This is a genomic window from Flavobacterium granuli (assembly GCF_900129705.1).
Classification (GTDB): domain Bacteria; phylum Bacteroidota; class Bacteroidia; order Flavobacteriales; family Flavobacteriaceae; genus Flavobacterium; species Flavobacterium granuli.
The window spans coordinates 1-57,671 of the sequence record NZ_FQWO01000014.1; the positions used below are offsets into that span (position 1 = coordinate 1).

At 37.4% G+C, this 57,671-nt stretch carries 53 protein-coding genes and 2 tRNA genes (1 of these 55 running past the window's edge); 34 read left to right on the forward strand and 21 right to left on the reverse strand.

Annotated features, from left to right (window positions below; translation table 11 throughout):
- The first annotated feature begins 124 nt into the window (after nucleotides 1-124).
- Nucleotides 125-925: a hypothetical protein gene (locus BUB25_RS14820; RefSeq protein WP_072945702.1), complete on the forward strand. Its 801-nt coding sequence runs from the start codon at nucleotides 125-127 to the stop codon at nucleotides 923-925.
- A 228-nt stretch (nucleotides 926-1,153) separates the two neighbouring features.
- Here BUB25_RS14820 and BUB25_RS16675 read toward each other — a convergent pair whose 3' ends face one another.
- The 4 genes from BUB25_RS16675 to BUB25_RS14835 are packed head-to-tail and all read right to left on the reverse strand — an operon-like array spanning nucleotide 1,154 to nucleotide 2,775.
- Nucleotides 1,154-1,330: a hypothetical protein gene (locus BUB25_RS16675; RefSeq protein WP_170066909.1), complete on the reverse strand. Its 177-nt coding sequence runs from the start codon at nucleotides 1,328-1,330 to the stop codon at nucleotides 1,154-1,156.
- Nucleotides 1,331-1,612 (reverse strand): hypothetical protein, encoded by a 282-nt coding sequence (locus tag BUB25_RS14825; RefSeq protein WP_072945704.1) that lies wholly within the window; start codon nucleotides 1,610-1,612, stop codon nucleotides 1,331-1,333.
- Nucleotides 1,613-1,616: 4 nt separating this feature from the next.
- Nucleotides 1,617-2,018, reverse strand: coding sequence for a DUF5675 family protein (locus BUB25_RS14830; protein ID WP_072945706.1), 402 nt, complete (start codon nucleotides 2,016-2,018; stop codon nucleotides 1,617-1,619).
- 1 nt (nucleotide 2,019) lies between these two features.
- Nucleotides 2,020-2,775 (reverse strand): hypothetical protein, encoded by a 756-nt coding sequence (locus BUB25_RS14835; protein WP_072945708.1) that lies wholly within the window; start codon nucleotides 2,773-2,775, stop codon nucleotides 2,020-2,022.
- Between the two features lie 325 nt (nucleotides 2,776-3,100).
- On the opposite strand from BUB25_RS14835, the gene BUB25_RS14840 reads away from it, so the two are divergent.
- Together BUB25_RS14840 and BUB25_RS14845 are read left to right on the forward strand one after the other, a co-directional pair.
- A complete protein-coding gene (locus tag BUB25_RS14840; RefSeq protein ID WP_072945710.1) occupies nucleotides 3,101-3,304 on the forward strand; it encodes a hypothetical protein in 204 nt (67 codons plus the stop codon).
- Between the two features lie 856 nt (nucleotides 3,305-4,160).
- Complete coding sequence (locus tag BUB25_RS14845) at nucleotides 4,161-4,931, forward strand: porin family protein (protein ID WP_244533839.1); 771 nt, start codon at nucleotides 4,161-4,163, stop codon at nucleotides 4,929-4,931.
- Here BUB25_RS14845 and BUB25_RS14850 read toward each other — a convergent pair.
- Nucleotides 4,926-5,531, reverse strand: a complete 606-nt coding sequence (locus BUB25_RS14850) for a hypothetical protein (protein ID WP_072945711.1) — start codon at nucleotides 5,529-5,531, stop codon at nucleotides 4,926-4,928. The genes BUB25_RS14845 and BUB25_RS14850 overlap by 6 nt on opposite strands.
- 222 nt (nucleotides 5,532-5,753) lie before the next feature.
- Between BUB25_RS14850 and BUB25_RS14855 the strand changes: the two genes are divergently transcribed.
- The 7 genes from BUB25_RS14855 to BUB25_RS14885 all read left to right on the forward strand — a co-directional run bounded on the left by BUB25_RS14855 (nucleotide 5,754) and on the right by BUB25_RS14885 (nucleotide 15,616).
- Nucleotides 5,754-8,198 carry a bifunctional UDP-N-acetylmuramoyl-tripeptide:D-alanyl-D-alanine ligase/alanine racemase gene (locus BUB25_RS14855; RefSeq protein ID WP_072945713.1) on the forward strand — a complete coding sequence of 815 codons (2,445 nt, stop codon included), beginning with the start codon at nucleotides 5,754-5,756 and terminating at the stop codon, nucleotides 8,196-8,198.
- 87 nt (nucleotides 8,199-8,285) lie between these two features.
- Nucleotides 8,286-8,702 carry a large conductance mechanosensitive channel protein MscL gene (mscL, locus tag BUB25_RS14860; RefSeq protein WP_072945715.1) on the forward strand — a complete coding sequence of 139 codons (417 nt, stop codon included), beginning with the start codon at nucleotides 8,286-8,288 and terminating at the stop codon, nucleotides 8,700-8,702.
- A 166-nt stretch (nucleotides 8,703-8,868) separates the two neighbouring features.
- Nucleotides 8,869-9,858: an aspartate-semialdehyde dehydrogenase gene (locus BUB25_RS14865; RefSeq protein ID WP_072945717.1), complete on the forward strand. Its 990-nt coding sequence runs from the start codon at nucleotides 8,869-8,871 to the stop codon at nucleotides 9,856-9,858.
- A gap of 99 nt (nucleotides 9,859-9,957) precedes the next feature.
- Nucleotides 9,958-10,308 (forward strand): hypothetical protein, encoded by a 351-nt coding sequence (locus BUB25_RS14870; RefSeq protein ID WP_072945719.1) that lies wholly within the window; start codon nucleotides 9,958-9,960, stop codon nucleotides 10,306-10,308.
- 221 nt (nucleotides 10,309-10,529) lie between these two features.
- Entirely contained in the window at nucleotides 10,530-12,737 is a 2,208-nt protein-coding gene (locus tag BUB25_RS14875) for a TonB-dependent receptor (protein ID WP_072945842.1), read from the forward strand.
- A 103-nt stretch (nucleotides 12,738-12,840) separates the two neighbouring features.
- Nucleotides 12,841-14,952 carry a prolyl oligopeptidase family serine peptidase gene (locus BUB25_RS14880; RefSeq protein ID WP_072945720.1) on the forward strand — a complete coding sequence of 704 codons (2,112 nt, stop codon included), beginning with the start codon at nucleotides 12,841-12,843 and terminating at the stop codon, nucleotides 14,950-14,952.
- A gap of 349 nt (nucleotides 14,953-15,301) precedes the next feature.
- Nucleotides 15,302-15,616 carry an HPF/RaiA family ribosome-associated protein gene (locus tag BUB25_RS14885; RefSeq protein ID WP_072945722.1) on the forward strand — a complete coding sequence of 105 codons (315 nt, stop codon included), beginning with the start codon at nucleotides 15,302-15,304 and terminating at the stop codon, nucleotides 15,614-15,616.
- Between the two features lie 139 nt (nucleotides 15,617-15,755).
- Here the strand turns inward: BUB25_RS14885 and BUB25_RS14890 are convergent, their stop codons facing one another.
- Nucleotides 15,756-17,357 carry a L,D-transpeptidase family protein gene (locus tag BUB25_RS14890; protein WP_072945724.1) on the reverse strand — a complete coding sequence of 534 codons (1,602 nt, stop codon included), beginning with the start codon at nucleotides 17,355-17,357 and terminating at the stop codon, nucleotides 15,756-15,758.
- Nucleotides 17,358-17,411: 54 nt separating this feature from the next.
- The gene (locus BUB25_RS14895) at nucleotides 17,412-19,058 is read right to left on the reverse strand and encodes a L,D-transpeptidase family protein (RefSeq protein ID WP_072945725.1); all 1,647 of its coding nucleotides are present in this window, start codon (nucleotides 19,056-19,058) and stop codon (nucleotides 17,412-17,414) included.
- A 181-nt stretch (nucleotides 19,059-19,239) separates the two neighbouring features.
- Here BUB25_RS14895 and BUB25_RS14900 point away from each other — a divergent pair, with 181 nt between their 5' ends.
- The 7 genes from BUB25_RS14900 (at nucleotide 19,240) to BUB25_RS14930 (ending at nucleotide 23,861) form a co-directional block, all read left to right on the forward strand.
- Nucleotides 19,240-19,746 (forward strand): nuclear transport factor 2 family protein, encoded by a 507-nt coding sequence (locus BUB25_RS14900; protein WP_072945727.1) that lies wholly within the window; start codon nucleotides 19,240-19,242, stop codon nucleotides 19,744-19,746.
- Between the two features lie 176 nt (nucleotides 19,747-19,922).
- Nucleotides 19,923-20,600 carry a tRNA (guanosine(46)-N7)-methyltransferase TrmB gene (gene trmB / locus BUB25_RS14905; protein WP_072945729.1) on the forward strand — a complete coding sequence of 226 codons (678 nt, stop codon included), beginning with the start codon at nucleotides 19,923-19,925 and terminating at the stop codon, nucleotides 20,598-20,600.
- Nucleotides 20,601-20,649: 49 nt separating this feature from the next.
- On the forward strand, nucleotides 20,650-21,285 hold the full coding sequence (locus BUB25_RS14910; RefSeq protein ID WP_072945731.1) for a LysE family transporter: 636 nt from the start codon (nucleotides 20,650-20,652) through the stop codon (nucleotides 21,283-21,285).
- 47 nt (nucleotides 21,286-21,332) lie between these two features.
- A complete protein-coding gene (locus BUB25_RS14915) occupies nucleotides 21,333-21,662 on the forward strand; it encodes an MGMT family protein (protein ID WP_072945732.1) in 330 nt (109 codons plus the stop codon).
- 226 nt (nucleotides 21,663-21,888) lie between these two features.
- A complete protein-coding gene (locus tag BUB25_RS14920; RefSeq protein ID WP_072945843.1) occupies nucleotides 21,889-23,025 on the forward strand; it encodes an Mrp/NBP35 family ATP-binding protein in 1,137 nt (378 codons plus the stop codon).
- 78 nt (nucleotides 23,026-23,103) lie between these two features.
- The gene (locus BUB25_RS14925; RefSeq protein WP_072945734.1) at nucleotides 23,104-23,343 is read left to right on the forward strand and encodes a NifU family protein; all 240 of its coding nucleotides are present in this window, start codon (nucleotides 23,104-23,106) and stop codon (nucleotides 23,341-23,343) included.
- 200 nt (nucleotides 23,344-23,543) lie between these two features.
- The gene (locus BUB25_RS14930; protein WP_072945736.1) at nucleotides 23,544-23,861 is read left to right on the forward strand and encodes a 2Fe-2S iron-sulfur cluster-binding family protein; all 318 of its coding nucleotides are present in this window, start codon (nucleotides 23,544-23,546) and stop codon (nucleotides 23,859-23,861) included.
- A gap of 35 nt (nucleotides 23,862-23,896) precedes the next feature.
- Here the strand turns inward: BUB25_RS14930 and BUB25_RS14935 are convergent, their stop codons facing one another.
- The 5 genes from BUB25_RS14935 to BUB25_RS14955 form a co-directional block, all read right to left on the reverse strand.
- Entirely contained in the window at nucleotides 23,897-24,682 is a 786-nt protein-coding gene (locus tag BUB25_RS14935) for a DUF3050 domain-containing protein (RefSeq protein ID WP_072945737.1), read from the reverse strand.
- Between the two features lie 91 nt (nucleotides 24,683-24,773).
- Nucleotides 24,774-25,952 carry an acyl-CoA dehydrogenase family protein gene (locus BUB25_RS14940; RefSeq protein WP_072945739.1) on the reverse strand — a complete coding sequence of 393 codons (1,179 nt, stop codon included), beginning with the start codon at nucleotides 25,950-25,952 and terminating at the stop codon, nucleotides 24,774-24,776.
- A gap of 189 nt (nucleotides 25,953-26,141) precedes the next feature.
- Nucleotides 26,142-26,855: a tRNA1(Val) (adenine(37)-N6)-methyltransferase gene (locus BUB25_RS14945; protein ID WP_072945741.1), complete on the reverse strand. Its 714-nt coding sequence runs from the start codon at nucleotides 26,853-26,855 to the stop codon at nucleotides 26,142-26,144.
- 59 nt (nucleotides 26,856-26,914) lie between these two features.
- Nucleotides 26,915-27,439: a ribosome maturation factor RimM gene (gene rimM, locus BUB25_RS14950; protein WP_072945743.1), complete on the reverse strand. Its 525-nt coding sequence runs from the start codon at nucleotides 27,437-27,439 to the stop codon at nucleotides 26,915-26,917.
- 14 nt (nucleotides 27,440-27,453) lie between these two features.
- Nucleotides 27,454-27,999 (reverse strand): 30S ribosomal protein S16, encoded by a 546-nt coding sequence (locus tag BUB25_RS14955; protein WP_072945745.1) that lies wholly within the window; start codon nucleotides 27,997-27,999, stop codon nucleotides 27,454-27,456.
- 196 nt (nucleotides 28,000-28,195) lie between these two features.
- On the opposite strand from BUB25_RS14955, the gene BUB25_RS14960 reads away from it, so the two are divergent.
- Together BUB25_RS14960 and BUB25_RS14965 are read left to right on the forward strand one after the other, a co-directional pair.
- A complete protein-coding gene (locus tag BUB25_RS14960; protein ID WP_072945746.1) occupies nucleotides 28,196-28,669 on the forward strand; it encodes a DUF6252 domain-containing protein in 474 nt (157 codons plus the stop codon).
- A gap of 145 nt (nucleotides 28,670-28,814) precedes the next feature.
- Nucleotides 28,815-29,168, forward strand: coding sequence for an RNA recognition motif domain-containing protein (locus BUB25_RS14965; RefSeq protein WP_072945748.1), 354 nt, complete (start codon nucleotides 28,815-28,817; stop codon nucleotides 29,166-29,168).
- Between the two features lie 116 nt (nucleotides 29,169-29,284).
- Here the strand turns inward: BUB25_RS14965 and leuB are convergent, their stop codons facing one another.
- The 4 genes from leuB to leuC all read right to left on the reverse strand — a co-directional run bounded on the left by leuB (nucleotide 29,285) and on the right by leuC (nucleotide 34,173).
- The gene (gene leuB, locus BUB25_RS14970; RefSeq protein ID WP_072945750.1) at nucleotides 29,285-30,346 is read right to left on the reverse strand and encodes a 3-isopropylmalate dehydrogenase; all 1,062 of its coding nucleotides are present in this window, start codon (nucleotides 30,344-30,346) and stop codon (nucleotides 29,285-29,287) included.
- Between the two features lie 73 nt (nucleotides 30,347-30,419).
- A complete protein-coding gene (locus BUB25_RS14975) occupies nucleotides 30,420-31,940 on the reverse strand; it encodes an alpha-isopropylmalate synthase regulatory domain-containing protein (protein WP_072945751.1) in 1,521 nt (506 codons plus the stop codon).
- A 131-nt stretch (nucleotides 31,941-32,071) separates the two neighbouring features.
- A complete protein-coding gene (leuD, locus tag BUB25_RS14980; RefSeq protein WP_072945753.1) occupies nucleotides 32,072-32,668 on the reverse strand; it encodes a 3-isopropylmalate dehydratase small subunit in 597 nt (198 codons plus the stop codon).
- A gap of 110 nt (nucleotides 32,669-32,778) precedes the next feature.
- A complete protein-coding gene (leuC, locus tag BUB25_RS14985) occupies nucleotides 32,779-34,173 on the reverse strand; it encodes a 3-isopropylmalate dehydratase large subunit (protein ID WP_072945755.1) in 1,395 nt (464 codons plus the stop codon).
- A gap of 634 nt (nucleotides 34,174-34,807) precedes the next feature.
- On the opposite strand from leuC, the gene dnaE reads away from it, so the two are divergent.
- From dnaE to BUB25_RS15020, 7 genes are all read left to right on the forward strand, one after another.
- Entirely contained in the window at nucleotides 34,808-39,343 is a 4,536-nt protein-coding gene (gene dnaE / locus BUB25_RS14990; protein ID WP_072945757.1) for a DNA polymerase III subunit alpha, read from the forward strand.
- A 178-nt stretch (nucleotides 39,344-39,521) separates the two neighbouring features.
- Nucleotides 39,522-40,439: an outer membrane beta-barrel protein gene (locus BUB25_RS14995; RefSeq protein ID WP_072945760.1), complete on the forward strand. Its 918-nt coding sequence runs from the start codon at nucleotides 39,522-39,524 to the stop codon at nucleotides 40,437-40,439.
- A 214-nt stretch (nucleotides 40,440-40,653) separates the two neighbouring features.
- Entirely contained in the window at nucleotides 40,654-40,971 is a 318-nt protein-coding gene (trxA, locus tag BUB25_RS15000; protein WP_072945763.1) for a thioredoxin, read from the forward strand.
- 82 nt (nucleotides 40,972-41,053) lie between these two features.
- Nucleotides 41,054-43,624 (forward strand): M1 family metallopeptidase, encoded by a 2,571-nt coding sequence (locus tag BUB25_RS15005; protein ID WP_072945765.1) that lies wholly within the window; start codon nucleotides 41,054-41,056, stop codon nucleotides 43,622-43,624.
- Nucleotides 43,621-44,547, forward strand: a complete 927-nt coding sequence (locus tag BUB25_RS15010) for a DUF58 domain-containing protein (protein ID WP_072945766.1) — start codon at nucleotides 43,621-43,623, stop codon at nucleotides 44,545-44,547. The genes BUB25_RS15005 and BUB25_RS15010 overlap by 4 nt, the downstream gene beginning before the upstream one ends.
- An 86-nt stretch (nucleotides 44,548-44,633) precedes the next feature.
- A tRNA-Asp gene (locus BUB25_RS15015) sits at nucleotides 44,634-44,707 on the forward strand.
- A gap of 260 nt (nucleotides 44,708-44,967) precedes the next feature.
- Nucleotides 44,968-45,041, forward strand: a tRNA-Asp gene (locus BUB25_RS15020).
- 81 nt (nucleotides 45,042-45,122) lie between these two features.
- On the opposite strand, the gene BUB25_RS15025 is transcribed toward BUB25_RS15020, so the two are convergent.
- Nucleotides 45,123-45,623: a DUF456 domain-containing protein gene (locus tag BUB25_RS15025; protein ID WP_072945768.1), complete on the reverse strand. Its 501-nt coding sequence runs from the start codon at nucleotides 45,621-45,623 to the stop codon at nucleotides 45,123-45,125.
- A gap of 115 nt (nucleotides 45,624-45,738) precedes the next feature.
- Between BUB25_RS15025 and BUB25_RS15030 the strand changes: the two genes are divergently transcribed.
- Nucleotides 45,739-46,215, forward strand: coding sequence for a hypothetical protein (locus BUB25_RS15030; RefSeq protein ID WP_072945845.1), 477 nt, complete (start codon nucleotides 45,739-45,741; stop codon nucleotides 46,213-46,215).
- Between the two features lie 109 nt (nucleotides 46,216-46,324).
- Here BUB25_RS15030 and BUB25_RS15035 read toward each other — a convergent pair whose 3' ends face one another.
- Both BUB25_RS15035 and BUB25_RS15040 read right to left on the reverse strand, forming a co-directional pair.
- On the reverse strand, nucleotides 46,325-47,422 hold the full coding sequence (locus BUB25_RS15035; protein ID WP_072945770.1) for a glycosyltransferase family 2 protein: 1,098 nt from the start codon (nucleotides 47,420-47,422) through the stop codon (nucleotides 46,325-46,327).
- Complete coding sequence (locus BUB25_RS15040; protein ID WP_072945772.1) at nucleotides 47,419-48,363, reverse strand: lysylphosphatidylglycerol synthase transmembrane domain-containing protein; 945 nt, start codon at nucleotides 48,361-48,363, stop codon at nucleotides 47,419-47,421. Before BUB25_RS15040 ends, BUB25_RS15035 begins: the two co-directional genes overlap by 4 nt.
- 54 nt (nucleotides 48,364-48,417) lie before the next feature.
- Between BUB25_RS15040 and ruvC the strand changes: the two genes are divergently transcribed.
- The 5 genes from ruvC to BUB25_RS15065 all read left to right on the forward strand — a co-directional run bounded on the left by ruvC (nucleotide 48,418) and on the right by BUB25_RS15065 (nucleotide 52,167).
- The gene (gene ruvC, locus BUB25_RS15045; RefSeq protein ID WP_072945773.1) at nucleotides 48,418-48,972 is read left to right on the forward strand and encodes a crossover junction endodeoxyribonuclease RuvC; all 555 of its coding nucleotides are present in this window, start codon (nucleotides 48,418-48,420) and stop codon (nucleotides 48,970-48,972) included.
- Nucleotides 48,973-49,038: 66 nt separating this feature from the next.
- Nucleotides 49,039-50,172 (forward strand): radical SAM family heme chaperone HemW, encoded by a 1,134-nt coding sequence (gene hemW / locus BUB25_RS15050; protein WP_072945782.1) that lies wholly within the window; start codon nucleotides 49,039-49,041, stop codon nucleotides 50,170-50,172.
- A 10-nt stretch (nucleotides 50,173-50,182) separates the two neighbouring features.
- Nucleotides 50,183-50,971: a cyclase family protein gene (locus BUB25_RS15055; RefSeq protein ID WP_072945784.1), complete on the forward strand. Its 789-nt coding sequence runs from the start codon at nucleotides 50,183-50,185 to the stop codon at nucleotides 50,969-50,971.
- Between the two features lie 44 nt (nucleotides 50,972-51,015).
- Complete coding sequence (locus BUB25_RS15060; protein ID WP_072945786.1) at nucleotides 51,016-51,381, forward strand: MmcQ/YjbR family DNA-binding protein; 366 nt, start codon at nucleotides 51,016-51,018, stop codon at nucleotides 51,379-51,381.
- Nucleotides 51,382-51,453: 72 nt separating this feature from the next.
- Nucleotides 51,454-52,167, forward strand: coding sequence for a PH domain-containing protein (locus BUB25_RS15065; RefSeq protein WP_072945787.1), 714 nt, complete (start codon nucleotides 51,454-51,456; stop codon nucleotides 52,165-52,167).
- A gap of 53 nt (nucleotides 52,168-52,220) precedes the next feature.
- Here BUB25_RS15065 and BUB25_RS15070 read toward each other — a convergent pair whose 3' ends face one another.
- Nucleotides 52,221-53,066, reverse strand: a complete 846-nt coding sequence (locus BUB25_RS15070; protein WP_072945789.1) for an AraC family transcriptional regulator — start codon at nucleotides 53,064-53,066, stop codon at nucleotides 52,221-52,223.
- A 272-nt stretch (nucleotides 53,067-53,338) separates the two neighbouring features.
- Here BUB25_RS15070 and BUB25_RS15075 point away from each other — a divergent pair, with 272 nt between their 5' ends.
- Nucleotides 53,339-54,634 (forward strand): aminopeptidase P family protein, encoded by a 1,296-nt coding sequence (locus BUB25_RS15075; protein WP_072945791.1) that lies wholly within the window; start codon nucleotides 53,339-53,341, stop codon nucleotides 54,632-54,634.
- A gap of 42 nt (nucleotides 54,635-54,676) precedes the next feature.
- Entirely contained in the window at nucleotides 54,677-56,977 is a 2,301-nt protein-coding gene (locus tag BUB25_RS15080; protein ID WP_072945793.1) for an aminotransferase class III-fold pyridoxal phosphate-dependent enzyme, read from the forward strand.
- Between the two features lie 193 nt (nucleotides 56,978-57,170).
- Here BUB25_RS15080 and BUB25_RS15085 read toward each other — a convergent pair whose 3' ends face one another.
- Nucleotides 57,171-57,671, reverse strand: the 3' portion of a protein-coding gene (locus tag BUB25_RS15085) for a beta-galactosidase (protein WP_072945794.1). It continues 1,608 nt past the right edge of the window; only the last 501 of its 2,109 coding nucleotides appear in the window; the start codon falls outside the window, past its right edge; the stop codon is at nucleotides 57,171-57,173.

The window sequence follows — 57,671 nt, forward strand, 5'->3', positions numbered from 1 at the left end:
TTGCATTCTTAAAAATAAGAAAAATCCTGTTTTTATACAACTATTTGGCTATATTTGTTTGTAATAAAGCGGAGGTTTTTTCACAGACTGACGTTAGCACTCATTATAAAAAACGTAACAACATATGACTACCAAATTCGACACAGACAAAATTGTAGCTTATCTTGAAAGACATAAATCAGACTTGCCGACCTTATATAACTGGAATGCCAAAATTGAAAGACTTGTTGAACTTGGTGTACTGTCGGACAAACAGGTAAATGAAATAAACTCTTTAAGCAATTACGAAAAGGAACTTCAACTGAAAAAAGTCGTTGGACAAAAACTAAACATAACACTTAAAACGAACAAGGATTTATTTGACAAACTTTGTTTATGGGTTATTAAAGATTGGGGTGGAATTTTAACCGCTAACGACAATGATACGATAAAACTAATCGAAGAATTTTTAAAACAAGATAAACCAGCCTTTAACCGAATTGCGAGTTCTTCAAAGGTTGGAGCGTATTTGTTCCCCGAAAAAAATATAATCTATGATTCTCGTGTTGCGTATTCACTTAACTGGATTATTCTTTCAGAAAACGCAGGACAACAATACTTTCCCATTCCAGAAGGTAGAAATTCAAAAATGTCGGCTTTTGACCTAAATGTCTTAATCAGGTTAAAAAATATCTCAAATTACCAACCTAAACACATTGAGCATTTAGACCACAAACTTTACATAAATAACGCGGACAAAAAACTATTCATCAATAAAAAGGATGCATATTTTGAATTGAACAATCTCATTAAAATTATTAATAAAAAGTTATGGAGTGGCGACAATGAAAAAGAACAAAATTTATATTACACAGAAATGCTTTTATTCTCAATCGCTGACAGAGAAATATTCATGGATATAACATCCAAATTCGGCATAAACTGAAATAACGAGTGCTAACAGCTTGCAACAGCAATTGCCTAATTTGTAGTAACCGGAACATTTATCTTTACGAAAATATTTTATCTTCACCGAAAGAACTCGTTTCGCTTAGACTGGCAACTGCCGCTGTAAGCGGAACGTCAAAAACTAAAAAAGCCTGATCCAACGGACCAGGCTATCATATAAATCCGGAAAAGTCCCGATTGCTATCGGGAACCAATCAAATCCAGATTATTTATTTTTAGATTTTGTCAACCATTTTAAAAGGACTGATACTGCAAAACTCACAACGGCTCCCACTACCGCTAAGATAATCGTTTTTACAATATCTTCAGAAAAGATGTTGGGTATCACACTCAACAACGTCCCTGATACCGTGCCGGTTCGCAGGGAGATATTAGTCTCCATTTACCCTGATTTTATTTCAGGGTCTCTGCCTGAATTTCCGGTTTCTTCTTCTCCTTTTATTGTCCTACTGAGCGGAGTCGAAGTATCAACAGTGATCTGACTTACTGCCGAGATCACCCCTCCGGCAACGGCCAAATAACCGGCAACAGTAACAACAGTAGCCGGCAAAACAATGGGAGCCGCTATCACACTTCCGCTTATGGCCAACAAGGTTAAACCAACGGTTCTCAAAATCTTAAAAAACTTTGGGGTAGGCGCTTTCGCGCGTTCAACTACATTCATAATGCTATTTTTTAGATTTGATACTTATTTTTACTTCTTCATTGCGCTCTAAAACCGGATAAACCAAAGTTTTAAGCTTTCCAAACGCCTTTCGGGAAAAATACCCTTTACCAATTCCGCTATGCTGACTAACGGGAGCAATGCAACCCAATAATTCCTTCTTCGCGTCATTGGCGGGATGGATTAATATCAAAACTCTTCCCGGAACACTTCTCAAATGCAAATGCCATTGGAATTTTGAGCTAAATCGCTTCACTAAAACATATTCTCCTTCAGGAATGCAGGAAATCCGCCTTTGATTTTGAAGCCAAGGCAATTCGATGGTATAGCAAACTATTGTGCCGTTCCATTCCAAGACCCCCTGCGTTCCCTCGGGAAAATAAGTTCTGTTCAACACCAAAACCATCTTACAATCCGCTTACCTGCACCAGGGCCAACGGGTTGTAAGCACCGTTTTTCAACGGATACATTTTGCCGTTCACTTCTTGAAAATACTCAACCCCAAGAGCCAAAAACAACGGACTAACGCTGTTTGGACTAACCAAATTAGTTTGGTTAATAGCAGCCGTTGGAGTCATATCCCATGGTAAAATCGCAGTTTCGGAACTTGCAACAACAAAAGTCTCCGCTTCAAAATTGATTTCAGCCCCAGCCGAAATAATTTTAAAATGCGTGGTTCCGCTCGGAGCCGCAATCATATTCCCTGGAAGGAATGATGCCAAATCAACAGTAATTTCTCCGCTGGCCCTGTCAATCGTTCCCTCAAAAGGAGCGAATAAACTGGTGCCCAATTTCCCTCTGGCATTAAACTCAAATCCGGCAAGCAATTCCGCTTCCCCATCAATGACATTGCGCAACCCTCTTTCGTTTACCATATCCGCCTGGATGACTTTGACCATCGCCTGCGTCAATCTGCCCACCATTCTGCTGTCCGCCGAATTCAAAAGCAAAGTACGCAATGCCGTTCGCAACGTTTTACCGGCTTTTCCGGCTCGGCCAAACTCAGCGCAATTCTCACGCGTTCTCTGAAACGCAGGATCGCTCGCAATTCTGCTCGCATCGATGCCGCCTTTCTCACGAGCCAAATGCCCTTCTTGGGTCTTATAAAAAGTAATATCCCCGATAGTACCTTTCAACTTAATTATGCCTTTCTGCCTTGCCATAATCTCTAATTTTTAAGTTCAAAATAATCTAACTGTTCTTTCAATCATCATCCTGTTGCAACATTCCCCGATTGATTATCAGACAAAGTTGAGGTATCGACGAGGAATTTGAAAGAGGTCACCGTACAGGATGGCACCCAATGGTACAAATGGCACATAACAGCATAAATGTCATCCCTGGAAGCGGCTGACAAGTCCTAAATTTGTATTTGTTAAAATGATGAGTTTTTTCGCTAAATTTATTCTGAATCAACTGTACAGTTGTTTCAGGATGAAGCATAATGGATTAGCTTAGTCAAAGCCCACTCAAAGCTATGGATAGAGTATGAAAACAGAAACTAAGAGAGTATGTATTTACCCCAAAGACATACAGCGAATCACAGGAAAAAGTTATCGCCAAAGCATCAGGCTGATGCAGAAAGTGAAACAAGATTTAAACAAACTGGAAAACGAATTCCTGACCATAGAAGAATTCTGCTCCTGCACAGGATTAAAATATGAACAAGTAGAACATCTGATAATCGGATAATTAAAGAGTAATTTAACACAACTTTCTGATTATTTGGGGACGAAAAACATTGTAAAAAAGCACGATTTGCACTAACTTTGTGGGTGTAAACACAAGACATAAATTGACTTAATTTTAAAGGTGCACAAAGAGGTGCACTCATTTTGATAAAGCTTCAAATCCCTTTAAAACATAGGGTTTTCACGAGAGGTACAAATCCCTTCCTCTCTGCAAGATTAATTACCCGCTATATTCAGTAGCGGGTTTTTTTATACTTAATTTTTTAGCTATGTTTTCAAGTGAATTTGTTGGTCTTTTTTAGTGGTTACTTCTAATGTAAAAAACTTTTTATCCAAATAATATTTTGTAGTAATAAATTTACTTATATTGCAAATAAATGTAGCTTATCGATTATATTTGTATTTTTGTGTGGAAATGGACTAATTTTGATTGGCTTTCATATCGGCTTGTTAGTGTGAAATGATATTAAAGTTTGTAAAATAAATAAACAATTTAGAGTTTAAAAATTCTAAGATATGAGAATAGAAAGTAAGAAAAAACAAGTTTTTTTATATGTAGGTGCTTTTTTTGTAACTACGGCGAGCCTGTCTCTAGGGGCTTTAATAATCATGTTTTTGATTATTTCATCTTGAATGGGAATCTAAATGATTTTAGGACTGATAAAACAGATGAGTTTGTACTGTTTTAATGGTCAAATTGAACCAGCTTTAAATTTCTAGACGATAGAAAACAAACGAAGGCTGGAAGAAAATCCATACTAAAAATAGTTTTAGTATGGATTTTTCTTTTTATTCTAGAAATGAGGCTGTTTTTTGATTTTATAGGTTTAATGATACGGTCAAAATCCTATATTTGTATGGTAAAAGAGGTACAGATGAATAAGGTGAAGACTAAAATAGATCAATCATTGGGCAAGAGCAGCAGTTTACGATTATTCTTTAGTTGGGTTCTTTTAGTGTCTGTTTCTGCTGTTTTTTCACAGCAAACACAGCAAAGCCAAGAAACCAAAGACGTGAAAATTGATTCTCTTTATCGAGAAGATCAGTTTTATTTTGGATTTACATATAATTCTTTGTTGCAAAAACCTGCCGGTTTGAAACAAGATAAATTCTCAGCAGGAATTTCTGCCGGTTTTCTTAGGGACATGCCTATAAATAAAGACAGGACCATTGCCATCGCTTCTGGTCTGGGTTTTTCATATAATAATTACATTCAAAATCTGGCTGTTTCCAAAATAGACCAAACCTTTTCCTATGCTATTATAGATCCGGGAACCGCCTATTCTAAAAATAAATTTAGCCAACTCTTAGTTGATGTGCCAATCGAATTGAGGTGGAGAACTTCAACTTATGAGAGTTATAAGTTTTGGAGAATTTATGGCGGGCTTAAATTTAGTTATTTGCTGATGGATCGCTCTGTTTTTACTGATGATCAAGGTAAAGTGGTGGTTTCAGGGAACAAGGATTTCAATAAAATTTTATACGGAGCCTATGCTTCCGCGGGTTATAATACCATCAACGTATACATCTACTATGGTTTAACGCCTATTTTTAAAACGGCAGCAATAGATGGAGATAAAATAGCGATGAAATTACTCCAGATAGGAGTTATTTTTTATATCCTATAGCCATAAATACAATAGCAGCATTTGCGGAATACTACCTAATAATAGTCCAATAATCAATTCCTTTATGGTATGTGCCTTCATTTCTATTCGGGAGGAAGCCACGAGTCCATTCATTAGGATTAAAAAAGCAATGGTGTAGATGTGTTGTGTGTGATAGTGCAAGCTCAATCCAAAGACAAACAATGTTAACCCACTTATTCCCATCATGTGAAGGCTTGCTTTTGTTTTGACAAATAAAAGCAGTAAAGCAATCATAGTGCTTAATAATGCTCCTAGGAAAAAAAAGTGCAATTCAGGATAGCGATCTATAGTGATGCTTTTTCGAACCAATAAAATAATCAAAAAACATTGAATTACTAATGGAATTTTTCGTTCAGATAAGTCGGGGGCCATCGTTGAACTTATTTTTCCGGTATAACGCAAAAGAAAAAAGAATAAAATTGGTATTATAAAACTAATGATAAAAACCTGAATTAGAACTACATATTTTTCACGGCTTACAAAATAAGAATCATTTGCAAAAAGGTAAAACAAAGTCGCATAAATAGGAATGAATATAGGGTGGAAAATATAGGAAAAAGGGGGAAGTAATTTTTTCAAAACGGCAGCTATTGGTTAACTTAACAAATATAAGGAATTAAGTAAAAAGCCTCATGATAATGCTGTTTTTATCAGTAATTTTATTGTTCGAAAATTATGGCTTAGTTTGACAGCGTTTTGAAAAGAAGTGGTATTTTTGAATGCATTTGAGTAGAAAACGCGCTTTTTTATTTCGAAATTCTTTTAAATTAATATAATTACGTGATTCACGTCTTCCATTAGATGAGCCTACTGATAAAAAATATTTTCCCTATTCTTGGAGCCCAATATGTTGGAAATGATCCAGAAGCGATAATAGATACTGTTTCTATTGATAGCCGCTCGTTGCAAAACGGCGCACATACTTTGTTTTTCGCCTTGGCAGGGCCTAATAATGACGCCCATTTTTTTGTTAAAGATTTAATTGCTAATGGCGTTTGCAATTTTGTTGTTAGCCATATTCCGGAAGGATGTGCTGATCAGGCCAATTTTTTGGTCGTAGAGGATACCTTGCATGCTTTGCAACAATTTGCAGCCTATTATCGCAGCTTATTTAATTTTCCCGTTATTGGTTTGACCGGAAGTAACGGTAAAACAATTGTAAAAGAATGGCTTAATTTCTTATTGAGTCCTGATTTTAATGTTATTCGAAGTCCAAAGAGTTATAATTCACAGGTTGGTGTTCCATTGTCGGTTATTGCCATCAATGAGAAGCACAATCTGGGTCTATTTGAAGCCGGAATTTCAACGATTGCCGAAATGGAAAAATTAGAGAAAATCATTCGGCCGTCAATAGGAATCCTGACTAATATTGGTTCTTCACATGATGAAGGTTTTGTGAATTTAGAAGAAAAGATAAAAGAAAAACTGCTTCTTTTTAAACATACTCCGGTACTTATTTATCAAAAAAACGATTTGGTCGATAAATATGTAGCGCCTGGTACAAAAGCATTTACATGGAGTTTCGTCGATGAAACGGTTGATGTTTTTGTCTTTAAAAAAGAGGTAGCGAATCAAGGCAGCAAACTTTACTATAAATACAAAGGGAATTCGCAGGAGTTCACCATACCGTTTCAGGATCAGGCTTCTTTAGAAAATGCGATTAGTTGTTTAATGGCGATGCTCTATTTTGAGTACGATACTGCTACAATCCAGTCCAGAATGGCCTTGCTGTTTCCTGTTGAAATGCGATTGAAAGTAAAAAACGGCATCAATAATTGTACCTTGATAGATGACAGTTACAGTTCCGATTTTCAGTCTTTAAAAATAGCGTTGGATTTTCTGGAAAGTCAAAAGCAATACCAAAAGAAAACGGTTATTTTATCGGATATTTTTCAAAGCGGTTTGTCTAATGAGGAATTGTATTCTAAAGTGTCAAAATTAATTGTTTCTAATAATATCAATAGAGTCATAGGTATCGGAAAAACTATTTCGGCATTCAAAGAGCAGTTTACAAACTGCATTACTTTTGAAGATACGGCTCAATTTATTTCTAGTTTCGAAAGCTTGGATTTTGCCAATGAAACTATTTTGATAAAAGGCGCCCGATCTTTCCAATTTGAAGAAATTGTTTATTTGCTGGAAGAGAAAACACATGAAACCGTGCTGGAAATAAATCTGAACGCCATCAGTTATAACTTGAATTTTTTTAAGTCTAAACTCAAACCCAACGTAAAATTGATGGTCATGGTCAAAGCTTTTGGCTATGGCAGCGGCGGACTTGAGATCGCTAAACTGCTCGAGCATCATAAAATTGATTATTTGGGCGTGGCATTTGCCGATGAAGGAATTTCGCTAAAAAATGGCGGAATTCAATTGCCCATTATGGTGCTTAATCCTGAAAACACCAGTTTTTCGGCCATTATACAGCATCAATTGGAGCCAGAGATTTATAGTTTGAAAGGTTTGCATGCCTTTTTGAAAATCGCAAAACAAAAAAACTTGAAGCATTTTCCAATTCACATTAAGCTTGATACGGGAATGCATCGTTTGGGATTTGAGGAAAATGTCATTGACGAATTAATTGCTGCACTGAAAGGGGAAGAGGCGGTTGAGGTGCGAAGCATTCTGTCGCACATGGCAACAAGTGATGATTTGAAGCATTATGATTTTGCAGTTTCACAGATTGAATTGTTCGATAAAGTGTCTTCAAAGATCATGAAGGAATTAGCGATAACTCCTATCCGTCATATTTTAAATACATCAGGAATCAGTAATTTTCCTGATTTTCAATTTGATATGGTGCGCTTGGGTATAGGGCTCTATGGCGTTTCTAATGATGCTGCCGAACAGAAGTATTTAGAAAATGTTGGGACTTTGAAATCAGTGATTTCTCAAATAAGAACGGTTCCTGTGGGCCAAAGCGTGGGTTACGGCCGTAGATTTGTTGCCCAAAGACCCACGACAGTGGCGACTATTCCTATAGGTTATGCCGATGGAGTTTCAAGAGCTTGGGGTAATGGCGTTGGATTTGTTACCATAAAAGACAAAAAAGCAAGTATTCTAGGAAGCATCTGCATGGATATGATGATGGTAGATGTCACTGAAATTGACTGTACAGAGGGTGATGCCGTGGTAGTTTTTGGCGAAAGCCCTACTGTTTCTGAAATTGCTCACAAGTTGCATACGATTCCTTATGAGATTCTTACCAGTATCTCTCAAAGAGTAAAAAGAGTTTTTTACCGATAATATCCTATTAATTGTATGCAGCATAGTGTAGAATGTTAAAAATTTATTAATTTAGACTTAGTGAAAGTTTAATTTAAAATAAAATTTATGGGATTTTTTAGCGATTTTAAGGCATCTTTAATGAAAGGTGATGTATTAAGTTTAGCGACTGCCGTTGTAATTGGTGGTGCATTCGGAAAAATTGTGGGTTCAGCTGTAGATGATGTTATCATGCCAATTGTAGGTTTGATAACGGGCGGAATTGATTTTACACAGAAATTCATCACGCTGGATGGGAACAGCTATGCTGATTTAGCCGCTGCAAAAACAGCTGGTGCTGCCGTAATTACTTATGGTAATTTAGTTCAGGCTACCATCAATTTCGTAATTATTTCATTCTTTATTTTTGTTGTTTTGAGAGCTGCTGAAAAAGCAAGAAAGAAAGAGGTGGTTGCACCTGCAGCTCCTGCTGGACCAACTCAAGAAGAGTTGCTTACTCAAATCAGGGACCTGTTGAAAAAATAAGACCATTTCATTATAGGTTTAACTAGGCCATCCGTATTGCGGATGGTTTTTTTTACTTTTGTTGTATTTATAACATTTTGTTATTTTTTGTTAACACGCTTGTTTTCGTTTCGATATTACTTACTTTTGCAATTCAAAAAATAAGAATTCAATAATATAATATACTATGAGAATAGCAGTTGTAGGCGCTACTGGAATGGTTGGCGAAGTAATGTTAAAAGTATTGGCGGAAAGAAATTTTCCTGTAACAGAATTAATTCCCGTTGCATCTGAAAGATCAGTAGGAAAAGAAATTGAATACAAAGGAAAGAAATACACGGTTGTAGGTTTGCAAACTGCTGTAGACATGAAAGCCGATATTGCTTTGTTTTCTGCCGGTGGAGAAACTTCATTAGAATGGGCTCCAAAATTTGCCGCAGCCGGAACAACTGTTATTGACAATTCGTCGGCATGGAGAATGGATCCAACTAAGAAATTGATTGTTCCTGAAATCAATGCCAGCGAATTGACAAAAGAAGATAAAATTATTGCCAATCCAAACTGTTCTACAATACAGATGGTTTTGGTTTTGGCTCCTTTACATAAAAAATACAACATCAAGCGTGTTATTGTTTCTACCTATCAATCCATAACGGGAACGGGTGTGAAAGCGGTACAACAATTGGAAAATGAATACGCAGGTGTTCAAGGCGAAATGGCCTATAAATATCCAATTCATAGAAACGCAATTCCTCAATGCGATTCTTTTGAAGACAATGGATATACCAAAGAGGAAATGAAATTAGTTCGTGAGACTAAAAAAATCCTAAGCGATAACACTATCGCAGTTACTGCTACTGCCGTGCGTGTGCCTATCGTAGGCGGACACAGTGAAGCGGTAAACGTGGAGTTTTCGAACGACTTTGAAGTAGCTGAAATTCAAAATATATTGCATCATACTGATGGGGTTGTTGTACAGGACAATAACGATACCTTTACTTATCCAATGCCAATGTATGCGCAAGGAAAAGATGATGTTTTTGTGGGAAGAATTCGTCGTGACGAAAGCCAACCAAATACATTAAATATGTGGATTGTTGCTGATAACCTAAGAAAAGGCGCTGCCACAAACACGATTCAAATTGCTGAATATCTTATTGCCGCAAAACTGGTGTAAGTTTTTCAGAATGTAATTTTTTGAACCATCTGTTAAGCAATTCATATATTTTGCTTAACAGATGGTTTTTTCTTTGGTGTTTTCCTATTTTTGTGGCGAATGAAAAAGAAACAGCTCATAATAAGTCTTTCATTGTCGATGATCGTATTGTTTTCAATACTGTATCAGTCATTGCATATGTATGAGCATTTTGTGAAGCAGTTTTCTGAAAAAGTATGTCATCACAAATATAGTGGCAAGCAAGCCGAAATAACGCATCAGCATCATAAAATTGAGCATTGTAATGTGTGTCATTTTACTTTTGGAGCCTATGTGACTCCGGAAGTCTTTGTTTATAAACTCAATCCAAATTACAAACAGGTTCCCCATTTCTTCAAAAACGAAAAAGAAATTGCTTTCTTTTCAGGGAGTTTGTATTCGCATCGCGGGCCACCTTTTTTCTACATTTAATAGTTTCCGAATTTTTTCGGGTAGCTCATCATCAAACAGACTCGTTTGATATGACAGTTTTAAAAGATGTTTTTCTTATAATTTATTCTGAGTTTTAATTGTAAATAGCATATAAAGTCGCAACTATATCGATAGTCGTGCCTTTGTGTTTTGTTTATTTTATGACTTTAGAAAAATTATTCAAGAGCATGTATTTCTATATAACAATACAATTACTTGTAATGAAAAAAATTATAATTACCCTAATAATAGGGTTTTCGGCGATGCTTCAGGCTCAAAATAAAGTTTCAGGAACGGTTAGAGACGGTGCTAATAAGCCCATAACAGGGGTTTCGGTTTATGCCCCTGAACTGCATAAAGGCACAACAACGGATGCCAACGGAAAATATATCTTGGACAATCTTCCCAATGGGAATTTAAATGTAACTTTTGTCTTTGTTGGTTTTTCCAATCAGAATAAGACGATAACAAATCTTCAAAAAGTGAATACATTAGACGTTGTTCTTGAAGAGACTTTGTTTCAAATGGACGAGGTAATTGTCTCGACGGCTTTCAACAAAATACAATCGCAAAACGTAATGAAGGTCGAACACGAAAAGATGATCGATTTGCAACGAAAAGGAACGGCGACCTTAAGCGAAGGATTGGCTACTATTCCAGGAGTTTCTCAGGTTTCAACAGGAACATCTATCGGAAAACCGGTTATCAGAGGTTTGAGTGGCAATCGTGTATTGGTTTATTCACAAGGAGTCCGAATGGAGAATCAACAGTTTGGGGATGAACACGGCTTGGGTTTAAATGATTCGGGAATTGAAAGTGTTGAGGTGATCAAAGGCCCCGCTTCTTTGCTGTATGGTTCAGATGCTTTGGGTGGTGTTTTGTATTTCAATCCGGAGAAATTTGCCACTGCCAATACTTTTAAAGCAGATTTTAGTCAAAAATTATTTTCAAATACGCTGGGAAGCAATTCGTCTTTGGGGATAAAAACGTCCAGCGAAAACTGGAAATTCCTCGCTCGCGGAAGTTATAGCACGCATTCTGATTATAGAATTGCGGGAGGCGATCGTGTGACCAACACGCGATACAATGAAACTGATTTTAAAACCGGAATTGGGTACAACAATGCTAAATTCTCGACGGTTTTAAGATACAATTACAATAAGCTGGATATAGGGATTCCCGAGGAAGGAATTGCTGAGCAGACTTCGAGCAAGAATACCGAGTTTCCAAGACAAGGCGTATTCAACCATTTGTTGAGTTTGAATTCTATTTTTTATCTGAAAAATTCAAAAATAGATGTTGATTTGGGTTATGTGGCCAATGACAGAAGCGAGTTTGAAGACAGCAATGTGGCTGGTTTACAGATGAAGTTAAAAACCTTCAATTATGATGCGAAATACTATTTTCCAAAAATGGGTAAGTTGGAATCCATTGTGGGAATCCAGGGAATGCATCAAACGAATACGAATTCTGGGGAAGAATATTTAATTCCGGATGCAACTACTAATGATTTTGGTGTTTTTGGAACTGCAAATTACGAATGGAAATCCAATGTGATCCAAGCGGGATTGCGTTTTGATAACCGACAAATTACCAGCATTGCCCATGGTGAGCCAGAAGAAGAAGGTTATTTTAAATCTATCGATAAATCATTCGACAGCTTTAATGCTTCGTTGGGCTACAAGACCAATCTTGCTGATGCTTTAACATTGCGTTTGAATCTCGCTTCGGGTTTCAGGGCGCCTAATTTGGCCGAGTTGACTTCCAATGGTGTTCACGAAGGAAGCAATCGCTACGAAGTGGGGAACAGTGATTTGAAAACAGAACAGAACCTGCAAACGGATTTGAATTTAGAATACGGCAACAGCCATTTTGAGTTTTTTGTAAATGGATTTTACAATCATATCAACAATTATATTTACACTTCGCCGGCGGGAACCCAAATTGACGCTAACGATGTTTTTAATTATATTCAAAATAACGCCAAATTATACGGTGGGGAAATAGGATTGCATCTTCACCCGCATCCATTGGATTGGTTGCATTATGAAACCAGTTTTGAAACCGTGACGGGTAAGAAACAGGACGGTGATTATTTGCCTTTGATTCCGGTAAACAATTGGAAAAACACCATTAGAACCGAGTTTAAGATTAAAAATTGGCTCGAAGAAGGTTTCGCTGCTTTAAGTATTAATACTACTTTGAATCAAAATAAGGTGAGTGGTTTTGAAACAAGTTCCAATGGATATACCCTGGTGAACCTAGGTTTTGGAGGAAAAGTAAAACTAGGTAAAACGGCATTCGATCTTAGCCTGAACGGGAATAACTTATTCGATAAATCCTACATTGCTCACCTTTCCAGATTAAAAACGGACGGCATTCCTAACATAGGCCGAAATGTGGTTCTAGGCGTTCATTTCAATTTATAAAATCATATCGATTTCAACCTAATTGACGGTCTCCCTTATTTCAAGGGAGCTTGTCGATGTGGACTATTTTCCTATTTTTGTATTAACCTTTAAAATTATTTTAATGAAAAAACTAATTCTTGTAATGGCAGTGACTTCCACATTAAGTTCGTTTGGACAAAATTCCATTCAATATCCTCAAACCAAAAAAGGAGGAACTGTTGATGAGTATTTTGGAACAAAAGTAAATGATCCCTACCGTTGGTTAGAAGACGATCGATCTGCTGAAACGGCAGCTTGGGTAAAAGCCGAAAATGAAGTGACTTATGACTATTTGGCCAAAATTCCATTTAGAAACCAGTTGAAAGAGAGATTGGAAAAACTATGGAATTATGAGAAAATAGGCGCTCCATCTGTTGAAGGAAAGTACACCTACTATTCTAAAAATAACGGACTACAAAATCAGTCGGTTTTGTACAGAAAAGATGCTGCCGGTAAAGAAGAGGTTTTTCTGGATCCAAATACTTTTTCTAAAGACGGTACCACTTCACTTGGCGGATTGGATTTCTCTAAAGACGGTTCAAAAGTGGCTTATGCCATTTCAGAAGGAGGAAGCGACTGGAGAAAAGTAATCATTATGGATGCTTTGTCTAAAAAAATAATCGAAGATACTTTGATTGACGTAAAATTCAGCGGATTGTCTTGGAAAGGAAACGAAGGTTTCTATTATTCCAGTTATGAGAAGCCAAAAGGAAGCGAATTATCGGCCAAGACAGACCAACATAAATTGTATTTTCATAAACTGGGAACTTCTCAAAAAGAGGATAAAATTATTTTTGGAGCAGACCAAAAAAGAAGGTATGTGGGAGGTTATGTAACAGAAGACGATAATTACCTAGTGATTACAGCGGCTAATTCTACTTATGGGAATGAGTTGTACATCAAAGATTTGAAAAAACCAAACAGCCCAATTGTTACTATTGTCGATAATTTCAACAGCAGCAACTCTATTATTGACAATGAAGCTGGAAAGTTGTTTATCGAGACGGATTGGAATGCGCCTAACAAACGCATCGTTACCGTAGATGTGAATAATCCAAAACCGGAAAACTGGAAAAATTTTATTGCCGAAACAGAGAATGTATTGTCGCCGTCTACCGGTGGAGGCTACATCTTTGCCAATTATATGAAAGATGCCGTTTCGGTGGTGAAGCAATACGATTACAGCGGAAAAATGCTTCGTGAGATCAAATTGCCAGGACTGGGGACAGCCGGAGGTTTTGGAGGAAAGAAAAAAGACAAGACTTTGTATTATTCTTTTACCAATTATATTACTCCGGGAACCATTTACGCTTTCGAACCAAAAGCAGGAAAATCTGCGGTTTACCAAAAACCAAAAGTTGATTTCAATAGCAGTGAATATGTGTCGAATCAGGTGTTTTACACTTCAAAAGATGGGACCAAAGTTCCGATGATGATTACCCACAAAAAAGGATTGATGCTAGACGGTAAAAACCCAACGATTCTTTATGGTTATGGTGGTTTTAATGCAAGTTTGACGCCAAGTTTCAGCATTGCCAATGCGGTTTGGATGGAAAATGGAGGAATATATGCTGTGCCTAATCTTCGTGGGGGTGGTGAATACGGTAAAAAATGGCATGATGCCGGAACCAAAATGCAAAAACAAAACGTGTTTGACGATTTCATCGCTGCAGCCGAGTATTTGATTGCAAAAAACTATACTTCTTCTGATTTTCTTGCCGTTCGTGGTGGGTCTAATGGAGGTTTGCTAGTGGGTGCAACGATGACGCAACGCCCGGAGTTGATGAAAGTGGCTTTGCCGGCGGTAGGTGTAATGGACATGTTGCGTTACCATACTTTTACGGCAGGAGCAGGATGGGCTTATGATTATGGAACGGCGCAGGACAGCAAGGAAATGTTTGAATACATCAAAGGGTATTCACCTGTGCACAATGTAAAAGCGGGAACACAATATCCGGCAACTATGGTAACCACAGGAGATCATGACGATAGAGTGGTGCCAGCGCACAGTTTTAAATTTGCGGCTGAGTTGCAGGAAAAACAAGCGGGAACTAATCCGGTTTTAATTCGTATTGATGTTAAAGCGGGTCACGGAGCAGGAAAATCCGTAGCGGCAACCATTCAGGAAAATGTAGACATTCAAGCTTTTACACTTTATAATATGGGAATCAAAAGCTTGCCAAAAGTAAAATAAGAACCCTTTTATTTTTTATACAAAAAACGCTATTCGAAAGAGTAGTGTTTTTTTATGGAACATATTCTTTTGAAGGTAGAAGGGAATTATTTTTCTTAGTAATCTAGATGGAAAACAAGAAATTAAAAAAAGGATGGCTAAATTGAGCTGTCGATTTGCAATAGAAGTTGATTCCGAATTTGAAAATGAGAACAATTTTATTTAAGATTATTTAGAAGACGGCTAATTCAATTCTAATGCTTTTTAAATCCGTTTTTTCTTTCTTTTTTTTTCATAATGTTTTATTAATTCGCTCGTTTATTTGTATTGTAATCGGTAAATTTGAAAGACAACATTAAATCATAAAAACATGACAGTACAAATCAACACAGACAACAATGTAGAAGGACACGCTCGTTTGAAAGCCTATATTGCGGAGGAATTAGAAACGGCTTTAGCGCGTTTTGATGACAAAGTAACCCGTTTAGAAGTTCATTTTGGAGATGAAAACGGCGATAAGTCCGGAGTCAATGACAAACGCTGCCTTATTGAAGCCCGACCGGTAAATATGCAGCCTGTAGCAGTAACTCATCATGCCGATAGTACGGAGAAAGCCTTTCACGGTGCTCTGGATAAGATCAAGAAAGTGTTGACTACTAGTTTTGAAAAACAAAAAACCTATTAAATAACTGCCCGCGGGCAGATCATTCTAAAACTGACGCCGTCTTTTGAATAAGATAGCGTCAGTTTTTTTATGCTGGTTAAAAATTTAAGCTCTCGACAAAGGAGTGATTACAGAAGAAATAGCTGAAGTTCATCTCTAATCAATCCGTAAAAAGCATTTCGGCGAGGCGCAGGTCATGACCATAGATGTCGTCATAGAAATTGATTGTTCCGTCACGATTTACCCAAGCGGTGAAATAACCAATGTAAACGGGAATTTTTGTCTTTAGGTTGTATGTTTTTTCAATTCCCTTATTCATGGCTTCATCAATCTTTTTCACTGGCCAGTTTGGGTCCCCTTTCAATGCCAAAATAGCCAGATCCCGCGGTCGCTCCACACGGATGCAGCCGTGGCTGAAGGCTCTGCTGTCTTGATTAAAAAGACTTTTGGCGGGGGTGTCATGCATATAAATGATATGAGAATTAGGGAAAACAAATTTTATTTTTCCCAAGGCATTTTGCGGTCCCGGGCGTTGGCGCACGCGGTTATCGATCCATTCCATGTCGTTTTTAGCCAGATAGTTGGGGTTCTTGGCGATGGCGGGTAAAATCTCTTTTTGTAAAATGCTAGGGGGGACATTCCAATAGGGGCTAAATACAATTTGGCTCAATTCGCCAGTGAAAACCGCCGTTTTGTTCAATGCCTTTCCTACAACCACTTTGGAAACTAATTCGGCTTTACCATCGACGAAAAAAGTGAGGGTAAAGGAAGGGATGTTTACGGTGATATATTGTTTTTTTCTAATCAAACTAGGCGATATCCAGCGGCAGCGTTCCATGTTGATCATGATGGTTTTGATGTGTTCGCTTATGGGAATATTCATGTTGGTGATGTGTTTTGGTAACAACAGCGAATCAGCCGCAAAAGCATTTCTTTTTTTATATTTTAAGACTGCTGTCAACAATTCGGAATCAAAGACATTTTTCCCGGAATCGCTGTCTAAGTCACCGCTTGCCAAAAGACGTTTTCTAATTTGAAGAATGACTTCTGCGGTGTCTTTGGGTTTGAGGAATTTTATCTTTTTGGGTAAAATAATAGGATTCCATCCTCCTTTTTTTTCAATATCACGATACTTTTTGAGAGCATCTTTCAATAGATAATATTGTCCAAGAAGATCTTTGTCTGGTTGGTTAATCAGCTTGGGATCCCGAAGCAGGGAATCCAAGTTGTTGACATAGGATTGTTTTTTTCGAGGCAAATACCAATCCAGTTCTGCTGTTTTTGTAGCATCCAAACCTTTGAATACTCTATCGGCATAAAAAAAATACAGCGAAGACATCAGTAATTCGACCTCGATGTTTGATTTCTCCATATTGTCCGGATCCTGAAAAATGGTTCTTATTTTTTCGGCATAGGGAACTCGGACTTTTAAACCTTCCTGATCCAGATTGTTGATTTTGTCGTACAATATGTTGGCAAATTCATTGAGGCCTTTGTAATCAAACCAAAGGTATTGGTAGCTGTGTTTTCGATACAATTTTACCACTTCGGGTTTGAGGTAGTTTAATTTTGGGTATTTCGAAAAAAATGGAGCTATTAAAGTGCTGTCGAAAGGAATGGGTTCGAAGGATGGGATTCTTTGGCAAAACAATTTTGTGTGTACAAGTATCTTTTTTTTAGCGCTGGCTTTTAGGATGTTGGGAGTGCTAAAGAGTACAAAGCAGCAAGCCAGAAAAAGAAAGCAGATTGTAGGGCGTTTCATATTGAAGCTGTTTGAATATCAGTGCTAAAGATACGAAAAAATGAGCGGAATGGCTTAGTTTGACAATCTCTTAACGGGTGTTGTTTTTTCGAAATTTCGGGTATTGTTAAACAGAAATTCGGCCAAGAGATCGTCTTTGGTATAAATATCAAAATAAAAATTAATTTTTCCGTCGTCATTTACCCAAGAGGTAAAATAACCAATGTGAATAGGGATGGGTTTTTTTAACGGATAGACCGTTTCTACTCCGCTGTTCATGGCTTCATTTATTTTTTCTACGGGCCATTGGGGATTGTTTTCCAGAATTTTATAGGCCAGTTCTTTGGCTTTTTGCATATTGATGCAGCCATGACTGAAACGGGGAAACTCATAATTGAAATTCAATTTGTACGGAGTATCATGTAAATAAATGCTGTAGGTGTTGGGAAACACAAATTTGACTACTCCCAAAGCATTTTTTGGTCCCGGTTTTTGTCTAAGACTTTTCTTGTTCCATTCCAGATTGTGTTTGATTAGATAATCAGGGTCTTTTTCCATCGCCGGTTTGATTTCGTTTTCCAATATACTCTGGGGCACATTCCAATAAGGGCTAAACACAACGCTGCTGATGGTGGAACTGAAGATTACCGTTTCCATCATATTGATGCCCACAAACACTCTGGAGGATAAAACATTTCGGCCGTTTTTGATATAGAATAATTGAAAGGACGGAATGTTTATGATAATGAATTCTTCGGATTTTTCCAGCTCGGGAGAAAGCCAACGGCAGCGTTCCATATTGACCTTAATGGTTTGGATGTATTTTTCGATAGGCTGGTTGAGGCGGTTGATGTGTTGGGATCCAATAAGATAGTCCGGTTTGTAGCCGTTTCTTGTTTTGAAATTTAAAATACCAGTTTTCAGTTCGTCATCATAGACATTGTTTTTAGAATCTTGGGTTAAATCACCTAGAACAAAAAGGTGGTGTCTAATTTGGGCAATTGTTTTTGCGCTGTCTCCGGGGCTGTATTTTTTGATTTGGGATTCGGCGTCTATGGGTTTCCAATTGTCATTTTTTTCTATTTGGCGGTATTTTTGCAAGGCAGCGCGCAGTTTGTAATATTGGGAAATGAGTACTTTTTCATTTTTGTCCAGCAATTCCGGTTCGGCCAATAAAGAATCCAATAAATTTTTATAAGAAAGTTCCTTTCTGGGCAGGAACCATCCGGTTTGATGTATTTTATCGGTATCTATGCCATAAAATACTTTTTTGACATAATAGACATAAAGTGTGGAGAGCAATAGTTCTTTATCGTTTTGACTGATTTTGGCGGCAGATTGGTCGTTGAAAATAGCGTCTATTTTTTCTTTGTAAGCCAAATCAAATTTCAAACCTTCGTTTTCAATTTGCTCCGACTTGGAATACAATAGATCGGCAAATTCTATGAGTTGTCCGTCATCATACCAAATGGATTTGTAGTTTCTTTTTTTGTAGAGCGTAGTTACCTCCGATTGGTATTTGTCTAAATAGGGGTATTTCTTGAAAAAATTAGTTAGGCTTGTGTTGTCAATAGAAATGCTGTTTTTTCCGCTAATGGATTGGCGCAGATTTTTGACAAAATAAATTGCCTTAACCGTTAGGTCATTATTTCTGTATTGGTATACAGTGACAACTGAAAAACCAAACAAAAGAGCCACTATGGGTAAAACAAACTTTTTCATAGCACAATTGTTTACTAAAGGTAGCCAAATATTTTCTTTGAAAAAAGTTAATTGTAATGGAGTTAACAGTTGAATTCGTTGATAAAAAGAGTTTTGTCTGGATTTAATTCAAAAAAGATTCGTTTTTTTATCCGTTTTATTTAAAGGAAACTTTTTATACTTTTATCCAAACTCTTTTGCCATGAAAAAAACTATTTTCCTCTTATTTCTTGTTTTGTTTTCTTGTAAATCGACTAAAGATGCTGTGGTGTCCGATAAGGATCAAATTGATGTTGTACTTGATTCTTGGCACAAAGCCGCTGCCGAAGCTAATTATGAGACTTATTTTGGTTTTATGGCTGAAGATGCTGTTTTTATTGGAACTGATGCAACCGAGAATTGGAATAAAACCGCTTTTCAGGCATACGCCAAGCCTCATTTTGACAAGGGAAAGGCATGGAGCTTTACGGCCTTGGAGCGTCATATTTATTTTGATGAGACTGGAAAAACAGCTTGGTTTGATGAGTTGTTGAATACTCAGATGAAAATCTGCAGAGGTTCTGGAGTAGTGGTAAAAACAGGAAAGCATTGGAAAATAAAACACTATGTTTTGTCGATGACTATTCCTAATGATAATAGCGGTGAGGTGATAAAAGCAAAAGCCGCTTTAGAAGACGCCCTAATCGAAAAATTGCAAAAGGAAAAGTAAGGAATTAATTTTTACCGAGAATTTTTTGGACTGAGGAATTGGATCAGGAAGTTTGAATGTGATAGAATAAAAATCGAGGTACAACCAGTACTCCATGGAGGATTTGAATTAATTTTCGTCGCCAGACGATTCGGTCTTATATATTTCCTTAATTTTGCCAAAATATCTGTAAAAGCGTGGGAAGTAAAAATAAATTAAAAAGATTCAAGGAAAACGAAACATTCAATAACGTTTTTCAACCGACAAGAGAAGAAGTAGTAGGTGATTTGTTTCCTTTAAGAGGGAAATGGAACTCGGATTTCTTTAAAAACGACAATCCATTGGTCTTGGAATTAGGCTGTGGAAAAGGGGAATATTCGGTAGGTTTGGCCGAAAGATATCCCAATAAAAATTTTGTTGGAATTGACATTAAAGGGGCTCGTTTTTGGCGTGGTGCCAAGACTGCAGTCGAAACCGGTTTGCACAATGTGGCTTTTATTCGAACTCAAATCGAGTTAATCAATCATATTTTTGCCGAAAATGAAGTAGATGAAATCTGGATTACTTTTCCGGATCCTCAAATTAAATACAAAAGAACAAAACACAGAATGACCAATTCGGAGTTTCTGCAATTGTACAAAAAAATACTTAAAAAAGAAGGCGTAGTAAACCTGAAAACAGATAGTGAATTCATGCACGGTTACACCCTTGGATTGCTTCACGGTGAAGGACATGAGGTGCTTTATGCTAATCACAATGTCTATGTAAGCGAAGGTAGCCCAGAAGAAGTAACGGCTTTTCAGACTTTCTATGAAAAACAATATTTGGAAATTAACAAAGCAATTACGTATATTCGATTTAAAATTAAAGAATAATAGTACAGCAATGTCTGGATTGTTCTTTTGAATGCTTTAATCTTAGTAAATGAATTTCATGACCACCTTGTTATTAGGATTCCTAACGGCTGTTATAGGGATTATACCTCCGGGTTTGATTAATATGACGGCTGCCAAAGTGAATTTGAAAGAGGGTTTAAGAAATTCATTATGGTTTACTCTGGGAGCGGTAATTGTCATTTTTTTTCAGGCTTATCTGGCCATAATATTTGCTCGTGTAATCAATATTCGTCCGGATATTGTCAACTTATTGCGGGAGGTTGGTTTTGGAATATTTGGAGCTTTGACGGTTTATTTTTTGTGGATAGCCAAAAAGCCCAAAATCAAGAAGGCCAAAATCAAACAGAGCAGTAAAAAGAAGCGTTTTTTTCTGGGAATGTTGCTTTCGGCGCTCAATTTTTTTCCTATTCCCTATTATGTTTTTGTAAGTATTACTTTGTCTAGTTATAGACTTTTTTCATTCGATACTCCTTCGGTTTTTACTTTTGTCAGTGGGGTGGTGCTGGGATCTTCACTCGTTTTTTATTTCTATATTACTTTCTTTAAAAAAATAGAAAGCAAAGCAGATTATTTATTGCGCAACATGAATAAAATCATTGGTTGTATAACGGGATTGATATCCCTAATTACATTATTCAATATCATTAAGTTTTATCTAGATTAATCCGCGGTTCTATTGTCTCGGATTGATCTCTTTGTAATATTTAAACCATGTCAGAGGATAATTTTTTCGAAAGAGTTTATGTCATTGCCAGAAAAATTCCTTACGGAAGGGTCACTTCTTATGGGGCAATTGCCAAAGCATTGGGAGCAGCGCGTTCGGCACGAATGGTGGGCTGGGCGATGAATGCTTCGCATGATATGGAGGATGTTCCTGCGCACCGTGTCGTGAACAGAAAAGGATTACTGACCGGAAAATTCCATTTTGACGGAACCAATCTGATGCAACAATTGTTAGAAAGTGAAGGGATTGAAGTCATCGATAATCAGATTGTGGATTTTGAAAAACATTTTTGGCAGCCTGAGGTTAGGGAATGCTAGGGTTTTTTTGATGAATGTTTGTAAAAACGGGAGTCTGATTTTGAATTCGGGGCACTTTTGGAATTACTATAACTCATTTCTATTTTGAGCTGTTGAAAGGCTTAATAAATCCAATCTAATTTCTTTATAATAAGAACTTTTCATAGTATATTTGCAATCTAAAATCAGTTTAAATAAAGATAGCAATAGTACGACTAGAGGCTATCAAAAAAAACATACACTTATAATGAAATTAGATAGAAAAGATATCCTTAAAGCTTTGGAAACAATTACTATAGCGGGAGAAGGAAAAAACATGGTAGAGAGTGGAGCAGTTACAAATGTAATTACTTTTGGCGATGAAGTAGTCGTAGATTTAGTGCTACACACGCCTGCGATGCATATCAAGAAAAGGGCAGAAGACGATATTAAAAAAACTATTCACGACTTAGTTTCTGCTGATGCGAAAGTGAAAATAAATAGTAAGGTAGAAGCAGCTGTGGCTGAAAATCCAAATCAAATTAAAGGAAAAGCAATTCCGGGAATAAAAAACATTATCGCTGTTGCTTCCGGTAAGGGAGGAGTAGGTAAATCTACAGTTACGGCTAATCTGGCGGTAAGTTTGGCTAAAATGGGTTTTAGTGTAGGTGTTCTTGATGCCGATATTTACGGTCCATCTATGCCTATTATGTTTGATGTAGAGAATGAAAAACCAATTTCGGTTACTGTTGATGGGAAATCCAAAATGAAGCCGGTGGAAAGTTACGAAGTGAAAATGCTTTCGATAGGTTTTTTTACTTCGCCAAGTCAGGCAGTAATTTGGAGAGGTCCGATGGCTTCTAAAGCGTTGAATCAAATGATTTTTGATGCTGATTGGGGAGAATTAGACTTCATGTTAATCGATTTGCCTCCAGGGACAGGAGACATTCATTTGTCGATTATGCAATCATTACCAGTTACGGGTGCTGTTGTGGTAAGTACACCTCAAGCGGTGGCCTTGGCAGATGCTAAAAAAGGAGTTTCTATGTTTCTTTCGGAAGCAATAAATGTTCCTGTTTTGGGAATCATTGAAAACATGGCTTATTTCACGCCTGAAGAATTGCCTAACAATAAATACTACATCTTTGGTCAAGAAGGAGCTAAGAATCTGGCAGAAGATTTAGAGGTACCATTCCTTGGTGAAGTGCCAATCGTACAATCTATCCGTGAAGCGGGAGATTACGGACGTCCGGCTGCTATGCAAACAGGTTCTGTGACCGAAAGTGTTTTTGAAGAAATAACACGTAAGGTAGTAGCAGAAACGGTAAGAAGAAATGAGAGTCTTCCTGCTACCGAAGCCATCAAGATAACGACTATGGCAGGTTGTTCAGCAGTAAAAAAATAGACTTCTTAGGTTATTGGATTATTAGATGAATAATTAAGTCTGATAATCCAACAATCTAATAATCCAATAATTTAAAATATGACAACAGAAGAATTAACAAGCGAAGTTCAAAAAGCACTCGAGGAAATTAGACCTTTTTTAGTTTCTGACGGAGGTGATATTACGCTTATTTCCATCGAAGACGACAAGCATGTGAAAGTGCGACTTGAAGGCGCCTGCACGAGTTGTAGTGTAAACCAGATGACTCTTAGGGCTGGAGTGGAAACTACAATCAAAAAGTTTGCGCCACAAATTGAAACTGTTGTAAATGTCTTGTAGATTAGACTTAGAAAGCTAGTTTGTGTCGATGATAAGAAAATTAGATGCTTTCTGAATCGTATTTTCGAAGAAATCTTTAGTATTGAAAAGGTGGATTTAAAGTGGAGTGGTTTGTTTCCATTGGATTTTAATAATCTTTGAGATCGCAACATCTGGTTTTTAATTCCAAAAATTTAATTCAAAACCCATAACGAATAGCAATGGATGTATTAATAAAAATAAAAGATAGAGAAGGAGTTGTTCATGAATTACAGGCTCCAACAGATATGGCCATGAATATCATGGAATTGTGTAAGGCTTATGAGCTTCCTGTTGAAGGGACTTGTGGCGGTATGGCTATGTGTGCTTCTTGTCAGTGTTATGTGTTGAATGATGTTGCATTGCCGGAAATGGGTGATGATGAAGAAGCAATGCTTTCAGAGGCTTTTTACGTGAAATCAAACAGTCGTTTGGGATGCCAAATTCCAATTACTGAAAATCTGGAAGGTTTAGAATTAGAGCTGGCTCCGGAAAGTTAAAATAAAAAAGTCCCAATGTTTAGTTGGGACTTTTTTTATGTTGTGGTCAAATGATTTTCCATGATATGTTCTTCAATGGCATCCCAAAGGCCGATGCGTTTTTCTAAAGCCAACACAGATATTTCTTCTGCTTCTCGCCATTTTCGGGCGTCGTTTTCACACAGTTCATTGATCATGTGCATTGCCATAGGGCCATGTTCATCGGCATCCAATTCGATATGTCTTTCGAAATAGTAAATGAGTTTGCTTAAATCCGTGTCTGGGAAATTAGCTTGAAAGTTTTTTAAGATTTCGGTAAACATACTCGGGATCAAATCTTCTCTTCCAAAGGTAAAAGCAGCTGCTATTTCGTGGGGTTTGCCCTGTTCAATAACACTGAAAGTAAAGTCTAAAAAAGCTTTGATTTTAGGATGCAGACTACTTGTTCTTATGGCTACAAAGATGTTTTGTAACGAATGGACTTCGGATAAAAAACGTTCAATTTCTGAGGTATCGGCTCCGCAATCTTTCATCGCTTCAATGTACATTTCGTAATGGCTTTGGCGGCGACCGTCAAGCGTTAGGTCCGATTCTTCGGCCAGTACGATTTCATTTATCAGATAGCGAGTTTGGGGATTACTGGTGGCAAACCAAGGTGTGGTAGTACAGGTTAGTTTGGTTTGTAAAGCTTTTAATAAAGACATAAAGTCCCAAACGGCAAACACATGGCTCTCCAGAAAACATTGCAAGTCTTCGATGGTCTTTACTTTTTTATAAAGAGGGTGAAGCAGCAACGCTTTTTTTTGTGGTGCGATAGTGTTGTTTATATGCTGAATATTCATAGCAATCTTTTTTGGAGTAAATATAAAAAAGCTTCCTGTCTCCAAGAAGCTTTCAGGGTCAATTTTATAAATACTTTAATAGTTGTTTATTTTATTTAAATGCTGGGATCCCGGTAATATCCATTCCTGTAATCAACAAATGAATATCATGAGTGCCTTCGTAGGTGATTACGGATTCTAGGTTCATCATGTGGCGCATAATAGCATATTCTCCTGTAATACCCATTCCGCCTAAGATTTGTCTTGCTTCTCGGGCTATATGAATGGCCATGTCGACATTATTTCTTTTGGCCATAGATATCTGAGCCGTTGTTGCTCTGCCTTCATTTCTCAAAACGCCTAAACGCCAAGTCAGCAATTGTGCTTTGGTGATTTCGGTAATCATTTCGGCTAGTTTTTTTTGTTGCAATTGCGTTCCGGCGATAGGTTTGTCAAACTGGATTCTTTCTTTGGCATAACGAAGCGCCGTGTCATAACAATCCATGGCGGCACCAATTGCGCCCCAGGCAATGCCATAACGGGCAGAGTCTAAACATCCAAGTGGCGCTCCAAGTCCGGATTTGTTAGGTAGCAAATTGGCTTTAGGTACTTTTACATTGTCAAAAATCAATTCCCCGGTTGCTGAGGCGCGAAGCGACCATTTGTTGTGTGTTTCCGGAGTGCTGAAACCTTCCATTCCTCTTTCTACGATAAGGCCGTGAATTCTTCCTTCCTCGTTTTTTGCCCAAACAATCGCAATGTCTGCAAAGGGAGCATTCGAAATCCACATTTTGGCACCATTTAATAAATAATGGTCACCCATGTCTTTAAAGTTGGTAATCATGCTTCCGGGATCAGAACCGTGGTCGGGTTCTGTCAAGCCAAAACAACCGATGAATTCTCCGGTGGCCAGTTTGGGTAAATATTTCATTCTTTGCTCTTCGTTTCCGTATTTCCAAATAGGATACATAACCAAAGAAGATTGTACTGATGAGGTAGAGCGAACACCGGAATCACCACGCTCAATTTCCTGCATGATTAAACCGTACGAAATTTGATCCAGTCCTGCGCCACCATATTCAACCGGAATATAAGGTCCAAAACCACCAATTTCTCCCAAACCTTTTATGATTTGTTTTGGGAATTCGGCTTTTTGGGCGTATTCTTCTATGATTGGAGAGACTTCACGTTTCACCCAGGCACGGGCTGAATCGCGTACTAATTTATGTTCTTCAGTTAGTAAATCATCAAGGTTATAATAATCGGGAGCTTGAAATAGGTCTGGTTTCATGGTTCGTTCGTTTTTAGAAAACAAATTTACATAAAGAAATATAACAAAACCAGATTAAAATGTTGTAAATTCAAGTATATTTGATTGAAAAGGTGTGGGTTTTGTAATTTGTGGACTTGAAGAATGGTTGGAGTAATCTCTTGTTTTGAAAAATAGAATTTATGAAAACAATTAGTTTGTATTTAAATTTTACATCTTCAAATAAAAATCCTTCGTCAAGGCAATATATTCTGGAGTATAAATATGTCTGGCAGTTTCTATAATTAATTCGTCAATAGGGCAATTAGCAGTTTCTGTTCTTGAAAAAGCCAATAGACTGCGTTTGATTTCAGTAGTTGGAGCGCCTTTTACGCGGGTGATTTTTAAAGGATATAATTCATATTCTTTGGCTAGAGCCAAGAATTTTTCTTCTTCTTTGTGAGGGATGATTACAGAGAAGATTCCGTTTTCTGACAATAATAAGTCAGCCGCTTCAATCAAATCTTCAAAAGGCATCGCTTCTTGAAAACGGGCTAAATCCCTTTGATCGCAAGCTGTTTTATAGTCTTCGGAGTAAAACGGAGGATTGGAAATGATTAAATCATATTCGTCTTCGGGTTCTTCGATAAATTCGTCCAAGCCAGCATGAAAACAAAATAAGCGGTCATTCCAAGGGGAGTTTTCGAAATTATCAGTTGCCTGTTCGTAGGCTTCGTCGTCAATCTCAAGAGCATCAATTTGTTCTGCCTGACTTCTTTGTGAAAGCATTAAGGCAATGATTCCTGTTCCTGTTCCAATGTCTAAAATACGGAATGGATTGTTGTCTAGTGGGGTCCAAGCGCCTAATAAAACACCATCGGTTCCAATTTTCATGGCACAACGGTCTTGTTCAAGAGAGAATTGTTTGAATTGGAATTTGGACATGAAAATTTCAGATTGTAGATTAACGATTTTTGACAGATAACCAAATAAACGATTAAACTTTAAAGATACATCTCGATCAATCCCTCAGGTAGATCCATGATGACTTTTTTGTTTTCGCGATCAATCTTTACCAGAAAATGGTCAATCATCGGAATGAGAATTTCTACGCTGCCGTTGAGAACTTCAAAAAGAGGCTGGGCTGTAGTGTCGTTTATGGATTGAATTTCTCCAACTATGCCAAGGCGTTTGTCTTCGACTTTAAAACCAATTACTTCGTGAAAATAAAATTTGTTACCGCTAAGTTTGGGCAACATTTTAAGAGGTAGATAAAGGTCGTTGCCTAATAGAGCATCGGCTTCCTCTTCGGTATTTACATCTTCAAAACGAATTCTAAGGAAATCGTTTTTGTGCAATGAGCTGTTTTCAATAAAAAAAGGAACCAAGTGTTTGTTGCATTCAACAAACACTGATTCCAAGTTTTGGTATAACTCAGGTTCGTCCGTGTCTAAATAAGCCAGAACTTCTCCTTTGAAACTAAATTTTTTGGCGATTTTACCCAAATAGAAACAATCTTCTTTACGCATCTTCGCCTACTAAATTATGCTTCAGTTGTTTCGTTATTTTCTTCTGCAGTAGGAGCTTCTTCAGCTTCTACTTCAGCAACTGGTGTTGCAGCAGCGATAGCGTCAGCTTCTGCTTGAGCAGCTGCAGCTAAACGTTTAGCGTTAACTTCTTGTTCTGCTTTGAAAGCTTTAGCTTTAGCATCAGCTTGCGCTTTTGTTAAACCGTCTTTTTTAGCATCAACTTTTCCAGCTTTTGCTTCTAACCAAGCAGCTAATTTAGCATCAGCTTGTTCTTGAGTTAAAGCTCCTTTACGAATACCTCCATCAAGGTGGTGTTTCAATAAAGCTCCTTTGTAAGAAAGAATTGCTTTAGCAGTATCAGTTGGTTGAGCACCATTGTGCAACCATTTTACTGCGCTATCAAGGTTTAAGTCGATAGTTGCTGGGTTTGTGTTTGGATTGTAAGTACCGATTTTCTCTAAGTATTTACCATCTCTTTTTGAGCGTGCATCTGCAGCTACAACCCAGTAAAAAGGTTTTCCTTTTTTACCGTGTCTTTGTAATCTAATTTTTACTGACATAATCTTATGATTAAATTTTGAGGTACTCGACCTCGATTAATTAAGGGTGCAAAGATATAGTATTTATTTTAATATACCAATAGCGCTTATTGTAATGAGTAATAAAGTTTTAGGAAGTTTTTGCTTGGTTTTTTTTATCGTAAATTCTTTTTTTTGAACGCAAAAGCATACTTTTGTTGTTGTAAAAGAGATCTTTATGAAAAAATATTTGATGTTTTTAGGTCTGTTGTCTTTTATGGTTTCCTGCCAGGAAGATGTGAAATTTAATAATCCCGCTTTTCAAGGGGTGAAAGACAATGTTCTTTGGAGAGCTATCGATTCAAAAGCGACTTTAGAAGCCAATGGAGGTTTGACTATCGAGGCTTATTCCAGAAATGAAGTGATTACTTTGAAAACTACTTCTGCTTTGCCTCAAACTTATTTTTTAGGCAATAGTACTTCGAAGAGGGCGACGTATATTTTGACAGAAGCCGATGGTACCATTATTTTTTCTACGGGAATTGGTTTTGGTGATGGTCAAATTGTAATAACAGAATATGATGAGTTGAGGAAGACTGTTTCGGGGACTTTTAAATTTAATGCCGTGAATAGTAGCAATAATCCATTAGCGGGAGAGCTTTTGAATTTTCAGCAAGGGATTTTTTATAAAGTACCATTAGTTCAACAGTAATGATTAATAGTAATTCTATTTGCAATCGATTGATTTTACTTGGATTCTATGTTTTCTAATCAAAATAAAAACATAAATAAGCTAATAGATAGTGAATTAGAATAAAAATAGTCTACATTTGTTGCATTATTATAAATAAGTACATATGAATATTTTTGTTGGAAGCCTTCCATTCAGTATTGAGGAAGCAGATTTAAGAGAGTCTTTCGAGGCTTACGGAGCAGTTGATTCAGTTAAAATTATCACAGATAAATTTACAGGAAGAAGTAAAGGATTTGGTTTTGTTGAGATGCCAAATGATGACGATGCTCAAAAAGCAATTGACGAATTGAACGGAGCTACTGTTCAAGGACGTGCAATTGTAGTAAACAAATCTGAGCCTAAACCAGAAGGTGAAAGAAGAAGTTTTAACAACAACCGTGGAGGTGATTCTCGCGGAGGTTACGGAAACAACCGTGGTGGAGATAACCGTGGTGGTGGAGACAGAGGAAGATATTAATATTTTTTTCAATCATATATTAAAAAGGTGTCAATGTAAATTGACACCTTTTTTGTTTGTATATTATTTTGTATTAAGTAGAGATGCACTGCCGTACATCTCTACAAAGTGCATCTTTACAAATTAGCAACTAGCCAATCTCCAACATCACTTGTTGAATACGCTTTGGCTCCTTTTGCGGCTAAATCTTCAGTAACGATTCCTTGTTCCAGTGATTTGTTGACTACCGCTCTAATGGCTTCGGCTTCTTCTTTTAATCCAAAGGCGTCCTCAAACATCATCGCTGCTGACAATACGGTTGCCAAAGGGTTTGCGATATTTAATCCGGTTGCTTGTGGGTAAGAACCGTGAATAGGTTCGTATAATGAAGTGTGTTCTCCTACAGATGCAGAAGGCATCAATCCCATAGAACCTGAAATTACAGAAGCTTCATCTGTTAGAATATCTCCAAATAAATTTTCGGTGATTAATACATCATACGAATTGGGCCATTGCACTAAACGCATAGCAACAGCATCAACAAATTCGTAAGAAACGGTCACTTCTGGATACTCTTTTTCCATGGCTTGAACGGTTTCTCTCCACAAACGGGAAGTTTCCAAAACGTTGGCTTTGTCCACACAACATAATTTTTTAGAGCGTGTCATTGCTAATTCGAAGCCTTTTTTAGCCAAACGCTGTACTTCGGCTCTGGTGTAAACACAGTTGTCATAGGCCGTTTCTCCGTTGTCTCTTCTTCCTTTTTCTCCAAAATAAATTCCTCCGGTTAATTCTCTTAAGAAAACCAAATCAGTTCCTTCGATGCGCTCTCTTTTTAAAGGAGAATTATCAATCAAAGACGGAAAGGTAAAAGTTGGTCGTACATTGGCAAACAAACCTAGTTTTTTACGCATCAATAATAAACCTTGTTCCGGTCTTACTGGGGCACTTGGATCGTTATCATACTTTGGGTGACCAATGGCTCCAAATAGAACCGCATCGGCTGCCATGCAGATTTCGTGTGTTTCATCAGGATAAGGAACGCCTACAGCGTCAATGGCGCAAGCTCCTGTAAGAGCTGGAGTCCAGGTAATTTCATGATTGAATTTTTTGGCAATAGCATCTGAAACTTTTACAGCTTCATTAATTACTTCAGGTCCAATTCCGTCTCCGGCTAAAAGGGCAATAGTATATTTCATTATTATGGTGTTGTTTTAATTTTTTTTAAAGGATAAAAGGCAAAGATTAGAACTTTATATCTCTTTTTCTTTTCTAATTAGCTACGTTCAGCATTTTTTGTGTGGCTATGATTGCTGCAACCGTTTGGTCAGAATCGAGACCTCTGGTTTTGAATTCTTTTCCGTTGTTTGTCCAGGTAATTATGGTTTCGCATAAGGCGTCTGAGCTACTTCCGGGAGGAATTCTTACGGCATAGTCTATTAGCTGTGGCAATTTCAGTTCTTTGGTTTTGTATATTTTAGCCAAGGCATTCATAAAAGCGTCAAACTGGCCATCGCCCTGGGCATGTTCTTCAATGATTTCTCCTTCAATTTTCAGGCAAAGTGTCGTTGAAGGGCGCATTCCTTTGGCGTGCGATAAGATATACGATTCTACTATAATTCTTTCCTGATAGCTTTGGCTATCCAAAACATCAGAAATAATATAAGGTAAATCTTCTTTAGTAACAGTTTCTTTTTTGTCTCCCAATTCGATGATACGTTGGGTGACTAATTTTAGATCTTCAGGATTTAATTTTAAACCTAGCTCCTGAAGGTTTTTTTCGATATTGGCTTTTCCTGAAGTTTTTCCTAAGGCATATTTTCTTTTTCTGCCAAAACGTTCCGGTAATAGGTCGTTAAAATAGAGGTTGTTTTTGTTGTCTCCGTCGGCATGAATTCCTGCAGTTTGAGTAAAAACATTATCACCCACAATAGGTTTGTTGGCAGGAATTCTATAACCTGTAAATGTTTCTACCAATTTACTTACACTGTACAAAGAAGATTCTTTAACACTGATTGCAATCTCAGGCATGAAATCATTGATTACCGCAACGGTGCTTTCAAGCGGAGCGTTCCCAGCACGTTCTCCCATGCCGTTTACGGTTACATGAAGTCCCTGTATCCCTGCTTTTACGGCTTCCATTACATTGGCGATACTTAAATCGTAGTCATTATGTGCGTGAAAATCAAAATGGGTATTTGGGTATCTCGTTACAATTTTAGAGATAAATTCGAAAGTTTCAGAGGGTATTAAAACGCCTAAGGTATCTGGGAGTAAAACTCTTTTGATAGGTTGTTTGGTCAAAAAATCTAAATATTGAAATACATATTCAGGAGAATTGCGCATGCCGTTACTCCAATCTTCTAAATAGACATTGGTAGCGATATTGTTTTCATTTGCCAACGCAATGGCTTGCTCAATTTCAGCAAAATGTTCTTCGGGTGTTTTCTTTAATTGATGGGTCAAGTGATTCAAAGAACCTTTAGTTAATAAGTTTTGAACCTTGGCTCCGGCTTTTTTCATCCAATCTATCGAAAGTCCGCCGTCAACAAAGGTTAGCACCTCAATTTTATTACTATATCCTTTTTCTTCGGCCCAAGCCATTATTCCTTTTACTCCTTGGAATTCACCTTCGCTCACTCTTGCAGAGGCAATTTCGATTCGGTCAATATTTAATTCTTCCAGTAATAATTGTGCAATGGTTAGCTTCTCTGCAGCAGAAAAGGATACTCCTGAGGTTTGTTCGCCATCACGGAGTGTGGTGTCCATTATTTCAATTTTTCTTTTTTCCATCTTAATACTAATACGATTTTTATTTTAATGATATTCTGCAGTCGAATGTCTTTGTTTTGGATAATAGTAAAAACAGTTACTTAGCTCACCAATAATGCTGAGACTAGAGTAACTGCGTTTATTGGTTGCTTTTAATAAGGAAGTTTATCGGCAAAGCCAATAATTTCTTCTTTGATGTTTTGTAAATAATCGATATCATCAAAACCATTCAACATATTGTTCTTTTTGTAGCCATTGATGGCAAAAGATTCCTGTTGTCCTGTTGTTAATAGGGTAATGGTTTGTGCTTCTAGGTTGATTTCCAATTCTGTTTTTGGGTCGGCTTCAATAGCTTTGAAGATTGTTTCTGCAAATTCAGGGCTTACTTGCACTGGTAAAACCCCGATGTTCAGACAGTTTCCTTTGAAAATATCAGCAAAGAAACTTGAAACTACTGCACGAAATCCGTAATCGTAAACAGCCCAAGCAGCGTGCTCTCTTGAAGAACCCGAACCGAAGTTTTTTCCGCCTACTAATATTTTTCCGCTATAAGTAGTGTCATTCAAAACGAAATCTGTTTTTGGAGTATTGTCTCCATTGTACCTCCAATCTCTGAAAAGATTGTCTCCAAAACCTTCCCGTTTGGTCGCTTTCAAGAAACGTGCTGGGATGATTTGATCGGTATCCACATTTTCTATTGGTAGTGGCACTGCACTACTTCTAAGGATGTTAAATTTATCGTATGCCATTTTTTTAGGTTTCAGGTTTCAGGTTTCAGGTTTCAGTTTTCTTGTGTAGAAAACAGAATCTTAAAAACTAAAACGGTTTGTTAATTTTTGATATTGTTATAGCGATTGAATTACATCAACTCTCTTGGGTCTGTCAAAACTCCTGTAACTGCTGCTGCTGCTGCCATAATTGGGCTGGCCAATAAGGTTCTGGAACCAGGACCCTGGCGACCTTCAAAGTTTCTGTTTGAGGTGCTTACGGCATATTTTCCGGCAGGAACTTTATCGTCGTTCATAGCCAAACAAGCTGAACATCCCGGCTGGCGCAATACAAAACCGGCTTCAGTAAGAATATCCAATAATCCTTCTTCCTTGATTTGAGCTTCCACAACATGAGAGCCCGGAACGAGCCAAGCGGTAACATTAGCTGCTTTTTTGCGTCCTTTTACAATTTCGGTAAAAGCTCTGAAATCTTCAATTCGGCCATTGGTACAGCTTCCCAAGAAAACAAAATCGATAGGTTTGCCAATCATTACATCGTCTTCCTCAAAGCCCATATAGGCTAATGATTTTTTATAGGTTTCCTCGCCGCCTTCTACTTGGTTGGCGCTTGGAATATTTTTTGAGATACCAATTCCCATTCCCGGATTGGTTCCATAAGTAATCATCGGTTCAATGTCTTCGGCATTGATGTTTAATTCGGCATCAAAAACGGCATCAGCATCTGTTTTTAAAGTTTTCCAGTAAGCCACCGCTTTATCCCAAGCTTCGCCTTTTGGAGCGTATAATCTTCCTTCCAGGAAATCGAATGTTTTTTGATCCGGAGCGATCATTCCGCCACGAGCACCCATTTCGATACTTAGGTTACAAACAGTCATACGGCCTTCCATAGACATGTCTTCGAAAACATTTCCGGCATATTCCACAAAATATCCCGTACCTCCGGAAGTTGTTAGTTGAGCGATAATATAAAGGGCTACGTCTTTTGGACCAACACCTTTGCTTAATTTACCATTTACGTTAATACGCATTTTCTTTGGCTTCGGCTGCATGATACATTGTGTAGACAATACCATCTCTACCTCCGAAGTACCAATTCCGAAAGCAATAGCTCCAAAAGCACCGTGGGTAGAAGTGTGAGAATCCCCGCAAACAATTGTTGCGCCCGGTAATGTAATTCCGTTTTCAGGACCTACCACGTGTACGATTCCGTTTTTTTGATGACCTAATCCCCAGTGAGAAATGCCGTATTCGGCTGCGTTGTCTTCCAATGCTTTCAGCTGATTGGCAGACAGTGCGTCTTCAACAGGCAGGTGTTGGTTTATAGTTGGTGTGTTGTGATCGGCAGTGGCAAAAGTGCGTTCCGGATATAAAACGGAAACACCTCTTGATTTTAAGCCTAAAAAAGCTACAGGACTAGTAACTTCATGGATGAAATGACGGTCAATAAAAAAAACGTCCGGTCCATCTTCAATTTTACGCACCACGTGCGAATCCCATACTTTGTCGAATAATGTAGTACTCATTTTTAACTATTTTTTTAGTGTATTTCTTCTTTGTTCAGCCCAATTATTTGGATAAAGCTGTGGCAATGGGAGCAAATTTATTAAAAGAGTCAATAAAGTAAATTTCGATTATTCATTATATACGATACCCAACACTGTTTTTACAACTGTCTAGTGCTTAATTTTGTTTGTGAATAATTTTATAAAGCAGTTTGGTTTTGGTTTTAATTCTCTGTTGTTTTTTGTTTAAAGTTGAAGGAATGCTTTTTTAAAAAAATATTCATATGCTTTAAAATCATTTTAAATTGAAGGTTATTTCAAGAATAATTTAATATAAACTACATTTTTGTTTATAATTAGCAATGATTGTTCCTTTTTTATTTTTTTGAGCGACTGTATTCGATTGTTTTTTATTCGGCAAAAAGGGCGTGTTTTGTTTCATTTGGTTGTCCAATTTTTTTGTAAAATACTACGACATCCAAAAAAATAAGCAGCTCGTTAATTTGAAGATTTTTAAATTTGGTTGTAGGAATTTTAAAGAAACAATCAGGGGATCTTTTGTTGATAACTTGCCTTAGTTCTTACTTGAAAAAAAACTAAATTTGAAATTCAATTTTTATAATTATTTGGTTTTTTAAACCGCTCACATTCAGTTATGTATTTAATATTCGATACCGAGACTACAGGATTACCCAAGCGTTGGGACGCGCCCATAACCGATACAAACAACTGGCCGCGATGTATTCAAATTGCATGGCAGTTGCATGACGACATGGGGAAACTCATCGAACATCAGGATTATTTGGTAAGACCGGATGGGTTTAATATTCCCTATGATGCCGAACGAATTCATGGTATTTCTACTGAATTGGCCCAAGCCGAAGGGATTTCGTTGGCTGAAGTTTTGGAGAAATTCAATGTCGCATTGAGTAAAGCCAAATTTATTGTGGGTCAGAATTTAGGTTTTGATGTCAATATTATGGGCTGTGAATTTCATCGTTTGGGGGTCGAAAGTCCAATGGCTAGTATTCCGGTTTTGGACACCTGTACCGAGGTTACCGCTTCCTTATTGCAATTGCCGGGTGGTAGAGGTGGAAGATTTAAACTGCCTACCTTAACGGAATTGCATTCTTATCTTTTTAACAAACCGTTTGCTGAGGCGCACAATGCCACTGCCGATGTCGAGGCAACCACGCGTTGTTTCCTGGAGTTGATCAGAAGAGAAAATTTTACCAAAGAACAACTGGATGTTCCTGCGAGTTATTTTCAGGATTTTCAATCTAAGAATCCAACTGAGATTCAACTTATTGGATTAAAACATATTAATTTAAAGGCAGCTTCGGATAAGATTCGTCAGCAGCTTCAAGAAGTTGGACAAGATATTTCGCAAACGATTATTTCGGATGCAGATAAAAAAGATTTTTCGGCGGCCAAGTTTGCTCATTTGCACAATCATACCCAATTTTCGGTTTTGCAATCGACTATCGGGATGGGGCCTTTGGTTTCGGTAACTGCTAAGAATGGTTTTCCGGCTGTAGCCATGACCGATACCGGAAATATGATGGGAGCTTTCCATTTTGTGAGTGCGATAATGAACCACAACAAAGGAGCTTCTGCCAAAAATAAATCTTTGGTAGAAAATGGAGAAGAACCAACAGAAACTGAAATCAAACCCATTGTAGGTTGCGAGTTTAATATTTGCGAAAATCATTTGGATAAAACCAAAAAAGACAATGGTTATCAGGTGGTTTTATTGGCCAAAAATAAAAAAGGCTATCACAATTTGGCCAAAATGGCTTCGATAGCGTATACAGATGGTTTTTATTATGTACCGCGTATTGACAGAAAGATTGTAGAAAAATACAAGGAAGACATCATGGTGTTGTCCGGGAATTTATACGGAGAGATTCCGAGTAAAATTCTGAATATTGGTGAAAACCAAGCCGAAGAAGCCTTGATTTGGTGGAAAGAACAATTTGGAGCCGATTTTTATATCGAAATCATGCGCCATAATCAAGAGGATGAAAACAGGGTAAATAAAACCCTGATTGAATTTTCGAAAAAGCACGATATAAAGTTAATCGCTACTAACAATACCTATTATGTAAATAAAGAAGATGCGAATGCGCATGATATTTTATTGTGTGTAAAAGATGGGGAAAAGCAAGCGACGCCAATAGGTCGTGGCCTCGGCTATCGTTATGGTTTACCCAATCAGGAATATTATTACAAGTCGGGAGAAGAGATGAAAAAACTCTTTGCCGATTTGCCTGAAGCCATTATCAATATTCAGGAAATTGTAGATAAAGTCGAAATTTACTCGCTTTACAGGGATGTATTGCTTCCAAAATATGATATTCCAGAAGAATTTGTAGTTGCTGAAGATGAAGCGGATGGCGGCGTTAGAGGAGAGAATAAATATTTACGCCACCTGACGATGGTAGGGGCCGAAAAAAGATATGGTGAAATTACGCCATCTATTCAAGAACGATTGGATTTTGAGTTATTGACTATTTCCAATTCCGGATATCCGGGTTATTTCTTGATTGTGCAGGATTTTATTGCCAAAGCCCGGGAAATGGATGTTTCGGTAGGGCCGGGTCGTGGTTCGGCAGCGGGTTCGGCGGTGGCTTATTGCCTTGGAATTACCAATATTGACCCGATTAAGTATGACTTGCTTTTTGAGCGTTTCCTGAATCCGGATCGTGTATCGATGCCCGATATTGATATTGATTTTGATGATGAAGGACGTGGCCGTGTCATGGATTATGTAATCAAAAAATACGGAGCCAATCAGGTAGCTCAAATTATTACCTATGGTAAAATGGCGACCAAATCAGCGATTCGTGATACGGCTCGTGTGCTTGATTTGCCTTTGTTTGAAGCCGACAGAATTGCGAAATTGATTCCGGCTATGATGCCGTCCAAATGGAATTTGGCGCGTTTTATTTCAGAAAAAGAAGAGGACGTCAAAAAAGCCTTGCGTTCGGACGAATTTGAGAATGTAAAGGAGCTGATCGCGATTGCCAATGAAGATAGTTTGGCTGGAGAAACCATTCAGCAGGCGAAAATTTTGGAAGGTTCGATGCGAAATACGGGCATTCACGCCTGTGGGGTAATTATTACACCATCGGATATTACCAATTTCGTTCCGGTAACTACGGCCAAAGATTCTGATTTATATGTTACCCAATTTGATAACTCGGTTGCAGAAAGTGCCGGATTGTTGAAAATGGACTTCTTGGGTCTGAAGACCCTGACTTTGATAAAAGATACCGTAAAACTGGTGAAATACAGAACCGGAATTCAATTGGATCCTGACACTTTCCCGATTGACGATGTCAAAACCTATGAGTTGTTCCAAAGAGGAGAAACGGTGGGTATATTCCAATATGAGTCACCCGGAATGCAAAAATACATGAAGGACCTGAAACCCACGGTTTTTGGGGATTTGATTGCGATGAATGCCTTGTATCGTCCGGGACCTTTAGAATACATTCCTTCTTTCGTTCGAAGAAAAAACGGAGAAGAACCCATAGTTTATGATTTAGATGCCTGCGAAGAATATTTGGGTGAAACCTATGGGATTACGGTGTATCAAGAGCAGGTGATGCTTTTGTCACAGTCCTTGGCTGATTTTACCAAAGGTGAGGCTGACGTTTTGCGTAAAGCGATGGGTAAAAAGCAAAAAGACGTTTTGGATAAAATGAAACCGAAGTTTGTTGAGCAAGCCGCTGCCAAAGGTCATGATGCTAAAGTGTTGGAGAAAATTTGGAAAGACTGGGAAGCATTTGCGAGTTATGCTTTTAATAAATCGCACTCTACTTGTTATGCCTGGATTGCCTATCAAACAGCTTATCTAAAAGCGCATTATCCGGCAGAATATATGGCTGCGGTGCTTTCGAATAACATGAGTGATATCAAGCAGGTGTCGTTCTTTATGGAAGAATGTAAGCGTATGGGATTGCAGGTTTTAGGCCCTGATGTAAATGAGTCTTTTCATAAATTTACCGTAAATGATGATTATGCGGTGCGTTTTGGGATGGGCGCTATTAAAGGTGTGGGTTCTGGAGCTGTGGCAACTATAGTAGAGAATAGAAAAGAAGGAAAATACAAATCTATTTTTGATTTAACCAAGCGTATCGATTTGCGTGCGGCCAATAAAAAAGCATTAGAAAATCTGGCTTTGGCCGGAGGATTCGATTCCTTTTTGGGAACCACTCGGGCACAGTATTTTCATGATGACGGTGACGGAATTACTTTTTATGAAAAGGCGATTCGTTACGGAGCAAAATTTCAGGAAAACGAGAATTCATCGCAGGTGAGTTTGTTTGGCGAAGCCAGTGATGTGCAAATTGCTGAACCCGTTGTGCCGCCTTGCGAGGATTGGAGTACGATGGAAAAACTGGCCAAAGAAAAAGAAGTTGTTGGAATTTATATTTCCGGCCATCCGCTGGACGATTACAAATTTGAAATGAAATATTTTTGTAATGCCAAGCTGGAAGCTCTTAAAAACCTGGACTTATATGTGGGGAAAAGTTTAAGCTTTGGTGGAATCATTAACAACGTTCAGCATCGTGTGGCCAAAAATGGAAAAGGCTGGGGGATTTTCACCTTAGAAGGTTATGATGAGAGTTATGAGTTTAAAATTTTTGGCGAAGAATATCTAAAGTTCAGGCACTTCTTTATTCAAAATAACTTTACTTATATCAAGGTTCTGGTCAAGGAAGGCTGGGTTAATCAAGATACCGGGAAGCGCAGTGATCCCAGAATACAGTTTACCTTAGTGCAGTATTTACAGGATGTGTTGGAGTCTTTTGCTAAAAAGTTGATTTTACTGTTGAATATAAAAGATTTGCAGCCAGAATTTATTCATAAACTAAGCCGACTTTTTCAGGAGAATAAAGGAGACAATCAGGTTGCTTTTGAAGTCATGGAGTTGGAGAAGGTCAGGAAGATAATTCAGGCAGATCCGGTGGTTTCTGAAAACGACGAAGATGCTTTTGTTGAAGAAATCGATGATGCCGAAACTTCAGAATCTGATTCTTCAAACACAGTTGGAGTTACTGAGATAGAAGAGATTAATGTGGTGACAAAGTTGTCGATGCCAAGTAGAAAGCTAAAAATTAAAATTTCAAATGAATTGCTGTTTGAATTGGAGAAAATGCAGGTTAATTTTAAGTTGAATTAGATTTTCGGATCCTGCTGATTCGTTTAACCGGATTGAAAAATGTTAATTTTTTTTTTGTAAAAGCCTGACGTTTATATGCATGCATATAATTTTGTTTTTGTGCTCATATTTATTTGGAAAATGGCTAAGAGCTGTTGTCTAAATTATTTATGTTTGCTGTAAAACAAAAAATAATATTATGAAAAAGAACCTATTTTTATTAGGATTTATGGCTTGCTCTTTGACTATGATGGGGCAAACTGACAAAAAAGAAAGTTGGTATTTTAAATTGGGAGGATCTTATTTTACTCAAACTGCGGCTACTGAATTCCCAACTGTGGGAGGTAATGCAGCATTAAATAAAGTTTATGTAGGCGGAAAATTAACTTCGGAAGAAAGTGTTACCGGCTCTTTTGGTGAAGGTTTCAGAACTGGAATAACGGCAGGATATAGATTCAATACCCGTTTAGGTGTTGAAATGGGGGTTAATTATTATTCTAGTAAGGATAAAACAATGGCGCAAACTATTTCAGATGTGCCTATAACAGCAAATGGTGCTTATAGTTTTAAATCAGTAGGTCAAATTACTGCTTTTGATGTTGCTCCAGCCTTGGTGTTGTTCTTAGGAGAGCACAAAGGTTTTGAGCCTTATACAAAAGTGGGTGTTTTGGTACCTGTTCACGGAGATTTGGAAATTACTTCTGATGCATACGCACCAATTGCTTTTAGTCCGACAGGTATACCAACTGCTTTTGGAGATGTTCATAGTGTTGATAAGGTAAAACCTAATCCAACGGTAGGATTCATGTCGGCTTTGGGAACATCATATAAATTAGGGAAGAAAATCTCTGCTTTTGCTGAATTGGAATACCGCAACTTTACGGTGCATGGAAAAACTAAAGAAACTACTGAGTTTACTGTAAACGGAACAAATGCATTAGCAGGTAGAACTCAAGCGCAGATTCATACAAACTATGTAGATCGTTTGAATGTAAACTCAAATAATGCCTTAACGAACCCTAATGGAACTGATTCTTCTAAACCAATGGACGAATTGAGTTCTTATGTTGGAATTAGTGGTTTAGGTTTGACTTTAGGTTTGAAATACAGTCTATAATACAACAGTTTTAAGAAAAAATATATTTTGTAAAAAGGTTGTCAGTTATGGCAGCCTTTTTTTGTTATAAATGCATTTTGATAGCTATTGACAATGTGTTTATAATCAAAACTAATTTGTGAATAGTGTTTGATTTGTTTTTAATTTCTAAATTTGTATCCAAGTTTTGAATTCGATCAAGGCTTTTTTTAAACTTTAAATAAAAACAAATAATATGGCATTAGCAATAACAGATGCTACTTTTGAAGAAGTAGTTTTGAAATCAGACAAACCGGTAATGGTGGATTTTTGGGCAGCATGGTGTGGGCCTTGTAGAATGGTAGGTCCAATCATTGACGAATTGAGTACTGAATACGAAGGAAAAGTAGTAATTGGGAAAGTAGATGTTGATGCAAACCAAGAATTTGCTGCAAAATACGGAGTGAGAAACATTCCAACGGTTTTGGTTTTTCATAACGGAGAAGTTGTAGGGAAACAAGTAGGAGTAGCTCCTAAACAAACCTATGCAGATAGTTTAGACGCTTTGTTGTAATCAGTAGATTATGATTTATATAGAAAGGTTTGGCGAAAGTCAAGCCTTTTCTTATTTTTAGCCAATATAAATCTTTCATGTAATGAAAATCAGTTCCTGTTTGTTGTGTTGTGTTTTGATGATTTTTTCTTGCCAATCGGTTAAGAAACCGGCTTTGCTGTTAGAAAATGGGATTTCTAAGGAGTTGGCTGTCTTTCGAAAAAAACAAGTTTCGGGAGTATCTTATGAATTGTCATTTGCTATTCCGGAAAAAAAGGAAAGTCCTATTTTATCTCAACTGGTTTTGCATGTTAGGCTTACTGATCTGGGCGAACCGTTGTATCTTGATTTTAACGAAAAGAAAGAGAATCTGAAAAGTGTCCTTGTCAATGGCAGGACCATCATTATTTTGCACGATAAAGAGCATTTAATAATTCCTAGTGCGCATTTACTTAAGGGGGAAAACACCATTCAAATTGAATTTATAGCCGGAAATTTATCATTGAACAGAAACGATGATTTCTTGTATACCTTGTTGGTGCCGGATCGTGCCAGTACTTTGTTTCCTTGTTTTGACCAGCCGGATATTAAGGCGACTTATCTGCTTTCGATAACAGCGCCTAAGGATTGGTTGGTTTTGGCTGGAGCTCCGCTTAGCCAAAAAACGGAGCAGGGAGATTTTATCAAATACCAGTTTGAAGAGTCGGATAAGATGAGTACTTATTTGTTCTCTTTTGTGGCAGGGGCGTTTAAAAACGTTTCTCAAAATCTCGATAACTTTCCTATGACGCTTTTGTATCGGGAGAATGATCTCGAAAAACTGAAAGAGAGTATGGGGCCTATTTTTAGTTTGCATCGTCAGGCTGTTTCTTTTTTAGAAAAATATACCCAATATCCTTTTCCGTTTAAGAAAATGGATTTTGCTACAATTCCGGTATTCCAATATGGAGGAATGGAACATGTAGGTGCGATTCAGTACAGGGAATCAACCTTGTTTTTAGATAATGCCGCAACCAATAGCGAAAAACTGAGCAGAGGAAAATTGATTGCTCACGAAACCTCGCATATGTGGTTTGGGGATTTGGTGACCATGAAATGGTTTAACGATGTTTGGATGAAAGAAGTGTTTGCTAATTTTATGGCAGACAAAATAATGAATCCGGCTTTTCCGGACATTAATCATAATTTGCAGTTTCTCACGGCTCATTATCCGAGTGCTTATGGAGAAGACCGTACCAAAGGAACGCATCCTATTCGTCAAAATTTAGCTAATCTTAAAGATGCGGGTTCTCTTTATGGAAGTATAATTTACAACAAAGCGCCTATTATGATGCGACAGTTAGAAGCAACTATGGGGGGTGAGGCGTTTCAAAAAGGCATTCAGAAATACATCCGCAAATATGCAAATTCTAATGCTGATTGGGGGGATTTAGTTGCTATATTCGATAAGGAAACTCCAGTTGATATCAAAAAATGGAGTGATGTATGGGTAAATCAATCCGGAAGGGCGTTGTTTACGGATCAAATAGCATACGATACTACAGGTGCAATAAAAAGCTTTGTAATACGACAACAGGCCGAGGATTCTTCTTTGAATGTATGGCCTCAGGTTTTTGAAATAGGTTTGCTATATCCAGATGAGACCAAGCGAATTAAGGTAGTGGTGAAAGATGGACTTACTGAAGTGGAAGCTGCAATAGGTTTGCCAAAGCCAATTTCGATTATTTATAATTACAATGGATACGGATACGGGGTATTTCCAATAGATGCAGATAATTTAGATAAAATCCCCGAAATAAAAGATGAGGTAGCACGGGCTTACAGTTATATAAATCTCTATGAGAATACGTTGACAGGAAAAATTGCGCCCGTAAAGGCTTTTGAAAGTTGTTTGAAAGGAATCGTTCAGGAGGAGAATGAGTTGGTTGCAAAGCTTTTGTCCGGTCAATTGAATTCACTCTTTTGGAAATTTCTAACCGTAAAACAACAGCATGGCTGTCAGAAAGAGCTCGAAACCATGTTGAATAAAAGGTTGCAAGAAGATTTGCCTGCTAATGTCAAGAAGACTTTGTTTGTCTTGTTTGGAGAGATGGCTTATTCTGAAACGGCAAAGGAAAAATTATATCAGCTTTGGAATAAGGAGGTTGTGATTGATAATTTGAAGTTAAATGAAGATGATTATGTAAATATGGCGATGAATCTGACTATTTATAAACATAAAAAATCAGTCGAAATAATTAAGAAAACCAGGGAGTTAATCAGTAATTCAGATAAGCAAAAGCGATTTGATTTTTTGCTTCCTTCATTGTCAGATGACGAGTTGGTTAGGGACGCTTTTATGGAATCGTTAAAACAGGAAAAGAATAGGGAAAAAGAATCATGGGTACAGCTGGCTTTGGCCAATATTCATCATCCGTTGCGTCAGCAAGGGTCTAAGAAGTATTTAAGAGAATGCCTGGATTTGATTGAAGAGGTTCAGCTCACGGGAGATATTTTCTTTCCAAAAGGATGGCTCGTTAATAGTGTTGGCAAGTACTCGTCTGCAGATGCTTTTGAGATAGTCAATGATTTTTTAAAAGAAAACCCTAAATTTAGTCCAATTTTAAAGAGAAAATTATTGCAGGCTACGGATGATTTATCGCGCGCTCAAGAAATAAAAAAAGAAGCAGAATGAAAATCGAATCGCAAATAGAGAGAATTTCCAGTTTTCAACACCTGGAATTACTGGCTAATCAAGTAGTGGAAGGCTTTATATCGGGGATGCATAAGAGTCCTTTTCATGGTTTTTCGGCTGAATTTGCGGAGCATAAAGTGTATAATATGGGCGAAAGCACCAGGCATATCGATTGGAAGCTTTTTGCCAGAACAGATCGTCTGTATACTAAACGCTTTGAGGAAGAAACAAATTTGCGCTGTCATATCATTATTGATAATTCGTCATCGATGCATTATCCTAAATTAAAAGAAGCGCAAAATTTTTTTGAAAGCAAGATTGGTTTTTCGGTTTTGGCTTCGGCGGTTGTAATGAATCTTTTAAAGAAGCAACGAGACGCCATAGGCTTGAGTGTCTTTTCGGATAGCTATGAGTACTATGCCCCTGAAAAAGGCAGTGATCGCCATCATAGAATGGTTTTGAACGCGCTCGAAAATCTTTTGGAAAAGCCAACAGCCCGAAAAAGAACGGATACGATTGCCTTTTTGCATCAAATAGCCGAAAAGATGCATCGCCGATCGATGATTATTCTGTTTACTGATATGTTTCAATCTGAGAACGAAGCAGATTTGTTTAATGCCTTGCAACATTTGAAAAGGAATAAGCATAAAGTGGTTCTTTTTCATGTTGTGGATCATAAAACGGAGCTTAATTTTGATTTTGACAATGCTCCCAGAAAGTTTATTGATGTGGAAACGGGTGAGGAAATTTCTGTTTTTGCCGATAATGTAAAGCTGGAATATGAAAAACAAACCCAATTATACTTTAAAAGACTTGCGTTAAGCTGTGCTCAAAATAGAATTAAGTATGTTCCTGTGAGTGTTGGAGAAAATTTCGAAAAAATAATTTTGACATATTTAGCTGAGAAACAAAACTTTGGGTAAATGGAAATGTTTTGGCGAAATATTTTTAATAAAAATGCTTGTGTGAACGGAAATCTATTGTATCTTTGCCACCGCAATAAAGCAGAGGTTTGGTAGTTCAGTTGGTTAGAATACATGCCTGTCACGCATGGGGTCGCGGGTTCGAGTCCCGTCCAGACCGCTAATATTGGGGAAGCCTTTCGTAATCGAAAGGCTTTTTTGCCCCTATAAAGTATCTAAAGCTAGTTGTGTTGTTTGGTTAGCCTTTGTAAGCTAACCCGGTTTAGTAGTTAGACCAATGAAAAGCTTTTCGCCTCGGCGAACGGCTTTTTTGATTTTAAAGAAGCTAGATTTACATAGTAAAATTTTAAGGTAAATTTTTTTAGTTTTTTCGCGTATAAACGAAAATCTATTGTATCTTTGCCACCGCAATAAAGCAGAGGTTTGGTAGTTCAGTTGGTTAGAATACATGCCTGTCACGCATGGGGTCGCGGGTTCGAGTCCCGTCCAGACCGCTAATATTGGGGAAAGCCTTTCGTAACTGAAAGGCTTTTTTTATTATCTGTAGGTTTAAGAATGTTGTGATCCCAAAATCTTTAAAACAAACTGGCTCTGTATTGCCATACAATCGCGATAAATAATCCCATAAAAAGCACAGCTACTAAAAACTGCATAAAAGTAGAGGCAAGGAATCCTATTAACGAGCCTGTCGCTGCTTTCAATGCCCGATTGTGATTTTTAGAATCATACACGAGCTCTCCGATCAAAGCTCCAACAAAAGCGCCTATGATGAACCCGAAAGGAATAGGAGAAAAAAAACCAATAAGCAAGCCGATATTTGTTCCCCAAATACCATAAGAACTGCCCCCAAAATACTTTGTCCCTTTGGCCGGAATCAGGTAGTCTAATACGGTGATGATGATTGTTATTAATAAGCTGATGCCTAAAATCCAATAATTAGTTGGGACGGCATTAGTAAGGTATAATAGTAGCAAACCAATCCAGCTTATGCTTGGGCCGGGAAGAACAGGAATTAAGCTTCCCAAAATGCCTATAAATATGCAGCCTAAGCCAAGAATCAATAGCAGTATGTCCATAAATTAATTTTTAGTAAATTTGAACAATAAAAATAACCATTATTTGCTTTCGAAAGCGTCACACCAATAATAATTGTATTTTTATAGAATATTAGTCCAATTCAAAAACAAAACATTGAAGCACTATTACTTTTTTTTAGTATTCTTACTTTTTACTTCCTGCCAGCATTTCGAAAAGCAAGTGCCTTCGGAAAAGGAATTGTTGCAAAAGGAACTGAAAGCCATCAATTGGAAAGAAGTGGACGAATATCCATCATTTAAAGATTGTGATAAATTAGGCAATAAGACCCAGCGTCAGCAATGTTTTTTTGAGTATTTAGCCCAGTTAATCCAAGAAAAACTCAGCATAGACACCCTTTCGATTCTTTATCCTGAACTCGACACCATAGAAGTCAAGGTGACGATTTTTCCAAATGCAAAGATGAAATTTGAACCTCAGTTTCCCAAAGATTCAGTGGCTTATGATACCATTAAAATAGACAGCATCTTGAATGCCAGACTGGTTGATTTTCCAAAAGTCAACCCTGCCATCAAACGCGGAATTCCCGTAAAAACGCAGTTTATTCTTCCCGTAATTATTAAAGTAGAGTAGTTTTTTTGGAGCTTTTTCCAGCTGTTCGCTATATCTTTTTCTTTTTAAAGGAAAAAGAAAAAGGATGCCGCTTCCATCTGGGCTAAGGCATTCTTTGTTACCACAACATCTATTTAAATTGCCGGCCTTTCCATTCGTACTTTCCAAACAGTGAATATAGAGCAACCCCGACGCTAAAAAAAGGATAAATCAAACTGCCCAGAACAAGATAATGACTTTTGTTTCCCAGAAAAGTATTTGTTTTATGGATTAATATAGTATCAACTATAAATTTGATAATTAGGAAAAGGATTATATTCTCAATAGGAATTAATCCAAAAATTCCCAAGCCCAAACTGAAAATCCAGCCCAGATTTGCAACAAAAACGATGATGGCTACAAACTGTCCGAAATTACTTTGGTATGCCGCTGTTTTAGAAGCCCAACGCACTCTTTGATAAAACAAAGATTTCCAATCCGTCAATGGATTTGTCGTAACAATTGTGTTTTTTGATTTCAAATAATGCACTTTTTCAGGACATTTTGCCATAGCCTTTTGCAACAAGAAAACATCGTCGCCGCTGGCAATTTTGTCATTTCCATCAAAACCGTTTAAGGCATTAAAAAAAGATTTGGTGTAAGCAAAATTAGCGCCATTGCACATAAATCCTTTCTCAATCCCAAAACTACCCATTGTCGCAGCTTGTAAACTGGCTAAGTCTAATTGTTGAAATTGCTGCAAAAAAGTATTGTCACAATCATAAGTCACGGCTCCGGCAATCATGGAAACCTTGTTTTGCTGGATGTAATTGTCAAAGGTTAAAAGCCAGTTTTCAGACACGACACAATCGGCATCAGTCGTGATGATCCAATCCGTTGTAACGCGGTTCAATGCGGTTATTATCGCATCTTTTTTGGGCGAATTTGAAATTCTTATATTAGGAATAACCGAAACCGGAAAGCTGAAACTGGAAATTCGAAATCCATCAGTAGAATCGTCGTCAACCAGAATTACTTCGAATAAATCCATCGGATAATGCTGTTTGGAAAAACAATGCAGCAAATGAGGCAAGTTTTGGGCTTCATTCCGAAAAGGGACTATTATGGTGAACTTGGTTTTTGGCTTTAAGTCAATGGCTTCAACTGTTTTTATTTTAGAAAAACCATAAATCAAGTAACCAATGGTTGCGAAATAAACGGTCAATATGAGGAATAAAAACATCATCATGAAAGCCGGTTGGTTTTAAAACTTAATACGTAATAACTGCCTATTACTACGGGTAGAACCACGTTTAAGAACCACATTAATGTCGATACAAAAATGACAATCCATTCGTTTACGCCCAGAATCCCAAAGAAAAAGATGGCTACGCTGCCTTTTACGGCAAAGTCCAAAAACTGAAAAGTGGGCAATGAAGAAGCCAAGAAATAAACACTGGTTACGGCAGACATCAGTGTCAAATAAGGCAGGTCGACATCAAAAGCTAAAAACAAAAAATAATATTGATGCGAAAAAACAAGATAACGACACAAGCCCAAAAGGATATTTTTTTGATGAATTTTCTTCGGGATTTCGTTAATTTTATGAATCAGTTTTTCGATGGAATAGCCTTTGATAGCCAGTTTTTTTACCGAAAACAATAAAATGAAAATACAAGTGAGAACAACAAAAAGAATAGCGACCGTTCTGGTGGTGATCACATTGTATTGGGCATTAAAATAAAGCAAACCCAATATTCCGATGATTACAGTCAAAACCATTTGAATTCCGTTACAAATCAGATTAAGGAATACTACTTTTTTAGTTTCTGATTTTTCATAATACAGGGCTTTTCCGGCATATTCACCAATGCCATTGGGTGTGAAAATTCCAGCCGTTAGCGCAGCCAAAACTTGTTTGGTGGCTTCGGATAAAGATGGGGGGTTGAGGTATGAAGCCAGATTTTGCCATTTTAAAATTTCAAAATAACGATTCAAAACGCTCAACAACAAGATAAAAGCAATCCCGGAAACCGACTGATTTTTTTGGAATAAAACCAAGAATTTTTGCCAGTCCAATTTGTCATTATGGGCCAATTGATTGTAAATAAAATAAAATGCGCCACCCACAATCAAAACTTTGATTATAAGAACGAGGAATTGTTTAGTTTTGTCAGGAATTGAAATCATGGGTGCAAAGAAACAAAACTTTAAACTTTGAACTTTAAACTTTAAACAAATCTTTTGGCAAACGAACGCATCATATTAGGAATTGACCCGGGGACAACAATAATGGGTTTTGGGTTAATAAAAATTGTTAATAAGAAAATGGAATTCTTGCAGCTCAACGAACTGCAATTGTCTAAATACGACAACCATTATCAAAAGTTGAAAATTATTTTTGAGCGTACCATTGAGTTAATCGATACCCATAATCCGGACGAAATCGCTATTGAAGCCCCTTTTTTTGGTAAAAACGTACAATCGATGTTGAAACTGGGCAGAGCACAAGGAGTAGCAATGGCAGCGGGACTTTCGAGAGATATTCCTATTACGGAATACGAACCCAAGAAAATAAAAATGGCGATAACGGGTAACGGAAATGCCAGTAAAGAACAAGTAGCCAAAATGCTACAACAGCTTTTGGGTTTGAAAGAATTGCCTAAAAACCTCGATAGCACCGATGGATTAGCGGCTGCGGTTTGTCACTTTTTCAACTCAGGAAAAGTAATCGGAACAAAAAGCTATACGGGCTGGGATGCTTTTGTACAACAAAATCAAGAACGAGTAAAAAAATAGGGATCAGTATTCGGTGTTCAGTTAGCAGTTCTGATCACTAATTACTGATCACTGAACACTAAATAAATGTCAGGAATCTACATTCACATCCCTTTTTGCAAGCAAGCGTGTCATTATTGCGACTTTCATTTTTCGACTTCGATGAAGAAGAAAGACGATATGGTTTTGGCTTTGGCCAAGGAGATTCAAATGCGCAAAAACGAATCTGAAAATGAAGTTGTGGAAACGATTTATTTTGGAGGAGGAACCCCCAGTGTATTGACTTCGGATGAAATTAATTTTTTGATTGATGCTGTCTATGAGAGTTATTCGGTCATTGAAAATCCAGAAATTACACTCGAAGCCAATCCCGATGACTTATCAGGCGAACGAATTCTGGAATTGTCTCAAAGTAAAATTAATCGGTTAAGTATTGGAATTCAGTCTTTTTTTGAGGATGATTTATTGATGATGAATCGGGCACATAATTCGGCGGAAGCGCAAAGATGTTTGCAAGAGGCGACGAAGTATTTTGATAATATTTCGATTGATTTGATTTATGGCGTTCCGGGAATGAGTAATGAGAAATGGAAACAAAATATTGATACGGCGCTGTCTTTTGGGATACCGCACATTTCCAGTTATGCGTTGACGGTAGAACCTAAAACGGCCTTAAGTAAGTTAATCCAAACCGGAAAAATCGCCCAGCCCAATGATGAAGTGGCTTCGGTACATTTTTCGATTTTAGTGGAAACGCTGGAAACGCATGGTTTTATTCATTATGAACTTTCAAATTTTGGTAAAGAAAATTATTTTTCAAAAAATAATTCGGCCTACTGGCTAGGAAAAAAATACATCGGAATAGGTCCTTCGGCGCACAGTTATGATGGTGTTTCCCGAAGTTGGAATATTGCTAACAATTCAATTTACCTAAAATCAATTCAAGAGAATAAACTGCCAAATGAGGTTGAAATTCTTTCCGTGACGGATCGCTATAACGAATATATTATGACGGGTTTGCGGACTATTTGGGGTGTTTCTTTGGATCGAGTTGAAACTGAATTTGGAAGCGATTATTTAAATTATTTGCTGAAACAAGCTCAGAAATTTCTGGATGACGATTTGCTTTTTATCGCAAACAACATTCTAAAACCGACCCCAAAAGGAAAGTTTTTGACGGACGGGATCGCAAGTGATATGTTTTTGGTAAATTTGGAATAAAATCATTCCATTGAAAGCAACGATTCAACACAACAATACTATATTGCAAGTCGATTTATCAAATCCTATTGATATTTCAATCCCATTAACAAATACGGATGAAAATCCCATTGCCTGGTATATAGACAAACCGGTTATTGAGCCTGTTCGCTTTGCCGAATGGATTGGGAGTGTGGATAAAGGAGCTTCGACAAATTTCAATAACATTTTCTTCAATCCCCATGGTCACGGCACTCACACTGAATGTCTGGGACATATTACGAGGGATTTTTACAGCATCAATCAATGTTTAAAAGAGTTTTTCTTTATGGCAGAATTGATTTCAATCCAACCAGAAGTGCAAGGAGAAGATTTGGTGATAACTATGGATAGTGTTTTGGTAGCTCTCGATGTGACAATGAAAATAGGTGTTCCAAAAGAAGCACTTATTATTAGGACACTTCCCAATTTAGCCGAAAAGAAATCCTTAAAATATTCCAATACCAATCCGCCTTATCTGTCTGAAGCTGCTGCGCGTTTCATTTGCGAAAGCGGGATTCGACATTTACTGATTGATTTACCGAGTGTGGATAGGGAAAATGATGAGGGAAAATTGCTGGCGCACAAAGCATTCTGGAATGTCAAAGATGTAATAAATTTGAATGCAGATGCCAGATTGGATTGCACGATAACTGAAATGATTTTTGTTGCTGATGAAGTACCGGACGGAAGCTATCTGCTGAATTTGCAAATTGTTTCTTTTGAAAATGATGCCAGCCCGAGTAAACCGCTGTTGTATTCTGCTTTAGAGGATAAATAAAAAATTTATAATTCAACATTTATAATTTAAAATAGTTTTTTAACATGAATCTAGAAGCCTATTATGAATATTGTTTTTCCAAAAAAGGCGTGACGGAGCACTTTCCTTTTGATGAAGACACCTTGGTGTTTAAAGTGGGCGGAAAAATGTTTGCGCTGTCTTCACTGAGTCAATGGGAGAAAGGGGAACCGGAAGTTAACCTAAAGTGCGATCCGGAACGGGCCCAGGAATTGCGCGCTGAGTATGAAGATATCAAACCGGGATACCACATGAGCAAAATTCATTGGAACACCATTGCTGTGAATAAGGGAGTTTCGGATGCTTTTGTGAAGGAGCTGGTCGATCATTCCTATGATTTGGTTTTCAAAAGTTTAACAAAGAAATTGCAGAGCGAAATAACGGAATTATAAAATTAGGTATTACTTTTGCGAGGTCTTTTTTGAGGCAAATAAAAAAAGCTACGCTATAAATTCAGCATAAAAATGAAAGAACAAATCAAAAAATTCCTAAACGAGGAACAAGACCCTAAAGCCATTGAGAAAATCACTTCAAAGCTGGATGATTTATTGATGAAAAATGAAGAAATAGGGTATATAGCAGTTCAAAAAAAACCGGCAATTACCGTTTTACCGGACAGCATTGTGATGACGAATAAAAGGATTATCATTTGTCAGCCAAAAAATCTGGGTCTTTCAATGAATTTTATTGATTATACCTGGGACGAAATAGAAGGAACTTTTGTAAAAGAAAATATTTTGGGTTCAGAATTTTCTTTTTCAACCAAAACGAATATGGAAGTTTCTATTGATTATATCCCTAAAATCCAAGCTCGAAAGATTTTTACTTACGCCAAAGAACAATTGGATATTTTAAAAAGCGGTTCCATAGTAAATGCCACAGTTATTGATGAAATTCCTGAGGTTGCGATTGAGGCAGAACTAGAATTTGTAGAGGAAATGGAAACGGAAGAAGTTGTTGATTTTGCCGAGATAATGACGGTAAGTCCGCCGGATTTTAATAGAGAAAGTCAAAGCAATTTTGATACGCCTGAAATTTCAAAAGAGCGATTGTTGAGTGAATTGTCTCAGGACGAACTTTTTGAAAAATTGCAAAATTATAAAAAGCTTCTGGATAACGGATTGATTTTACAAGGGGAATATGACGCTTACAAAAAAGAGATTTTGGGTTATATGTAATGCTACATATTATTAATTCATAAAAAAAGCTGTCTGTGATAAGGCAGCTTTTTTTATGAGTTTAATTTTCGGTATTGCAGCGGAGAAATGTTTTTAAGTGTCTTGAATTGCCTGTTAAAATTGGAAATATTGTTAAATCCACAGGATTCAGCAATTTCCAGCACGGAAAGCTCATTCTTTTGGGACAATAATTTGGCTGCCCTTTCAATCCTGATTTCGATTAAAAATTGAAAAAAAGATTTTTTGGTTCGAATTTTAAAATAGCGGCAGAAAGCATTTTTAGTCATGTTTGATATAGAAGCGATCTCGTCAAGAGTAATGTTTCTTTGATAATGATTCATCACATATTCAAACACGATTTGCATTCTTTTGCCTTCATTAGCGGTAATTTTTCTTTCGTAAATATAGTTTGACAGTAGTTGTTTATCCGCTTCTGTAAGGTATTTTAAAATTTTAAGAAAAATAAGAAATCGATTAAACTCGTTTTCGGTTTTGAATTTCTTGAAATAGTTGACAATTTTTTTTGGAGCATTTTTGATAATGAAACCGTTTCGGTTGTTTTCGCAAAAAGGCTGGATGCTTTTAAAAGTAGGCAGGTCAAAGAAATCTTTTCCAAAAGAGGCCGAAGTGTAAAAAAGGGACTGCATGATGGAGGGTTCTGTTGCATTGCTTTCGCTTTTAAAAACATGGGGCAAATAACTCCCTATGACTAAAATATCGCCTTGCTCGTAGTGAGAAAAGGTGTCGCCTACTAAAACGCTGCCTTCTCCTTTTTTGATATAACTGATTTGGTTTTCTTCATGTTGATGTAATTTATCATAAAAAACCATTTCTATATCTTCTTGGTAAATAATGGATTCGTCTCCTGATTTTGGAATTTTAAATGGAAAAACTTTCATGATTAGCAATGTATATAGATCTCAAATATATTTTATTTTTTCAAAAAAACAAGATTATATTATTCGCTTATTTTCATAAAGTCAGCTAATGAGATAATATAGTATCATATTGAGGTAATTTGTAAAAGTATAAAGTTGTGGAGATTAAATATTTTTGAAAGTGAAAAATATATAATTTTATACCTTAAATAGAGAGAAAAGCATGCTTATAGTTTCATTTATCTCTAAATAGTCCTTTTGTATCTTAGCAAAAAACTTTCAATTATAAAAATATGCGATATAAATCGATTCCTACTTCCTTATTTATTGCAAACAGGAAACGTTTTTCCGAAAAAATGGAAGCTAACAGTATTGCTATTATGTCCTCTAATGACGTGATGCCTAATAATGCTGATGATGTAATGGGTTTTGCCCAAAATAATGACTTATTTTATTTATCAGGAATTGATCAAGACGAGACCGTTTTGATCTTGTACCCGGATGCTTTTAAAGAAGAAAACAGGGCGATTTTATTTGTAAAAGAAGTCAGCGAGCACACTAAACTTTGGGAAGGCGATTTCTTGACAAAGGAGGAAGCGTCTCGTATTTCGGGAGTTAAAAATGTAAAGTGGATTCATGAGATGGAGCGCACTTTGCAACTTTTCGCCTTTGAGGCCGATGCTTTTTATCTGGGTCATAACGAACATATCAAAAGGGTTACCTCAGAAATGACAACCAGACAAGATCGCATGATTCAATGGTGCAAGGAAAAATATCCGTTGCACGAATATAAGCGCGCAGCAAAAATCATGCGTGAACTCAGACAAATCAAGTCCGAAGAAGAGATAAATCTTATAAAAGAAGCCGTTTCTATCAGCGTCAAAGGGTTTAAAGGTCTTTTGAAAGCGGTTAAGCCCAATGTAAAGGAATTTGAACTAGAAGCTGAACTCACTTATGAATTGATAAAAAACGGAGCTAGAGGTCACGCCTTTAAGCCGATTGTCGCTTCGGGCAAAAACGCCTGCACGCTGCATTATAATTCAAACGAAGCTGTTTGCAAGGAAGGCGAAATGGTTTTGCTCGATTTTGGTGTTTGTTATGCCAATTACAATTCAGATACCACCAGATGTGTACCAGTAAACGGATCTTTTTCTCCTCGTCAGCGAGCGGTGTATGAATCTGTTTTGCATTGCTTGAAAGAAGGTTCCAAATTGTTAAAACCGGGAGTTTTGTCCGCAGATTATGAAAAACAAATGGCCGCCTTAGTCGAAAAAGAATTAGTTAAATTAGAGCTGATTACTGCCGATGAAATCGCAAACCAAAATCCGGATGCACCAGCTTATAAAAAATATTTCATGCACGGAACGGCGCATCATTTAGGACTGGATGTGCATGATGTGGGATTGTATTCCCGCCCGTTCAAAAAAGGAATGGTGCTTACCTGCGAACCCGGAATTTATATCCTAGAAGAAGGAATTGGCTGTCGTTTAGAAAATGATTATCTAATTACTGAAGACGGAAATATAAATCTTTCGGAGGCAATGCCAATAGAAATAAACGATATCGAAGAACTACTTAAAAAACAATAATACCACAACTAATAATAACTACAATTAATCGAAATTCCTATTATGAAATTTACCGAATCCTTTATAATTAACCTTATCCAAGAGCAATATGGGTTAGATGTTAGCTGTAAAATCCTTAACGGATATGATGAGCTGAACTTTTTACTTACAGACTCTTTTGATAAAAAATATATTTTTAAAATAGCTACCGAAGAACACAATCCGTATTTCTTGGATGCACAGGTTCAAATGGTAAAACTACTTGCCAAAAGTCCTATGGCCGAAAAATTCCAGCACTATCTTACAAATGAAAGTCAGCAGGAAATAGGTCAAATAACGATTGAAGGATTCTCTTATTATTATCGATTACTCAGCTTTTTGGAAGGCGATTTCTGGGTGAACCAAAAGCATAAATCACCAGCTTTGGCTTTAAATTTGGGTAGGTTTTTAGGCGAAATGGATGCGCTTTTGAAAGATTTCAAACATCCCGCGGCCAACCGTTATTATGAGTGGGATGTCAAAAATGCCTTAGACGCAAGAAAAAATTTGGCTTGTATCCAATCTCATGAAAACCGACGTTTAGTCGCTTATTTTCTATTGCAATTTGAAACAGAAGTAAGTCCGAATATTTCATCCTTGCGTACAGCAACGATTCACAATGATGCCAATGATTATAATGTTTTGGTAAACGGAGATTCGGTTAGCGGATTGATTGATTTTGGCGATATGGTACATACTTCATTGATCAATAATTTGGCTATTGCCTGTACTTATGCAATGCTCGATACCGAGAATCCGCTTGAAGTAGCTGCCGAAATTGTAAAAGGATACCATCAGAAAATGCCTTTGACAGCTCAAGAGCTTTCTTTGTTGTATTATCTGATTGCAGGCAGACTTTGTATTAGTTTGTGCCAATCGGCTTACAATTATTCGAAAGACAGCACGAATGAACACCATTTTATTACCGAGAAACCAGCTTGGAAATTACTCCACCAGCTCATTCGCATCAATCCTTTAAAGGCGCATAATGAATTTAGGTTGGCCTGTGGTTTTTCTCCGGTGATACATCCAGAGGACAATCACGAGACTATTCTGAAAGAAAGACAACAATACATAGGGAAGAATTTAAGTATCAGCTATGCTAAAAAAGTAAAAATTGATAAAGGGGCGCTTCAATACCTTTATGATGATCAGGGAAATACTTTTTTGGATTGTGTGAATAACGTGAGTCATGTGGGGCATTGTCATCCTACGGTGGTCAAAGCGATGCAAAAACAAATTGCCACATTAAACACCAATACGCGTTATTTGAACACCAATATTATAGATTACGCAAAAAAATTGACGGCAACTTTACCCAAAGAATTAACGGTTTGTTATTTTACGAATTCGGGGAGTGAGGCCAATGATTTGGCTATTCGAATGAGCCGTCATTTTACCAAACAAAAAGATGTCATTGTATTGGATCACGCTTATCACGGAACTTCAACGACAGCAATCGAGATGAGTCCGTATAAATTTGACGGTAAAGGTGGTTTTGGAAAAATGTCTTACATACACAAAGCACAAAATCCGGATATGTACCGAGGGGAGTACAAATACGGCGACTCTAAAGCCGGCGAAAAATACGCCAAAGATGTTGATCGTATCATAACTGCATTGGAAACCGAATCTAAAAAACCGGCAGCATTCATCTGCGAGACTTTATTGGGAGTAGGAGGACAAATTGCATTGCCACCAAATTACTTAAAAGAAGTGTATGCCAAAGTAAGAGAAGCAGGCGGTATTTGTATTGCCGATGAAGTTCAGGTTGGCTTTGGTCGTGTGGGCACGAAATTCTGGGGTTTCGAGCTGCAGGATGTGGTACCAGATATCGTGGTATTGGGTAAACCAATGGGGAATGGGCATCCTTTGGCGGCGGTGGTTACCACTCAAGAAATTGCCGATGCTTTTAATAATGGGATGGAATACTTCAATACTTTTGGAGGAAATCCGGTATCAATGGCAACAGGATTAGCGGTTTTAAATGTAATCGAAGAAGAAGAATTACAGCAAAATGCGCTTGAAGTGGGGAATTATTTAGTGCAAAGATTAGCGGAATTAAAACCGAAATACGATATCATTGGCGATGTGCGCGGTAACGGATTGTTTGTTGGGGTAGAATTAGTGAGAGACAGAATTACACTCGAACCTGCCGTTCCAGAAATTGACCATATCGTTGAAAAAATGAAGGATCGCGGTTTTTTTATTAGTACCGACGGACCTTTGTACAATGTATTAAAAATAAAACCACCGATTATTTTCAGTAAAGAAAATGCCGATGAATTTGTCGATAATTTAGATGCCGTTTTTGGAGGTTTTTAAATAAATGGGCTTAAACAGTAAGCCAAGACTAAGAGTAATCATTTGATTCTTAGTAAAAATCAGTATATTTCTGTTAAATAGAGTTTTTAGAAAAAAAATAGGCTGTCTTGTGAGACGGCCTATTTTTTTTTGGAGATTATCGTAAAGTTTTTCAGTATTAATTTGGATAGCTTTACCACATAGGAATGTTGTTTTATTTCCAAATAACAGCTTGAGCCGGTTGCAATGGATTTTCACCAACCAAGATTTTGCTTCCTTTTTGAATTGGAAGTTGGATTGCCTCGTCGGTGTAATTTACACCTACATAGAAACCGTCTCTCCAGTCGATATAGACTCCTTTTGGCAGGTTTTCTATAGCTACATTAGCACGGTTAAAAACAGTTCGAATCATCTCTCTCTCGAGAGTTCCATCGTTGCTTTCGACGCCTATATACGTTACGCTTCCTTTGCCCAGTTTTCGAGTGATCACTGCTGCTTTATCTTTATAAAATTGGTCTGCATAAGTAGCCAATACTTCTGTTCCTTTTTTTGGAGACAAGACATCAGCCCAGGTTCTCCATTGGTAACTATTTTCTCCGGATTTAATTTTTCCTTGCACATCAGCCACAAGCATATCAAAAAACTCCACGTCAGCTCCAATTAAAGGGATTATTGGTCCGGCCCAATTGGCTTCAAAGAAATGGCCGTTTTTATC

Coding starts and splice junctions, on each gene's coding strand:
- BUB25_RS14910 (WP_072945731.1), top strand. CDS start 20,650: ATGAATTTCATGACCACCTTGTTATTAGGATTCCTAACGGCTGTTATA.
- BUB25_RS14945 (WP_072945741.1), bottom strand. CDS start 26,855: ATGTCCAAATTCCAATTCAAACAATTCTCTCTTGAACAAGACCGTTGT.
- BUB25_RS14825 (WP_072945704.1), bottom strand. CDS start 1,612: ATGAATGTAGTTGAACGCGCGAAAGCGCCTACCCCAAAGTTTTTTAAG.
- BUB25_RS14965 (WP_072945748.1), top strand. CDS start 28,815: ATGAATATTTTTGTTGGAAGCCTTCCATTCAGTATTGAGGAAGCAGAT.
- BUB25_RS14925 (WP_072945734.1), top strand. CDS start 23,104: ATGACAACAGAAGAATTAACAAGCGAAGTTCAAAAAGCACTCGAGGAA.
- mscL (WP_072945715.1), top strand. CDS start 8,286: ATGGGATTTTTTAGCGATTTTAAGGCATCTTTAATGAAAGGTGATGTA.
- BUB25_RS14900 (WP_072945727.1), top strand. CDS start 19,240: ATGAAAAAAACTATTTTCCTCTTATTTCTTGTTTTGTTTTCTTGTAAA.
- BUB25_RS14875 (WP_072945842.1), top strand. CDS start 10,530: ATGAAAAAAATTATAATTACCCTAATAATAGGGTTTTCGGCGATGCTT.
- BUB25_RS15040 (WP_072945772.1), bottom strand. CDS start 48,363: ATGATTTCAATTCCTGACAAAACTAAACAATTCCTCGTTCTTATAATC.
- BUB25_RS14960 (WP_072945746.1), top strand. CDS start 28,196: ATGAAAAAATATTTGATGTTTTTAGGTCTGTTGTCTTTTATGGTTTCC.
- rimM (WP_072945743.1), bottom strand. CDS start 27,439: ATGCGTAAAGAAGATTGTTTCTATTTGGGTAAAATCGCCAAAAAATTT.
- BUB25_RS15005 (WP_072945765.1), top strand. CDS start 41,054: ATGAAAATCAGTTCCTGTTTGTTGTGTTGTGTTTTGATGATTTTTTCT.
- BUB25_RS14835 (WP_072945708.1), bottom strand. CDS start 2,775: ATGGCAAGGCAGAAAGGCATAATTAAGTTGAAAGGTACTATCGGGGAT.
- BUB25_RS15060 (WP_072945786.1), top strand. CDS start 51,016: ATGAATCTAGAAGCCTATTATGAATATTGTTTTTCCAAAAAAGGCGTG.
- BUB25_RS14915 (WP_072945732.1), top strand. CDS start 21,333: ATGTCAGAGGATAATTTTTTCGAAAGAGTTTATGTCATTGCCAGAAAA.
- hemW (WP_072945782.1), top strand. CDS start 49,039: ATGTCAGGAATCTACATTCACATCCCTTTTTGCAAGCAAGCGTGTCAT.
- BUB25_RS15080 (WP_072945793.1), top strand. CDS start 54,677: ATGAAATTTACCGAATCCTTTATAATTAACCTTATCCAAGAGCAATAT.
- BUB25_RS14840 (WP_072945710.1), top strand. CDS start 3,101: ATGAAAACAGAAACTAAGAGAGTATGTATTTACCCCAAAGACATACAG.
- trxA (WP_072945763.1), top strand. CDS start 40,654: ATGGCATTAGCAATAACAGATGCTACTTTTGAAGAAGTAGTTTTGAAA.
- BUB25_RS14955 (WP_072945745.1), bottom strand. CDS start 27,999: ATGTCAGTAAAAATTAGATTACAAAGACACGGTAAAAAAGGAAAACCT.
- BUB25_RS14940 (WP_072945739.1), bottom strand. CDS start 25,952: ATGAAACCAGACCTATTTCAAGCTCCCGATTATTATAACCTTGATGAT.
- BUB25_RS16675 (WP_170066909.1), bottom strand. CDS start 1,330: ATGGAGACTAATATCTCCCTGCGAACCGGCACGGTATCAGGGACGTTG.
- BUB25_RS14885 (WP_072945722.1), top strand. CDS start 15,302: ATGACAGTACAAATCAACACAGACAACAATGTAGAAGGACACGCTCGT.
- BUB25_RS14870 (WP_072945719.1), top strand. CDS start 9,958: ATGAAAAAGAAACAGCTCATAATAAGTCTTTCATTGTCGATGATCGTA.
- leuB (WP_072945750.1), bottom strand. CDS start 30,346: ATGAAATATACTATTGCCCTTTTAGCCGGAGACGGAATTGGACCTGAA.
- BUB25_RS15075 (WP_072945791.1), top strand. CDS start 53,339: ATGCGATATAAATCGATTCCTACTTCCTTATTTATTGCAAACAGGAAA.
- BUB25_RS15025 (WP_072945768.1), bottom strand. CDS start 45,623: ATGGACATACTGCTATTGATTCTTGGCTTAGGCTGCATATTTATAGGC.
- BUB25_RS15070 (WP_072945789.1), bottom strand. CDS start 53,066: ATGAAAGTTTTTCCATTTAAAATTCCAAAATCAGGAGACGAATCCATT.
- BUB25_RS14855 (WP_072945713.1), top strand. CDS start 5,754: ATGAGCCTACTGATAAAAAATATTTTCCCTATTCTTGGAGCCCAATAT.
- BUB25_RS14865 (WP_072945717.1), top strand. CDS start 8,869: ATGAGAATAGCAGTTGTAGGCGCTACTGGAATGGTTGGCGAAGTAATG.
- BUB25_RS15035 (WP_072945770.1), bottom strand. CDS start 47,422: ATGATGATGTTTTTATTCCTCATATTGACCGTTTATTTCGCAACCATT.
- BUB25_RS14975 (WP_072945751.1), bottom strand. CDS start 31,940: ATGGAAAAAAGAAAAATTGAAATAATGGACACCACACTCCGTGATGGC.
- BUB25_RS14995 (WP_072945760.1), top strand. CDS start 39,522: ATGAAAAAGAACCTATTTTTATTAGGATTTATGGCTTGCTCTTTGACT.
- BUB25_RS14845 (WP_244533839.1), top strand. CDS start 4,161: ATGGTAAAAGAGGTACAGATGAATAAGGTGAAGACTAAAATAGATCAA.
- BUB25_RS14920 (WP_072945843.1), top strand. CDS start 21,889: ATGAAATTAGATAGAAAAGATATCCTTAAAGCTTTGGAAACAATTACT.
- BUB25_RS14820 (WP_072945702.1), top strand. CDS start 125: ATGACTACCAAATTCGACACAGACAAAATTGTAGCTTATCTTGAAAGA.
- BUB25_RS15010 (WP_072945766.1), top strand. CDS start 43,621: ATGAAAATCGAATCGCAAATAGAGAGAATTTCCAGTTTTCAACACCTG.
- BUB25_RS15065 (WP_072945787.1), top strand. CDS start 51,454: ATGAAAGAACAAATCAAAAAATTCCTAAACGAGGAACAAGACCCTAAA.
- BUB25_RS14930 (WP_072945736.1), top strand. CDS start 23,544: ATGGATGTATTAATAAAAATAAAAGATAGAGAAGGAGTTGTTCATGAA.
- leuD (WP_072945753.1), bottom strand. CDS start 32,668: ATGGCATACGATAAATTTAACATCCTTAGAAGTAGTGCAGTGCCACTA.
- BUB25_RS14830 (WP_072945706.1), bottom strand. CDS start 2,018: ATGGTTTTGGTGTTGAACAGAACTTATTTTCCCGAGGGAACGCAGGGG.
- dnaE (WP_072945757.1), top strand. CDS start 34,808: ATGTATTTAATATTCGATACCGAGACTACAGGATTACCCAAGCGTTGG.
- BUB25_RS14895 (WP_072945725.1), bottom strand. CDS start 19,058: ATGAAAAAGTTTGTTTTACCCATAGTGGCTCTTTTGTTTGGTTTTTCA.
- BUB25_RS14880 (WP_072945720.1), top strand. CDS start 12,841: ATGAAAAAACTAATTCTTGTAATGGCAGTGACTTCCACATTAAGTTCG.
- BUB25_RS14935 (WP_072945737.1), bottom strand. CDS start 24,682: ATGAATATTCAGCATATAAACAACACTATCGCACCACAAAAAAAAGCG.
- leuC (WP_072945755.1), bottom strand. CDS start 34,173: ATGAGTACTACATTATTCGACAAAGTATGGGATTCGCACGTGGTGCGT.
- BUB25_RS14890 (WP_072945724.1), bottom strand. CDS start 17,357: ATGAAACGCCCTACAATCTGCTTTCTTTTTCTGGCTTGCTGCTTTGTA.